Origin of the sequence: Rahnella sp. PAMC25617 (genome assembly GCF_050606005.1) — a bacterium.
Classification (GTDB): Bacteria; Pseudomonadota; Gammaproteobacteria; order Enterobacterales; family Enterobacteriaceae; genus Rahnella; species Rahnella variigena.
Window position 1 is genome coordinate 230687 of record NZ_JBOCUM010000017.1, and the last position, 55726, is coordinate 286412.

General features: G+C 51.4%; 64 protein-coding genes and 1 pseudogene (2 of these 65 cut by a window edge). 23 read left to right on the top strand and 42 right to left on the bottom strand.

What is annotated here, in order from left to right; genetic code table 11:
* The 4 genes from ACM615_RS20170 to ACM615_RS20185 form a co-directional block, all read right to left on the bottom strand.
* Nucleotides 1–826: the 5' portion of a hypothetical protein gene (locus ACM615_RS20170; protein ID WP_243701097.1), read on the bottom strand. Its footprint begins 44 nt before the window's first position; only the first 826 of its 870 coding nucleotides appear in the window; it begins with the start codon at nt 824–826; its stop codon lies beyond the left edge, outside the window.
* A 436-nt stretch (nt 827–1262) separates the two neighbouring features.
* Nucleotides 1263–2057 (bottom strand): adenosylmethionine decarboxylase, encoded by a 795-nt coding sequence (speD, locus tag ACM615_RS20175; RefSeq protein WP_112286906.1) that lies wholly within the window; start codon nt 2055–2057, stop codon nt 1263–1265.
* Between the two features lie 28 nt (nt 2058–2085).
* Nucleotides 2086–2961 (bottom strand): polyamine aminopropyltransferase, encoded by an 876-nt coding sequence (gene speE / locus ACM615_RS20180; RefSeq protein ID WP_112286905.1) that lies wholly within the window; start codon nt 2959–2961, stop codon nt 2086–2088.
* 199 nt (nt 2962–3160) lie between these two features.
* Entirely contained in the window at nt 3161–3508 is a 348-nt protein-coding gene (locus tag ACM615_RS20185; protein ID WP_095924682.1) for a YacC family pilotin-like protein, read from the bottom strand.
* A 209-nt stretch (nt 3509–3717) separates the two neighbouring features.
* Between ACM615_RS20185 and cueO the strand changes: the two genes are divergently transcribed.
* From cueO to ACM615_RS20250, 13 genes and pseudogenes are all read left to right on the top strand, one after another.
* On the top strand, nt 3718–5322 hold the full coding sequence (gene cueO / locus ACM615_RS20190) for a multicopper oxidase CueO (protein ID WP_113876373.1): 1605 nt from the start codon (nt 3718–3720) through the stop codon (nt 5320–5322).
* Between the two features lie 262 nt (nt 5323–5584).
* A complete protein-coding gene (gene srlA / locus ACM615_RS20195; protein WP_112286903.1) occupies nt 5585–6133 on the top strand; it encodes a PTS glucitol/sorbitol transporter subunit IIC in 549 nt (182 codons plus the stop codon).
* A 48-nt stretch (nt 6134–6181) separates the two neighbouring features.
* Nucleotides 6182–7171, top strand: coding sequence for a PTS glucitol/sorbitol transporter subunit IIB (gene srlE, locus ACM615_RS20200; RefSeq protein WP_129639743.1), 990 nt, complete (start codon nt 6182–6184; stop codon nt 7169–7171).
* A gap of 9 nt (nt 7172–7180) precedes the next feature.
* Nucleotides 7181–7543 carry a PTS glucitol/sorbitol transporter subunit IIA gene (gene srlB, locus ACM615_RS20205; RefSeq protein ID WP_112286901.1) on the top strand — a complete coding sequence of 121 codons (363 nt, stop codon included), beginning with the start codon at nt 7181–7183 and terminating at the stop codon, nt 7541–7543.
* Between the two features lie 22 nt (nt 7544–7565).
* Nucleotides 7566–8345: a sorbitol-6-phosphate dehydrogenase gene (srlD, locus tag ACM615_RS20210; protein WP_113876375.1), complete on the top strand. Its 780-nt coding sequence runs from the start codon at nt 7566–7568 to the stop codon at nt 8343–8345.
* A gap of 85 nt (nt 8346–8430) precedes the next feature.
* Nucleotides 8431–8793, top strand: a complete 363-nt coding sequence (gene gutM, locus ACM615_RS20215) for a transcriptional regulator GutM (RefSeq protein WP_431012403.1) — start codon at nt 8431–8433, stop codon at nt 8791–8793.
* A 79-nt stretch (nt 8794–8872) separates the two neighbouring features.
* Nucleotides 8873–9646 (top strand): glucitol operon DNA-binding transcriptional repressor SrlR, encoded by a 774-nt coding sequence (gene srlR / locus ACM615_RS20220; protein WP_112286898.1) that lies wholly within the window; start codon nt 8873–8875, stop codon nt 9644–9646.
* Nucleotides 9639–10604, top strand: coding sequence for an arabinose-5-phosphate isomerase GutQ (gene gutQ, locus ACM615_RS20225; protein ID WP_431012404.1), 966 nt, complete (start codon nt 9639–9641; stop codon nt 10602–10604). The genes srlR and gutQ overlap by 8 nt, the downstream gene beginning before the upstream one ends.
* Before the next feature lie 111 nt (nt 10605–10715).
* Complete coding sequence (hpt, locus tag ACM615_RS20230; RefSeq protein WP_101075215.1) at nt 10716–11252, top strand: hypoxanthine phosphoribosyltransferase; 537 nt, start codon at nt 10716–10718, stop codon at nt 11250–11252.
* 262 nt (nt 11253–11514) lie between these two features.
* Entirely contained in the window at nt 11515–11886 is a 372-nt protein-coding gene (locus ACM615_RS20235) for a tlde1 domain-containing protein (RefSeq protein WP_431012405.1), read from the top strand.
* Nucleotides 11883–12380 carry a hypothetical protein gene (locus ACM615_RS20240; protein ID WP_240783369.1) on the top strand — a complete coding sequence of 166 codons (498 nt, stop codon included), beginning with the start codon at nt 11883–11885 and terminating at the stop codon, nt 12378–12380. Before ACM615_RS20235 ends, ACM615_RS20240 begins: the two co-directional genes overlap by 4 nt.
* 1 nt (nt 12381) lies before the next feature.
* A complete protein-coding gene (locus tag ACM615_RS20245) occupies nt 12382–12873 on the top strand; it encodes an Hcp family type VI secretion system effector (RefSeq protein WP_431012406.1) in 492 nt (163 codons plus the stop codon).
* Nucleotides 12874–13101: 228 nt separating this feature from the next.
* Nucleotides 13102–13227: pseudogene (locus ACM615_RS20250) on the top strand (phage portal protein); the annotation flags it as partial.
* A gap of 202 nt (nt 13228–13429) precedes the next feature.
* On the opposite strand, the gene ACM615_RS20255 reads toward ACM615_RS20250, so the two are convergent.
* From ACM615_RS20255 to ACM615_RS20330, 16 genes are all read right to left on the bottom strand, one after another.
* Complete coding sequence (locus ACM615_RS20255; protein ID WP_431012407.1) at nt 13430–15715, bottom strand: autotransporter domain-containing protein; 2286 nt, start codon at nt 15713–15715, stop codon at nt 13430–13432.
* Between the two features lie 725 nt (nt 15716–16440).
* Nucleotides 16441–16662: a DNA-binding transcriptional regulator gene (locus ACM615_RS20260; RefSeq protein ID WP_431012408.1), complete on the bottom strand. Its 222-nt coding sequence runs from the start codon at nt 16660–16662 to the stop codon at nt 16441–16443.
* A gap of 510 nt (nt 16663–17172) precedes the next feature.
* A complete protein-coding gene (locus ACM615_RS20265; RefSeq protein WP_431012471.1) occupies nt 17173–18321 on the bottom strand; it encodes a phage late control D family protein in 1149 nt (382 codons plus the stop codon).
* Nucleotides 18322–18329: 8 nt separating this feature from the next.
* The gene (locus ACM615_RS20270; protein ID WP_113876558.1) at nt 18330–18800 is read right to left on the bottom strand and encodes a phage tail protein; all 471 of its coding nucleotides are present in this window, start codon (nt 18798–18800) and stop codon (nt 18330–18332) included.
* Between the two features lie 12 nt (nt 18801–18812).
* Nucleotides 18813–21287 (bottom strand): phage tail tape measure protein, encoded by a 2475-nt coding sequence (locus ACM615_RS20275; protein WP_431012409.1) that lies wholly within the window; start codon nt 21285–21287, stop codon nt 18813–18815.
* Entirely contained in the window at nt 21280–21402 is a 123-nt protein-coding gene (locus ACM615_RS20280) for a GpE family phage tail protein (protein WP_112150974.1), read from the bottom strand. Before ACM615_RS20280 ends, ACM615_RS20275 begins: the two co-directional genes overlap by 8 nt.
* Nucleotides 21403–21434: 32 nt before the next feature.
* Nucleotides 21435–21716: a phage tail assembly protein gene (locus tag ACM615_RS20285; protein WP_431012410.1), complete on the bottom strand. Its 282-nt coding sequence runs from the start codon at nt 21714–21716 to the stop codon at nt 21435–21437.
* A 58-nt stretch (nt 21717–21774) separates the two neighbouring features.
* Entirely contained in the window at nt 21775–22284 is a 510-nt protein-coding gene (locus ACM615_RS20290; protein ID WP_113876562.1) for a phage major tail tube protein, read from the bottom strand.
* A 13-nt stretch (nt 22285–22297) separates the two neighbouring features.
* Nucleotides 22298–23467 carry a phage tail sheath protein gene (locus ACM615_RS20295; protein WP_431012411.1) on the bottom strand — a complete coding sequence of 390 codons (1170 nt, stop codon included), beginning with the start codon at nt 23465–23467 and terminating at the stop codon, nt 22298–22300.
* Between the two features lie 154 nt (nt 23468–23621).
* On the bottom strand, nt 23622–23765 hold the full coding sequence (locus tag ACM615_RS20300; RefSeq protein WP_431012412.1) for a hypothetical protein: 144 nt from the start codon (nt 23763–23765) through the stop codon (nt 23622–23624).
* Between the two features lie 131 nt (nt 23766–23896).
* Nucleotides 23897–24466 carry a tail fiber assembly protein gene (locus tag ACM615_RS20305; protein WP_431012413.1) on the bottom strand — a complete coding sequence of 190 codons (570 nt, stop codon included), beginning with the start codon at nt 24464–24466 and terminating at the stop codon, nt 23897–23899.
* Complete coding sequence (locus tag ACM615_RS20310; RefSeq protein WP_431012414.1) at nt 24466–26976, bottom strand: phage tail protein; 2511 nt, start codon at nt 26974–26976, stop codon at nt 24466–24468. The genes ACM615_RS20305 and ACM615_RS20310 overlap by 1 nt, the downstream gene beginning before the upstream one ends.
* Nucleotides 26977–26985: 9 nt before the next feature.
* Nucleotides 26986–27513 carry a phage tail protein I gene (locus ACM615_RS20315; protein WP_431012415.1) on the bottom strand — a complete coding sequence of 176 codons (528 nt, stop codon included), beginning with the start codon at nt 27511–27513 and terminating at the stop codon, nt 26986–26988.
* Nucleotides 27506–28414: a baseplate assembly protein gene (locus tag ACM615_RS20320; protein ID WP_431012416.1), complete on the bottom strand. Its 909-nt coding sequence runs from the start codon at nt 28412–28414 to the stop codon at nt 27506–27508. Before ACM615_RS20320 ends, ACM615_RS20315 begins: the two co-directional genes overlap by 8 nt.
* A 3-nt stretch (nt 28415–28417) precedes the next feature.
* Nucleotides 28418–28768 (bottom strand): GPW/gp25 family protein, encoded by a 351-nt coding sequence (locus ACM615_RS20325; RefSeq protein ID WP_120164115.1) that lies wholly within the window; start codon nt 28766–28768, stop codon nt 28418–28420.
* Nucleotides 28765–29406, bottom strand: coding sequence for a phage baseplate assembly protein V (locus ACM615_RS20330; RefSeq protein ID WP_431012417.1), 642 nt, complete (start codon nt 29404–29406; stop codon nt 28765–28767). The genes ACM615_RS20325 and ACM615_RS20330 overlap by 4 nt, the downstream gene beginning before the upstream one ends.
* Nucleotides 29407–29671: 265 nt before the next feature.
* On the opposite strand from ACM615_RS20330, the gene ACM615_RS20335 reads away from it, so the two are divergent.
* Both ACM615_RS20335 and ACM615_RS20340 read left to right on the top strand, forming a co-directional pair.
* Nucleotides 29672–30169, top strand: coding sequence for a hypothetical protein (locus ACM615_RS20335; RefSeq protein ID WP_431012418.1), 498 nt, complete (start codon nt 29672–29674; stop codon nt 30167–30169).
* 283 nt (nt 30170–30452) lie between these two features.
* The gene (locus ACM615_RS20340) at nt 30453–31583 is read left to right on the top strand and encodes a DUF3800 domain-containing protein (RefSeq protein WP_431012419.1); all 1131 of its coding nucleotides are present in this window, start codon (nt 30453–30455) and stop codon (nt 31581–31583) included.
* 152 nt (nt 31584–31735) lie between these two features.
* Here the strand turns inward: ACM615_RS20340 and ACM615_RS20345 are convergent, their stop codons facing one another.
* From ACM615_RS20345 to ACM615_RS20395, 11 genes are all read right to left on the bottom strand, one after another.
* Nucleotides 31736–32194: a phage virion morphogenesis protein gene (locus ACM615_RS20345; RefSeq protein WP_431012420.1), complete on the bottom strand. Its 459-nt coding sequence runs from the start codon at nt 32192–32194 to the stop codon at nt 31736–31738.
* Nucleotides 32187–32654: a phage tail protein gene (locus tag ACM615_RS20350; RefSeq protein WP_431012421.1), complete on the bottom strand. Its 468-nt coding sequence runs from the start codon at nt 32652–32654 to the stop codon at nt 32187–32189. Before ACM615_RS20350 ends, ACM615_RS20345 begins: the two co-directional genes overlap by 8 nt.
* Complete coding sequence (gene lysC / locus ACM615_RS20355; RefSeq protein ID WP_431012472.1) at nt 32617–32865, bottom strand: Rz1-like lysis system protein LysC; 249 nt, start codon at nt 32863–32865, stop codon at nt 32617–32619. Before lysC ends, ACM615_RS20350 begins: the two co-directional genes overlap by 38 nt.
* Nucleotides 32750–33175, bottom strand: a complete 426-nt coding sequence (gene lysB, locus ACM615_RS20360) for an Rz-like lysis system protein LysB (protein WP_431012422.1) — start codon at nt 33173–33175, stop codon at nt 32750–32752. The genes lysC and lysB overlap by 116 nt, the downstream gene beginning before the upstream one ends.
* Complete coding sequence (locus tag ACM615_RS20365; protein WP_431012423.1) at nt 33175–33684, bottom strand: lysozyme; 510 nt, start codon at nt 33682–33684, stop codon at nt 33175–33177. The genes lysB and ACM615_RS20365 overlap by 1 nt, the downstream gene beginning before the upstream one ends.
* On the bottom strand, nt 33665–33874 hold the full coding sequence (locus tag ACM615_RS20370; RefSeq protein WP_431012473.1) for a phage holin: 210 nt from the start codon (nt 33872–33874) through the stop codon (nt 33665–33667). The genes ACM615_RS20365 and ACM615_RS20370 overlap by 20 nt, the downstream gene beginning before the upstream one ends.
* Nucleotides 33875–33879: 5 nt before the next feature.
* Nucleotides 33880–34083: a tail protein X gene (locus ACM615_RS20375; RefSeq protein ID WP_112150960.1), complete on the bottom strand. Its 204-nt coding sequence runs from the start codon at nt 34081–34083 to the stop codon at nt 33880–33882.
* Complete coding sequence (locus ACM615_RS20380; protein WP_431012424.1) at nt 34083–34553, bottom strand: head completion/stabilization protein; 471 nt, start codon at nt 34551–34553, stop codon at nt 34083–34085. Before ACM615_RS20380 ends, ACM615_RS20375 begins: the two co-directional genes overlap by 1 nt.
* Before the next feature lie 95 nt (nt 34554–34648).
* Nucleotides 34649–35305 (bottom strand): phage terminase small subunit, encoded by a 657-nt coding sequence (gpM, locus tag ACM615_RS20385; protein WP_431012425.1) that lies wholly within the window; start codon nt 35303–35305, stop codon nt 34649–34651.
* Between the two features lie 11 nt (nt 35306–35316).
* Nucleotides 35317–36381 carry a phage major capsid protein, P2 family gene (locus ACM615_RS20390; RefSeq protein ID WP_431012426.1) on the bottom strand — a complete coding sequence of 355 codons (1065 nt, stop codon included), beginning with the start codon at nt 36379–36381 and terminating at the stop codon, nt 35317–35319.
* 45 nt (nt 36382–36426) lie between these two features.
* Nucleotides 36427–37278: a GPO family capsid scaffolding protein gene (locus ACM615_RS20395; protein ID WP_431012427.1), complete on the bottom strand. Its 852-nt coding sequence runs from the start codon at nt 37276–37278 to the stop codon at nt 36427–36429.
* Between the two features lie 144 nt (nt 37279–37422).
* Between ACM615_RS20395 and ACM615_RS20400 the strand changes: the two genes are divergently transcribed.
* Entirely contained in the window at nt 37423–39189 is a 1767-nt protein-coding gene (locus tag ACM615_RS20400; RefSeq protein WP_431012474.1) for a terminase ATPase subunit family protein, read from the top strand.
* A gap of 2 nt (nt 39190–39191) precedes the next feature.
* The gene (locus ACM615_RS20405; RefSeq protein ID WP_431012428.1) at nt 39192–40223 is read left to right on the top strand and encodes a phage portal protein; all 1032 of its coding nucleotides are present in this window, start codon (nt 39192–39194) and stop codon (nt 40221–40223) included.
* Nucleotides 40224–40412: 189 nt separating this feature from the next.
* Here the strand turns inward: ACM615_RS20405 and ACM615_RS20410 are convergent, their stop codons facing one another.
* Entirely contained in the window at nt 40413–41591 is a 1179-nt protein-coding gene (locus ACM615_RS20410; RefSeq protein WP_431012429.1) for a DUF4062 domain-containing protein, read from the bottom strand.
* 829 nt (nt 41592–42420) lie between these two features.
* Here ACM615_RS20410 and ACM615_RS20415 point away from each other — a divergent pair.
* Nucleotides 42421–44868, top strand: coding sequence for a hypothetical protein (locus tag ACM615_RS20415; RefSeq protein ID WP_431012430.1), 2448 nt, complete (start codon nt 42421–42423; stop codon nt 44866–44868).
* Nucleotides 44869–45233: 365 nt separating this feature from the next.
* Here the strand turns inward: ACM615_RS20415 and ACM615_RS20420 are convergent, their stop codons facing one another.
* The 6 genes from ACM615_RS20420 to ACM615_RS20445 all read right to left on the bottom strand — a co-directional run bounded on the left by ACM615_RS20420 (nt 45234) and on the right by ACM615_RS20445 (nt 48628).
* Nucleotides 45234–47294, bottom strand: coding sequence for a replication endonuclease (locus ACM615_RS20420; RefSeq protein WP_431012431.1), 2061 nt, complete (start codon nt 47292–47294; stop codon nt 45234–45236).
* Nucleotides 47295–47373: 79 nt separating this feature from the next.
* Nucleotides 47374–47598 (bottom strand): TraR/DksA family transcriptional regulator, encoded by a 225-nt coding sequence (locus ACM615_RS20425; protein ID WP_431012432.1) that lies wholly within the window; start codon nt 47596–47598, stop codon nt 47374–47376.
* On the bottom strand, nt 47598–47780 hold the full coding sequence (locus tag ACM615_RS20430; RefSeq protein ID WP_431012433.1) for a DUF2732 family protein: 183 nt from the start codon (nt 47778–47780) through the stop codon (nt 47598–47600). The genes ACM615_RS20425 and ACM615_RS20430 overlap by 1 nt, the downstream gene beginning before the upstream one ends.
* A 66-nt stretch (nt 47781–47846) precedes the next feature.
* Entirely contained in the window at nt 47847–48173 is a 327-nt protein-coding gene (locus tag ACM615_RS20435; RefSeq protein ID WP_223509138.1) for a hypothetical protein, read from the bottom strand.
* A 7-nt stretch (nt 48174–48180) separates the two neighbouring features.
* Entirely contained in the window at nt 48181–48345 is a 165-nt protein-coding gene (locus ACM615_RS20440) for a phage filamentation protein Fil family protein (RefSeq protein WP_431012434.1), read from the bottom strand.
* Between the two features lie 10 nt (nt 48346–48355).
* Nucleotides 48356–48628: a Cox family DNA-binding protein gene (locus tag ACM615_RS20445; RefSeq protein ID WP_431012435.1), complete on the bottom strand. Its 273-nt coding sequence runs from the start codon at nt 48626–48628 to the stop codon at nt 48356–48358.
* Nucleotides 48629–48747: 119 nt separating this feature from the next.
* Here ACM615_RS20445 and ACM615_RS20450 point away from each other — a divergent pair, with 119 nt between their 5' ends.
* Nucleotides 48748–49047 carry a helix-turn-helix domain-containing protein gene (locus ACM615_RS20450; RefSeq protein WP_259229342.1) on the top strand — a complete coding sequence of 100 codons (300 nt, stop codon included), beginning with the start codon at nt 48748–48750 and terminating at the stop codon, nt 49045–49047.
* A gap of 75 nt (nt 49048–49122) precedes the next feature.
* A complete protein-coding gene (locus ACM615_RS20455; protein ID WP_431012436.1) occupies nt 49123–50130 on the top strand; it encodes a phage integrase in 1008 nt (335 codons plus the stop codon).
* Between the two features lie 148 nt (nt 50131–50278).
* On the opposite strand, the gene can is transcribed toward ACM615_RS20455, so the two are convergent.
* A complete protein-coding gene (gene can, locus ACM615_RS20460) occupies nt 50279–50935 on the bottom strand; it encodes a carbonate dehydratase (protein WP_037033385.1) in 657 nt (218 codons plus the stop codon).
* A gap of 133 nt (nt 50936–51068) precedes the next feature.
* Between can and ACM615_RS20465 the strand changes: the two genes are divergently transcribed.
* On the top strand, nt 51069–51992 hold the full coding sequence (locus tag ACM615_RS20465) for an ABC transporter ATP-binding protein (RefSeq protein WP_112286855.1): 924 nt from the start codon (nt 51069–51071) through the stop codon (nt 51990–51992).
* A complete protein-coding gene (locus ACM615_RS20470) occupies nt 51992–52762 on the top strand; it encodes an ABC transporter permease (protein ID WP_095924696.1) in 771 nt (256 codons plus the stop codon). Before ACM615_RS20465 ends, ACM615_RS20470 begins: the two co-directional genes overlap by 1 nt.
* 162 nt (nt 52763–52924) lie before the next feature.
* Here ACM615_RS20470 and panD read toward each other — a convergent pair whose 3' ends face one another.
* The 3 genes from panD to panB all read right to left on the bottom strand — a co-directional run bounded on the left by panD (nt 52925) and on the right by panB (nt 55076).
* Nucleotides 52925–53305, bottom strand: coding sequence for an aspartate 1-decarboxylase (gene panD / locus ACM615_RS20475; protein ID WP_112287801.1), 381 nt, complete (start codon nt 53303–53305; stop codon nt 52925–52927).
* 107 nt (nt 53306–53412) lie between these two features.
* Complete coding sequence (gene panC / locus ACM615_RS20480; protein WP_113876381.1) at nt 53413–54267, bottom strand: pantoate--beta-alanine ligase; 855 nt, start codon at nt 54265–54267, stop codon at nt 53413–53415.
* Nucleotides 54268–54281: 14 nt separating this feature from the next.
* Nucleotides 54282–55076: a 3-methyl-2-oxobutanoate hydroxymethyltransferase gene (gene panB / locus ACM615_RS20485; RefSeq protein WP_431012437.1), complete on the bottom strand. Its 795-nt coding sequence runs from the start codon at nt 55074–55076 to the stop codon at nt 54282–54284.
* Between the two features lie 158 nt (nt 55077–55234).
* Between panB and qseB the strand changes: the two genes are divergently transcribed.
* Nucleotides 55235–55726, top strand: partial view of a quorum sensing response regulator transcription factor QseB gene (gene qseB / locus ACM615_RS20490; protein ID WP_112287804.1) — the 5' portion only. Its footprint extends 195 nt past the window's final position; 492 of the gene's 687 nt are visible here — the first part of the coding sequence; the start codon lies at nt 55235–55237; its stop codon lies beyond the right edge, outside the window.

Below are 55726 nucleotides of genomic sequence, written 5' to 3' on the forward strand. Positions count from 1 at the left end.
TCGCGGGCTGATAATAGCCGACGGTGCGTCCGTTCAGGTCACCCTGTTTCTCGTCCGACTTGCCGTATTTCTGGTGCACATAGCTGGCTTTCACAAAGACATCTTTGTTGATATTCCAGGTCAGGCTGGTGAATGGCGAGAGCTTAGATTTCGGCTCCAGCCAGACTGAACCCTGATTGCTGTGCGTCCAGGTTTTAATCGGATACAGTGCACCGCCTTCCAGACTCAGACGTGAATCTGCGGTCATCTGCCAGTTCGCACCCAGGGATGCTTTGGCATAAGGCTGCAGCGTGACTTCCACCGCGTTGTAATTGCGGGTGGTATTTTCCGAGGCAATATACACATCGTCAGAGCGGATGTTTCGCAACCATGCCTGGCCGCCGAGTGCGCCTTTCATATCGAAAGACACACTGTCGGATGCCCGGTAACGGTAGCCGCGCGTCATGTCCGCACTGTAACCGGTGTAGTAGGTTTTGCCTTTCAGTGATCCGTTCGGCACATTGGCCTGATCGTCCAGCGTACTGCCTTTATACCGGACGATCCCGAACATCACGCTCATGTCCCAGGCTTTTAATAATCCGCCGGGGGCATCGAGGTAATTATTGGATCCGAAATTAACACGCAGGCGCGGGCCATGTTCAGCAACATATTTACCGTCCATATTATCGACGGATTCGTCCCACTTATAATATTCAGCACCGTAACTCACATAGTGCCGCATCCCTTCAGTATTGCTGCCTAACAAACTTTCCCCGGCCCGGGAAACCCCGGAAACCAATAAAGAACTCGTGACCAGCAGGCTGGATACGGTCTTTAATTTACTCATTGTCATTTTTTATTTCTGCTTGCAGGTGGATGGAGCTGGTTGCTTAGTAAGCAATAGGAGGATGCTAATGGTCGGAGGGGGAGATATAAAGGTATTTATCTCTTTTTAAGAAAAAAGCGATCTTTTGATCTGCCATAAGCTAAATTATTGGTTATTTGTGAATTTTATTTGATTTATAGCCTGTATGTTATTTCTGGAATTTGGCTTAATACTGAGATTGATTGTTCAATAATTTGAGTTAAATAAGGATTTAATGACTGATTTAACATTAATTTGTCTTAAGGAGTATAGCGGGTTTTCAGATATGCCAGGATATTTTACTTAAGTAATTCTTATTGAGTTTAGAACGGAGAGAATATTTATTATCAGAATTTGTCTATACAAAAAAAGGCCGGACATTTTACTCATGTCCGGCCTTTTCTTTATTCAGCCCTGATCAGACTGACGGCAGATTGCGACCGTAATAGATTTCCTGCATTTCTTTGTACAGCAAATCGGTGATTTCCTTACGCTCCTGCGCGCTCAGTTCATCCGGTTTGGCATTGAAAAGATAATGTTTGAGATCGAACTCTTTCAGCAACATCTTGGTGTGGAAGATATTTTCCTGATACACGTTGACGTCCATCATGTCGTACAGCGCTTTCATATCCTGCGACATGAAGTTCTGAATCGAGTTAATGGAATGGTCGATGTAGTGTTTCACGCCGTTCACGTCGCGGGTAAAACCACGAACGCGGTAATCGATGGTGACGATGTCGGATTCGAGCTGATGGATCAGATAGTTCAGCGCTTTCAGCGGTGAAATTACGCCACAGGTCGAGACTTCAATGTCAGCGCGGAAAGTACACAGCCCGCCTTCGGGATGGCTTTCCGGATAGGTATGCACGCAGATATGGCTTTTATCCAGGTGTGCGACCACGGAATTCGGCAACGGACCCGGATGTTCTGTGTTATCGACATCACGCGGATCCATCGGCTCTTCGCTCACTAAAATCGTGACGCTGGCGCCCTGTGGTTCGTAATCCTGTCGCGCCACGTTGAGGATATTGGCACCGATGATCGAGCAGGTTTCGGTGAGGATCTCCGTCAAACGGTTAGCGTTATATTCTTTGTCAATGTAGGCAATGTAGCCATCACGATCGTCTGCGGTTTTGGCGTAGCAGATATCGTAGATACAAAAACTCAGGCTTTTGGTCAGGTTGTTGAAGCCATGCAGTTTCAGCTTTTGCAATTTAGTTCACCCCCTTATGGATGCAGTATCAGCGCGCGGCTGACAGGGCATTCAGTAAATATTGTGGCAGGGCAAAGCTGCCGTGATGAATCGCCGGATTGTAATAACGACAGGTGATATCTGCGGCGTCAAAGCGTGCCTGCAAGGTTGCGCTGTCGATCTGGCGATATTCCGGGCTGTTGGTCGCCCAGGCAAAGGTCATGATGCCGCCATAATAGGTCGGGATCGCGGCCTGATAGAAACTGACGTCACTGAAATAGTGGCTCAGTTTGGTGTGGCTGTTGACCGCTTCATCCTGCTGGAGGAAGCACACGCCATTTTGTGCCACGAAAATGCCGCCCGGTTTGAGACAACGGGCACAGCCTTCGTAGAACGCCGACGTAAACAGACTTTCTCCGGGGCCGATCGGATCGGTGCAGTCGGAGATGATCACATCATAGGTTTCAGCGGTCTGATTGACGAAGTTCACACCGTCGTCGATCACCAGGTTGAAACGCGGATCGTCATAGGCACCGGCATTATGGTTGGGCAGATACTGGCGGCAAAACTCCACTACGCCGGCATCAATTTCCACCATCGTCACCGATTCCACGCCTTTGTGGCGGCACACTTCGCGCAGCATTGCGCCGTCGCCACCGCCAATGATTAGCACCTTTTTCGCGTTGCCGTGGGCGAACAACGGCACATGGGTCAGCATTTCGTGATAGATGAATTCATCACGCTCAGTGGTTTGCACCACGCCGTCGAGCGCCATCACGCGACCCAGCGCGGCATTCTCGAAAATCACCAGATCCTGATGCTCGGTTTTGTCTCGGTATAACTCTTTATCGACGCTGAAGTACTGGCCAAAATGGGCGTGCAGCGTCTCATACCATATTTCTTTGGATGACGAGCTCTGGGACATGTTGTTGTTTCTCCTGATCAATCGCAGCCATAAAAATGGGCGCACATGATAGCTAACTCTGCCGGTCCATGCACGGTTTCAGACCAACCCGTTTAGGTTAAGTGTAGCTGAGGCAGACGTGGTACGGGTAACAGAGGGAAGGGGAAGCGGCTCCGGCAACAAAATGACGGAGCGCAAAGCGCGTAAACAGGCTTAAAAATTAGTTGGTGTAGGCCAGCAGACTCAGGGAATCACGCGCCAGAGATTTGCATTTGGTCGGTTTAGGGACGGCAATCCCGCTCAGATCGCGGTAGCTGTCTTCGCCCATCGACTGCATATTAAAGCTGTTGTAATTGCTCAGATCCCAGCGGTTTTGCTGGGCGAAAAACACGATCGCCCGTTTGATTTGGGTATTCGGCAACTGTTCGTAACCGCAGTTGTTTTTCAGATAAACGAAAACGGCAGTCAGATCCGCCAGATCTTCCGCTTCTGATTCACTCAGCGCCTGACTGGCGGAGGAGAAGCCAAGCAGCGACAGTAATAGCAAACACAATGTTGTTTTTTTCATCGGCGTGTTCTTGTTCTTTTAGATAGAAAGTCAGAAAGACTTGGCTCACAAACAGTGAAAAGGACGTTACCATATTTGCACTGAGCGGCACCAAATTTCTTTTCCCGCTGCGCCGCTTGACCTTCCCCTTAGGGGAAGGGTTAGGCTGTCGTACTATTATGGCACGCTTACGCCATCCGTCTGGCAATTGCCCTCATAAGGACTGAAAAATGAACCGTCGTGATTTCGTAAAATGGACAACCCTGATGGGGGCCGCCAGTACGCTGCCCGGCTGGAGCCGCTTCGCGCTCGCCGCAGATCGCCCTGCATTACCCATTCCTGCGCTGCTGGAACCGGATATCCGTAACGCCATTATGCTGACGTTGCAGCGCGGTCAGAGCCAGTTTCTGCCGGGTGTAAACACCGAAACCTGGGGCGTTAACGGTAATCTTCTCGGCCCGGCGCTGCGTATCCGTCGCGGCAAACAGGTCGATGTCACCGTCAATAACCGTCTGGATGTTGCCAGCACCGTTCACTGGCACGGGCTGGAAATCCCCGGTGACGTCGATGGCGGTCCTCAGGCACTGATCGCTCCAGGTCAGAAAAGAAAAGTCAGTTTCACACTCGATCAGCCAGCGTCGACCTGCTGGTTCCATCCGCATCCGCATCAGACCAGCGGTTATCAGGTGGCGATGGGTCTGGCCGGTATGGTGCTGATTGAAGATGAAGCCAGCGACCTGTTGCAGATCCCTAAACGTTGGGGCGTGGATGATATTCCGGTCATTTTGCAGGATAAACGCCTGAACGACGCCGGACAGATTGATTATCAGATGGACGTGATGACCGCGGCTGTCGGCTGGTTCGGGCAACATATGCTGACCAACGGCGCGGTGTATCCGCAGCACGGTATTTCCCGCGGCTGGGTGCGTTTTCGTCTGCTCAATGGCTGTAATGCACGCTCGCTGCACATCGCCACCAGTGACCAGCGGCCGATGTACGTCATCGCCAGCGACGGCGGTTTCCTGCCTGAACCGGTGAAAGTCAGCGATTTATCCTTGCTGATGGGCGAGCGTTTTGAAGTGCTGATTGATTGCAGCGACGGCAAAGCCTTTGATCTGGTTACGCTGCCGGTGAAACAGATGGGCATGACGCTGGCACCTTTCGACAAACCGTTGCCGGTGCTGCGTATTCAGCCGACGCTGACGCAAAGCGGCAGTTCTCTGCCGGACACGCTGGTCCCGCTGCCGGCGCTGGTGTCCGTCGATAATCTGCCAACCCGCTGGCTGCAACTGATGATGGATCCGCAACTGGATCAGCAGGGCATGGCGGCGCTGATGAAACGCTATGGTCACAAGGCAATGGCCGGCATGAGCATGGATCATGGCGGCGGCGATATGGCGGCAATGCCGGGCATGTCGGGTTCAGAACATGAGGGTCACGGCAGCATGGCGGGTATGGATATGAGCAAATCGTCCGCCGGTTACGACTTCATGCAGGGCAACAAAATTAACGGCAAAGCCTATGACATGAATGTACCCGCTTTCGATGTGAAACAAGGCCAGTACGAAAAATGGACCATTTCCGGCGAAGGCGACATGATGCTGCATCCTTTCCATATCCACGGCACGCAGTTCCGTATTCTTTCTGAAAATGGTCAGCCTGTGCCGCCGCACCGGCAGGGCTGGAAAGATATCGTGCGCGTTGAGGGTGCCCGCAGTGAAGTTCTGGTGCGCTTCAACCATCTGGCCAATAAACAACATGCTTATATGGCGCACTGTCATCTGCTGGAACATGAAGATACCGGCATGATGCTTGGATTTACGGTGTCGGCGTAACGGGTTTTACTTTCTGTAGTTTCTTAAAAGTTTCTAAAAATAAGCTGGCCTGAGACGTTCCTCCGGTCAGTCTCACCCCTCTTTCTTCCTGCTCCCTTCTTCTTCCTGTAATGCCCCTTGATTATCAATCTTTCAAATTGAAAGGTTAAACTTTCAAAATGTGATCAATATATAATTAATATAAATTCATAATGATTATATTTTCAGCGTGGAGTAACAAAACATGAAAGCGTAAACCCACGATCCCCTACAGGAGAAGATGATGATTGATGTAATAACGCACGGTGCCGAGTGGTTTATCGGCCTGTTTCAAAAAGGCGGTGAGGTGTTTGTCGGGATGGTCACCGGCATCCTGCCTCTCTTAATCAGTTTGCTGGTAGTCATGAACGCGCTGATTGTTTTTGTCGGACAACGGCGAATCGAACGTCTGGCACAGCGCTGTGCTGGCAATCCGATTTCGCGCTACCTGCTGCTGCCGGTGATTGGCACCTTTGTTTTCTGCAACCCGATGACCCTCAGCCTCGGGCGCTTTATGCCCGAAATCTACAAACCCAGCTATTACGCCGCTGGCTCTTACAGCTGCCATTCCATGAACGGTCTCTTCCCGCACATCAACCCCGGCGAACTGTTTGTGTATCTCGGCGTTGCCAGCGGGCTGACCACGCTGGGACTGCCGCTCGGACCGCTGGCCGTCAGTTATTTCCTGGTCGGTATGGTGACCAATTTCTTCCGCGGCTGGATAACGGATCTCACCACTCGCATCTTCGAACGCAAGATGGGCATTCAGCTGGATCGTCAGGTGCAGCTGTAGGCAGGTTCCAGTCTATTCAAAATCCAATTCTAAAAACCGGAGCAGAAAATGAGCGTTACGATCCGTATTAACCGGGGTGAAGGTGGCTGGGGTGGTCCGCTGTTGATTGACGCGGTGCCCGGCAAAAAAGTGGTGTATATCACGGCGGGCACGCGCCCGGCGATTGTCGACAAGCTGGCGGAACTGACCGGCTGGGAAACGGTGGATGGTTTTAAAGAAGGCGAACCTCCGGCGGAAGAAATCGGTGTGGCGGTTATCGACTGCGGCGGCACGCTGCGCTGCGGCATTTATCCTAAACGGCGCATCCCGACCATAAACATCCATTCGACCGGCAAGTCCGGCCCGCTGGCGCAGTTTATTACCGAAGACATTTACGTTTCCGGTGTCCGCGAGAATGACATTGTTATTGAAAGCACAGACGCCGCGGAACCGGTAACGACGACGCCGAAACCGGCTGCGTCTGCGGCAGGGCGCGACTACGACACCACCAAAAAAATCACCGAACAGAGCGACGGCCTGCTGGCGAAAGTCGGTATGGGTATGGGCTCCGGCGTCGCCGTGTTGTTCCAGGCCGGACGCGACACCATCGATACCGTACTTAAAACCATCCTGCCATTTATGGCGTTCGTGGCGGCGCTGATCGGCATCATTATGGCCTCCGGGTTGGGGGATCTGGTGGCGCACGGGCTGACGCCGCTGGCGAAAAGCCCGGTCGGGCTGGTGATGCTGGCGCTGATCTGTTCCTTCCCGCTGCTATCTCCTTTCCTCGGCCCCGGCGCGGTCATTGCGCAGGTTATCGGTGTGCTGGTGGGTGTGCAGATCGGGCTGGGCAATATCCCGCCACATCTGGCGCTGCCTGCACTTTTCGCCATCAACGCTCAGGCGGCCTGCGATTTCATTCCCGTCGGATTGTCGCTGGCCGAAGCCAAACAGGACACCGTGCGCGTGGGCGTGCCCTCGGTGCTGGTCAGCCGTTTTCTGACCGGCGCACCGACGGTACTTATCGCCTGGGCCGCTTCCGCTTTCATCTATCAGTAAGGAGTCATCGTGCAAACCATTTATCAGACCACTATCACGCAAATCGGCGACTTCGCGCGTGAGGCGCTGACCGACCAGATGCTGATCACCTTCCGTGAAGGCGCACCGGCAGACATTCAGGATTATTGCTTCATTCATCAGCACGGGAAAACCGAAGGGGAATTGCACCGCGGCGCTTACATGGAACTTGCCGATGTGCGATATCCGGTGACCGCCGTGGGCGACGTGGCGATGCAAAACCTGCGCGAGCTGGGGCATATCACCCTGCGTTTTGACGGCAGTGCCGAGGCTGAATTCCCCGGCAGCGTCCATGTAAAAGGCACCACGCCCGACGATATTCCGCTGGGCAGCGTATTGAAATTTATCGATTAACTATCAGAATCAGGAGTCAGTTATGGAACAGGTTGCAGTCGTAATCGGCGGGGGACAGACGCTGGGCGCATTTCTCTGTCAGGGGCTGGCTGAATCCGGCTATCGCGTGGCGGTGGCGGATCTGAATGAGAAAAATGCCGCGTCGGTGGCAGAACAGATTAACCAGCAGTTTGGTGAGGATCGCGCATTCGGATTTACGGTCGATGCCACGAATGAGGCCAGCGTAGAGCAACTGGCGAAAGCGGTGGATCAGACGTTTGGCAGGGTCAGTTTGCTGGTGTACAGCGCGGGAATGGCGAAAGCATCGCCGATCACCGACTTCGCTCTCAACGACTTTGATCTCTCACTGCAGGTCAATCTGGTGGGGTATTTCCTCTGTGCCCGTGAGTTTTCCCGTCTGATGATCCGCGACCGTATTCCGGGACGGATTATCCAGATCAACTCTAAATCCGGCAAAGTGGGCAGCAAACATAATGCCGGTTACAGCGCGGCAAAATTCGGCGGCGTCGGGCTGACGCAGTCTCTGGCGCTGGATCTGGCGGAATATGGCATCACCGTGCATTCACTGATGCTGGGTAATTTGCTCAAATCGCCGATGTTCCAGTCATTATTGCCACAGTACGCCAAAAAGCTTGGCATTAAGGCCGATGAAGTCGAGCAATATTACATTGATAAAGTGCCGCTGAAACGCGGGTGCGACTATCAGGATGTGCTGGATATGCTGCTGTTTTACGCCAGCGATAAAGCTTCATATTGCACCGGTCAGTCGATCAATATCACCGGTGGTCAGGTGATGTTCTGATGCCATCCGCCCCTGTTTTGCAGGGGCGGATGACTATTTTAATGAGCAAATCATGTTACTCAGAAAGTCATGTTAAGGAGAAAAGATGACCCCGACTTCGGCATTAATCCTCTGTGCGGCACTGGCCTGGGTGGCGCAAATCGCGCTGGGCTGGTGGCAGTTGCAGCGCTTTAACCGGGCATTCGACAAGTTGTGTTTGCAGGGCAATGTGGGCGTCGGGCGTTCCGGCGGACGTTTCAAACCGAGAGTGGTGCTGGCGCTGGCTTTCGATCAACAGGAAAAAGTCTGTGACGGATTTTTACTGCGCGGCCTGACGATTTTTGCCAGCCCTCAGCCGGTTTCATCGCTTAATGGCATGAGCCGGGAACAATTGATGACAGGTGTGATCTTCCCGAAAGATCCGAATATTCAAACTGCACTATCATTAGCGATTGAACCGAAATCATGATATTTTCACTTTAAAAGCTATTATCTTTCAAAAAGAATGATAGCAGTGAATTTATCTTAAAATTTGAGCGAAAATCGTGATGAAACCTAAGCAACGGCAGGCGGCGATACTGGAGCACTTGCAGCAATTTGGAAAGACGGCGGTGGACGATCTCGCCGCGCATTTCGCCACAACCGGCACCACTATTCGTAAAGATCTCACCCTGCTGGAAGAAGAGGGCGCAGTGATCCGCACTTACGGCGGCGTGGTGCTGAGTCGCGAGGAAGGTGATCAGCCTATTGATCGTAAAACACACATCAATACCGGCAAAAAACTGCGCATCGCCCGCGCGGCCATTCAGGAAATTCAGGACGGCGACTCGCTGATTTTCGATGCGGGCAGTACCGTGATGCAGATGGTGCCTTTCCTGAGTCAGTTCAATAACATCACTGTCATGACCAACAGCCTGCATATCGTCAATGCGCTGGTGGAGCTGGATAACGACCAGACCATCCTGATGCCGGGCGGCACCTACCGCAAAAAATCTTCTTCCTTCCACGGCAGCCTTGCAGAAAGCGCCTTTGATAAATTCAACTTCGATAAACTGTTTATCGGCGCTGATGGCGTTGATCTCGACGGCGGTGTCACCACATTCAACGAAGTTCACGGCGTCAGTCAGGCGATGTGTAAAGCGGCTGAACGTCTTTTCCTGCTGGTGGATTCGTCAAAATTTGGCCGTAAAAGCCCGAATGTGGTGTGCCATCTAAGCAAGGTCGATACGCTGATCACGGACAGCGGGTTAAGCCAGCAATATCGTGATGCCATCGAAAAGTTGGGGATCCGCATTATTTTAGTCGGGGAAGACGATGAGTGACGCATTACTAAATTACGCACGTGAAACGCTGGAGATTGAAATAGAAGAAGCCCGCCGGTTACTGACGCGGCTGGATGATAATTTCCTCTGCGCCTGCCGCTTATTGCTGAACTGCACAGGTAAAGCCGTCATTTCCGGTATGGGAAAATCCGGTCATATCGGCAAGAAGATTGCGGCCTCACTGGCCAGCACCGGCACACCGGCGTTCTTTGTGCATCCCGCCGAAGCGCTGCACGGCGATCTGGGCATGATCGGCAGTGAAGACGTGATGATTTTTATTTCCTATTCCGGCCGGGCAAAAGAGCTGGATCTGATCCTGCCATTGTTAAAAGAAAACCAAACCCGTCTGATTGCCATCACCGGCGGCAAAGATTCGCCGCTGGCGCTGGCAGCCGATTGTGTGCTGGATATCAGCGTTGAGCGCGAAGCCTGCCCGATGGGACTGGCACCGACCTCGAGCGCGGTAAATACCTTAATGATGGGCGATGCGCTGGCGATGGCGCTGATGCGACACCGTGGTTTTGGCGCGGAAGACTTCGCCCGTTCACATCCCGGCGGCAGTCTGGGGGCGCGTTTGCTGAATCGCGTGCATCATCTGATGCGTTCCGGCGATCGTCTGCCGGTGGTCGACAGTCAGAAAAATGTCATGGACGCGATGCTGGAACTGAGCCGCACCGGCCTGGGTCTGATTGCGGTATGCGACGCCAGCCTGCATGTGGTTGGCGTGTTCACCGATGGCGATTTACGTCGCTGGCTGGTCAAAGGCCACAGCCTGCACGACCCGCTGGCCGATGCCATGAGTCGTCCCGGTTATCAGCTTCCGGCACAATGGCGGGCAGGCGAGGCACTCGAAGCCCTGCATCAGCAAAATATCAGCGCCGCGCCGGTGGTCGATAGCGAAGGCGTGCTGGTCGGTGCGATCAACCTGCATGACCTGCATCAGGCCGGTATTGGCTGACACCGGCGTTACTCCCCGGCGGGTTCTTTGATATAATCCTTTCCACTATATGGTCGCTGCTTTCCTAAAAAGCAGCGATAAATATTCTTAAATCAGGTGGTTAGTCTTTATATGAAACATCGCGTTGACGTCATGATTTCCGAACAGGAAGTCAAAACCCGAATTGCCGAGTTGGGCCGTGAAATCACCGAACACTACCGCGACAGCGGTAGCGAAATGGTGCTGGTTGGATTGCTGCGCGGTTCGTTCATGTTCATGGCTGACCTGTGTCGCGCCGTGGATGTACCGCACGAAGTGGACTTCATGACCGCCTCAAGCTACGGCAACGGCATGTCCACCACCCGCGACGTGAAGATCCTTAAAGATCTCGACGAAGACATTCGTGGTAAAGATGTGTTGATCGTCGAAGACATCATCGACTCCGGCAATACGCTGAGCAAAGTGCGTGAAATCCTGCAATTGCGCGGCCCGAAATCTCTGGCTATCTGCACACTGCTGGATAAACCGGAACGCCGCGAAGTTGACGTTAAAGTCGAATACGTCGGCTTCCCGATCCCCGACGAATTCGTTGTCGGTTACGGCATCGACTACGCCCAGCGTTATCGTCATCTGCCGTATGTTGGCAAGGTTGTGATGCTGGACGAGTAGCGATTCACAACGAGTATTTTTGCAACGGCTTCCTAATGGAAGCCGTTTTTGTATGTCATTATCGAATATATTTTTAATCAATGAACAGTGTGGTAAATAAATACTTAATTCAACTCATGAATAATTAACGAGTATCGTTTTTTCATGTGGTAATAGCTATTTTATAAGAGTATTTTTTTGAAGTGGCGGATGATTATTCAATGAGTAAGTGAGTTTTTTAAATGAATAGGTAATGCGTTCTTATTTTACAAGGATGAATATTATGACGTGGGAATATAACCAAAGCACGGGTGAATTGAAACATAACGGACAACTTTTCAGACAGGGTTATAGTGGGCACGGTGCCGGGATAAATAATCCAGCTATGGAGTCAGTGAATAGTCAGGGTCCGATCCCAAAAGGGTATTATCGTATAACGGGTGCGCATAACACCGTCACGCCAGTCACTATTATTCTGGAGCCTATTCTGGAGCCTATTCTGGGGACTAATACGTATGGGCGAGATCTATTCCGTATCCATGGCGGCTCAAGGAGTGGGGGGCGTACTGCATCGAATGGTTGCATTATCATCGATGGCGTAAGTAATCGCGAACAAATCATGAACAGTGGTGACACGATCTTGGTGGTCAAATGAAAATTGTATTCTCTCTTTTGCTTTTACTTTCTTTTTCAGCAGCCGCCACGACCCAAATAACATCCGTGGAGTTAACTCAGCAGATCAAAACTCAGGGCGCCAGAGCGGTTATCACCGATTTGTACAAAGATGGCGAATCCCAATGGCTGTATGTGCTGACTAAAATAGGCAGTGGTGAACAAAACTGGCTGGACGTGGCTGCATTATTAGCGCCCGGTAGTGATGCTGATTCAGCGGAGTCGCTTGCTACTGCCGCTGCCACGGCAATTCCACATAATCCCGCAGGTGTGCTCTCCCTTCTTAAAGGTGGGGCTTTACCCTTCAGTACCGATAATGTATGTGCTTTACCCTTTTATAGCATCAAAGAACCGGAATTTAACCAATATGTCGTTGATGCAATTCAGGCTCTTTATAAGGTTCCGAACAGCAAAGCGTGTATCGATACTATTGTGAATGCTATCGGGCAATCAAACGGATTTGCAGAGGACAATTAATATGGGCATTCCTGTTTATATGTTTTTGTATGATGATGGCGGCAATATTATTAAGGGTGGCGTTGACATTCGAGGCCGTGAATACAGTGTGGAAGTGTCAGGACTGCATCACAGTGTACATATACCAACCGATAAACATAACGGTAAATTCACCGGAACCTGCCAGCACCTGCCATTCCTGATAGAAAAAGAAATCGATTCATCTTCCCTCTATCTCTACAAAGCGCTTTCTACGGGGAAAACGCTGAAGCGTGTGGAACTGAAATATTATCGAATCAACGATGCAGGGCAAGAGGTGGTATATTTTACTATTCTGCTGGAAAACGTGAGAGTCGTTAACCTGATGCCCGTGATGTTTGATATCAAAGATCCTGCAAGAGAAAAATTTAATCATATGGAAATCGCAGAATTTCGTTATGAGAAGATTACCTGGCTCTACCTCGATGGAAACATTCAACACAGTGATGCCTGGAACGAAAGGGCGACGGCATAGCCAGCGCGCGGCCTATGATGTAAAAAACCTCACTGAAACGCATAATCTTTGTGCCTAAAATCGAATTTAATAATATGAATTAAATGTATTTTTTCATTTTAGTGTCCAGACACTAGTCACATTGACAAGTAAGCCCCGTTTATTCGGGGCTTTTGCTTTAGTGCATCTGGAAGGATTGCTGCTGATGTTTATCAGGATGCAACTGAACAGCGTGAGCCATTAGACGGTGGCTGCAACCTGTTCATTTACGCACCAAACGGTAAGCCGGACGGGATCAAGATTCTGCCGTTAAGTGAAGTCGCGACTAAAGACGATGTCTTTGACATCAGGAAAGCCAGCCAGAATGATCTGCTTCCCATTGATCAAGACACCGCAATATAAGTTATGCCATGAGAGATTCTACTTTCACACAAAGCTGCCTGTCATGCCTGCTCAAATAAACAGGCATAGTGATAGGGGGGCGGGCGGACCCCATAATAGCCCTCTGGAGTAAGGCAAGAAAAAAGCCACCTGCGGATGCGGATGGCTTAGGTGAGTCAGTGAATTCAGATTGTTATCAGAAAGCGTAACGCACCTTAACGGCAACGCTTTGGCTGAAGAAGCTGGAGCGTTGCTCTGAATCATACTGAACGGTGCCGTCCAGTTGGTCAGTGAACTTGGCGGTCACGCCTACACCCGCCATCCCAATCCACGGGCTCTGCTCCATGCTCTGGTAGGTGATCGGGGTATCAGGGCTGCCGGTAAATGCGATTCGGTTGGCGCTACGATCATTGATGGTGTCATACCCCACACCAGCCGTCGCATGAACGTTCACAATGTCAGACACCTGTAAACCCAGCTTGGCTTTGGTGGAAACAATCATCGCTTCAAGGGTCTGCCCATCCACATTCAGGCTCAGATCGCTGGCATTTTTCTCGGTGTAACCTTTGTCCTTGATACTGTAGTAGTCGCCACGCACTATCGGCGTCAGGGTCAAATTGTCAGTCAGATTGAAGATGCTCTGTAAACCGAGGCCCGCCTGCACGTTATGGCTGTCGTAGCTGGAACGCGCCACGCCGCCAAAAGCCAGGTCAGACGAAGACGGGTTAATGATGTTCAGGTAACGATTACCGTCAACGGTGTCGCGGCCGTAGCCCGCTTTCCAGGTCAGGGATGTGGCCGGGGTGAAGTCAAAGCTGCCATAAAGCAAAGTATTCCAGCTTTCAATCTGCGCATCATGGCGGAAATCGTCTGAAGTATCCTTCACATCGGTGCGGCTGGTGCCCACTGCCACGCCCACGCGAAGCTGTTCTAATACCGGCACATCGGCACCAATGGCGATACCGCGAGTATCAGATTTATAACCATCCAGACCACCACGTTGTTCCTGGTTATCCCAGCGACCTACCGGTCTGATCCATAAGTACTTCTCGGGATTAAACTCTTCGTATTGACCAAACTCACGCACGGAGTCCTGACGAGAGTCCACAATATCGCCAAAAGCACGCGCATTATTTAACTCGGCATAGGGCAGCATACCGTTCATCAACGGCCCTAACTGCACCACGTTACGGTAAACCTGTTGTGCATTGGATGAGGACGTGATGGCACAGACCGTCGCTCCTAACGCGCCAGAGCAATAGCTGGACTCGTTACCGTTGCCGCTGGTTTCCGGGGTTGTGCCGGGAATAGTACCCGAACCAGTGCCTTCGCCAGCGGAAGTCGTTTTGGCTATAATCTGGTCGATAGCGCCACCGATACGGGAAGCCGTCGGTGAGGCGGTTTGCGTGGTGACCGCTTCTTTTACGCTGGTAAGTCCCGTATCGACGATGCGTAATGAGTAACTCGTGGGCGTCAGCTCCTGCACAAACTGGAAGCGCAGAGAGTCATCAATCACCGATGTCGGTGTGCCCACAATACTCGGGGCGGTAACCACATCACTCAATACATCACCATTGCTAAAGTCCAGGCTACCATTGGTGACCACAATGGTATTACCCGCCAGCGATGCCGTTCCGCCAACCTGCAGTTGCCCATAATTAGTGGCATTCTCAGCCTGCAGAGCTAAGAAGGCATCTGAAGACTGGCTGTAGTTGGCGACTCGTGAAGGGGAATTATTATTGAGCAAATCAAACAGACCACTGTTGCTCATATTCGTTGTGGGAGCATCAACCCTGCCAATAATAATGCCTTCATTATTGATGCCGTTATTCACGGTGCTGGTTTCGCTGACACGGATCGCATCCCCTTCGATTGAACCAATAACGCCGCGGTTAAGCAGTAAATTGGTTCTGCTGGTATCGTCAAGGGTAATCCCTCCGCGCCCGGCAGCAATAATCCCATCGTTGATAATGTGTGAAACTTGCGCGTTATCTTGCAACGAAATGCCACTGTCTGCCGCTTCAATTATCCCGGCGTTATCAATGGTACCGGTTGAATCACGGCTAAAGTTAATACCATCGTCAGTCTCAGAGTAGATCACACCTGAGGAGCGGTTTACCACCGCGACGTCGTCAGCCGTAGTTGTGGCCGTATCAACGAAGATACCGGAACCGCTCGGGCCGTTTGCTGTGATGCTTCCGCTATTGTTAATTGTGATGTTCCGGCTCTCTCCTGTTACCCAGATACCATGGGATTGAGCACCGGTAGTGGTAATAACTCCATTGTTATTTAAGGTGCTATTGCCGATGTTTGCATCTAACAGGATCCCTGAACTGACGTTCCCCGTTGTACTTAACTGTCCATTATTGGTAATCGTGCTATCAAAAACACCAGACAGATGGACGGCGTTGGAATTGCTGCCCGAAGTGCCTACGAAGGCGTCGTTGATTAAAGTGAACCCACTGAGGGTTTCTAAAGCCACACCATCACTGGTGATAGCGTCAGTTGTAATATTGCCCTGGTTTTGAAGGCTGCTGGATGAGGTAGTGAAATAAAAAGCAGGCGTATCCTGTGCAGTAAGAGCAATTTGCGTACGAGGAATAATCGTCGCTGTGATACCACTTGCATCAGTAAAGGATTGCTGCGTATTTATTATTCCATCACAGATTATGCTTACGTCATTCCCCGCTGCGGGACTACAGGCTGCCAGAGCATTCACAGGGTTAAATAACCCATAGCTGCCAGCGATCCCACTAAAGAGAAATAACTTCATTTTTGTTTTCAAAAATATATCCTTCCCCAGAAAAATTAATCATTAAAAATAATGAGCAAAAAGGGTGCAGAACCGCCCCAGAAGTAATGCTCACAGATAATAGTAGGCGGGGAAACGATAATAGCCAGCCAAAAGGCTATTGATTATATTTCGGATGGGATAACGATATTCCAGGGAGGTAATCGTTGATTTTACCGACGCAGTCATTTACCCGCCCGGCTCAGGCCAGCATCGGCGTCAAATACACACCGCATATAACTCATTGATTTATAGTGATCGCGTTGTAAGTGCAGGAAAAATAAATGATAAAAAAGGCACATTTTTGTGCCTTTGAAAACGATGTTAACTATATGAATTAAATGGATTTATTCATTTCAGTGTCCACGCATTGACCACATCGACACAAGAAGCCCCGTTTATTCGGGGCTTTTTCTTTAGTGCATCTGTAGGGATTGTTGGCTATGTTTGTCCGGGTGAAGCAGCACGGCATGAACCGTACCTGGCTCGACGATGATGTCCGCAATCGACTCATGAGTTTTAAACGTACAACTGCAATTAATGTTCTGACACTGATGATAACGTTCTTTGGTGTTGGTGCTGAGGTAGCGACTTGAACGTACGTGGGCGGCGTGCTGGCATTTCGGGCAGTGCATCATAATAATCACCATGTAATCAAATTAAATCAATTTCAATCATTATATGCATTGTTAATTATCATACATCCAGTATTACAATGATTTACTTATGCCAGACTCAATCAAAACTGTTATCAGGAGTCCCCTGATGAAACACTATTTGCCAGCCGTAGCTTTCTGAGTAAACCCAGAATGATGAACGCAGTGCCCGACGACAGTCCTCTTTTCCCTTGGTACTATAAGTAAGAATTACATGGGTACTATCGATCTCAATAAGGGAATAATTAAAGCCAAGAATTTCAGGCGTATCAGTCTCTGTAAGTAGAGACTGAATGACTTTTGTGCGGTTAACCAGGTGCCCAGAATAAGTTATTTCCGTGAAATCAGAGTGTAAGACCCTGTCCAGCCACAATGGGTCATGCCTTCTCACTGTGTGTAAACTATCTTCAAGTATTTTAATTTTATCTAAAAGCATCACAATCTTCCTAATAACGGCGCTCATTACAATTGATGATAGTGATGTATTTTTAATTAATCCCCATCATTTTCAATCGCCTCATAACTCACATCTGACAGCAACACTTCTAGATTCAACGTCGTCACAAATCCACTGCTGCCCAGACTGTGCGTCACTTTGCTGATTATCCAGGGCTGCGCGTCGATCACGGATTTAAATCCGGACACCGCCACCGGCGTCTCAGGGAATAAATCAGCGCGTCCGCGAGCCAGGGAGATCGAGAACTCGGCGACACCGCGCTGGAGTTTGTCCCACTTCGCCTGAGCTGCCCGCATGGCGGCCTTTTGCGTAGCGTAAATGGTGGTAAGCGCAAACACGTTTTCATCACTGCCCGCCAGGTAATCCCCTTCCTTTGCCTCCGGCGTTTTCTGCACCTTTGCGCTGACCTTCTTCGCCTTCGGATGTTGCAGGGCGCGCAGGTACTGCACTTTCGGTTTGCGCTGTACCTTCACCTTTTTCGGCTTCGGGTCTTTGGTATGCAGCCAGCTTGCCGATACGCCGGTATAGGCTCCACGGTCAGCGATATTAAACGTGTGCCCGTCGCCGTCGCTGCGGATAATCGTCATCTGCGGGATGGGTTTCCCGCTGGCAGTCTTTGCCGCACCAGGCTTGATAAACAGCAGGCTGCCCGCCTTGATGGCGACAACCGCGCCGTTCAGCTCCGCCAGGCGCGTGATAAATTTCGCGTCCGTTTCCTGGGTCTGGTCGATGTGCGACACCGGCACGCCCCTGAAAGGTTCCGCAATCGCGGGCTTGAGGTTGTTGCGCGCCGCCACGGCGGACACCACCGCTTCCAGCGTCGTGTCGTGATAGGAGCTGTCGCGGCGGGAATTCAGGCTGCCGCGATAGTCCGCACTGCGGGCGCGGATGGTCAGCGTGTCCGGCGTGCCGCGATGCTCTACCTCATCCACGGTAAAGTCGCCTTTGTTCGTCAGTGCCTGACCTTTCCAGCCGAGCGCGATATTAATCACCGCGCCGCGTGGCGGCATGTCCAGCAGGCCGTCCGTGTCGCTCAGCTCAATGTCGAGCTGGTCAGCCTCAAAGCCACGATTATCGGTGAGCGTCAGCGAGATCAGCCGGTTGCTGACGTCCTGGGTGATGTCTTTGCCGCCGACGGTCACCGTGTAGTCCGGAGCAAACAGCGCACCGGCTCCGATGGTCATATTTGTAATCACAGCAGCCCCCCAAGCTGTCCGGTTAAACCACCTGCCTGATCCAGCAGCCCGTCGGCCTGGGCTTTCATATCGCCGAACATCGCCGCCAGTGATTCATCCACGCGGGTCAGCGTCAGCGTGAATTCAATCCGGCGGGCGGCACCGTTGGAAAAATGTTCCGTGTGGGTTTCGCTGACGCTGTTCACCACGAACATCCCGTAAATGGTGCCGCTGCCTTCCAGCAGAGGCCACGCCTTGCCCTCGTCAGCCATCAGGTTCAGAGCCATCAGGGAAAGCCGTCCGCCGGTGATTTCCGGCATCAGCACGCCGGACAGGGTAATTTTCTCCTCATTCACGCCGAGGAACTGCGGCAGCGGACGCAGGCCGACGCGGTTATTCGCAGGCCAGCGGTAATCGACGTCGCGCTGCAAACTTTGGTAAGGGACGGTCTGCAACTGAAACACAAACAGACCAAGCGTTAACATCATGCGGACATCTCCTTAATCATTATCCATGCGGGAACGTTGCTGTGCGGCGCGGGCGCGGTCACGGGCTTCCAGCTCAGCACGGATCTGGCGGCTGGTATCCTGGACGCCTAAACCGGCACCGGCGGCAATGGTGTAATGGTGCGTGCTGCGGTCGATATAGCTGCGCCCGCCGCCGACGGATACCGGCGTGTAACCGCCGCCCAGCAGGCCGCCCGACGGTGGGGCAATCAGGGCGGGATTATCCAGCGGGTGCACTTGCGGATCCCCGTCGCCGGATTGTTTCGAACGCCGGTCAGCTTTGTCCGCCGTTTTATCAATGTCTGCCGATTCATCCTTGATGATGCCGAGTTTCTCCAGCAGCCAGTCCACGCCCGAACGCAGTTTATTAAACGCCTGTAACGGCGCGGTCAGCGCGTTGGCGATGGCCTGCCCGAACATCACGCCGGTGTCCTTGCAGTTATTCAGCGTTTCCTGCGTGGATTTGACCGGTTCAATCAGGTCTTTGAACCACTGCCAGACCATTTTTAGTTTGTCGCCCAGCCAGTCAAACACCGGCTTTAGCGGCGCAAACAGTTCCTTCACCGGCGCGAACGCAATGCCCAGTCCTTCAATCACCCCCGCAAAGAAGGCGCTGATCGGTTCCCAGTATTTACGGATAAGCAGCGCACCGGCGACAATCGCCGCCGCAACGGCAAAGACAGGCCAGGTCAGTCCGCCAATCGCGGTGATAATGGCGCTGCCGACTGTGCCGAGGATTGTCCAGAGCATACTGGCGGCAGCAACGATCAGATTGATACCACCGATAACCGGACCCGCCACCAGGCCAAACACGCCGAGCGCGCCGATAATCAGCAGCGCACCGCCCGCAATTTTACCGAGCGTCGTCGCCAGGGCTTTATTGTTCACAATCCACTTATCGAGTTTCAGCACGTAGCCGGTGGCGGTCTGCACCAGTTTGCGCAGGGAGGAATCCTGCTGATCGAACAGGTCAGTGCCGACGGCCTCATAGGCTGACTGAAATTCCTTAAAGTCGCCGCTGAGGTTGTTCTGCATCACCTCCACCAGCGCCTTGGTTTTGCCGTCCGAGGTTTTGAATGCCTGGGTAAGCTTGTCGAGCTTGCCCGACGTTGCCCCATCCATCAGCACCATCGCCGACGAGCTGGCCTCTTCACCAAAGATGGCTTTCATGTACTGCGCACGCTGCGCATCGCCGAGCTTGTTTTTCGCAAAGCTCTTTTGCATTTCTTTCAGGATGACAAACAGCGGGCGCATGTTGCCTTTGCTGTCCGCCGTTTTCACCTTCAGCTCACCGAGCGCCGCCGCGGCGGTGCCCGTGGGTGCCTGTAAGCGGGTAATGACCGCACGGGCACCGGTGCCCGCCATCGAGCCGGTGATTTTGGCATCCGCCAGGGCGGCCGCCATCGCGGCGGTTTCTTCGACGCTGATACCGGCCTGTTTCGCCACCGGTGCGGCATAGGTCATGGTGTCTGACAGCCCCTCAAAGGTGGCGGCTGATTTATTCATGGCGGTAGAAAGCACGTCGCCGATGTGAGACACGGTGTCATTGGTCATGCCAAACGCGGATTTGACGCCCATCAGCAGGGTGGCGTTTTCCTCCATGGTGCGCTTGTTTGCCAGGGACAGATTCAGGATGGTCGGCGTCGCCGCCAGAATGCCGTCCTTGTCCGCGCCGGATTTCGCGACAATGATTTGCGCGGCGGCGGCATCATACGCAGAGGCGGCAGTGTTGTCGCCGAGCTGCCGCGCCTGGGTGCGCAGCGCGGTCATATCGGCAGAGTCTTTTTCTAATCCTAACGTTGCCTGTAACTCTGAGTTTTTCAGGGCAAAGTCATAGCCGGGCTTGAGCATCCCGGCACCGGCTACCGTGCCCGCCGTCGCAATGCCGACACCGGCGGCACCTGCACCTGTCACGCTACCGGCGAACTGTTTACCGGCCTGATAACGCCCTCTTACCGCGTTGAGTTTGGCCTGCTGCGCGCTGACGCGAGCCAGGGATTCACGCTGGCGGTTGAGCTGCGCCGTAGTTTCGCTGATGGAGGTTTTCAGGCGGCGTTCAGACTCGGACAGCGTGCGCGTGCTGATACCCGCCTGACTGAGTTCCGTGCGCTGACGCTGCACCGACTGCCGCAGCCCGTTGAATTGGGTCTGCAACTGGGCGGCGGTGCGTTTCGCGGACTCCATCGCCTGTGCCTGTGCGCGGGTCGGGTTAGCGGTGTTTTTGAACTGGATAGCCAGCGCCGCCGCTTCCGCTTTGGCGTCTTTGAGTTTCTGGCTGGTCACGCCCAGCTGCGCACTGGATTTCCTGAAACCGTCAATCTTTCCGGCCTGAGCGTTCAGGTCTTTGAGCGTGTTCTGTGAATTGCGAATATCTCCGGACAGCGCCTTACTGGCGTTCTGTACCGCTTTAAACGGGCGGGTCGCCTGGTCAACCGCCTTTAACAACACCTCTAACTTTACGTTACTCACTGTCGGTGGCTCCGCTGCGCTGCATGGCCTTATGACGCCACACCAGCAGCTCGGTCAGCGTCATCGGGTTCAGTTCTGACGGCGGCCAGTGAAAAATCACCGCCACGTCCGCCATCAGGTCATCAACGGTCAGTGCCGCCGGAAGTTTTACTGTTCCGATTTCGGCGATAAAAAACCAATCACCTTGCCCGCCATGGCAATCAGGTCGGGCAGATGCAGGCTTTTACAGTCCTGAGTGGTCAGGTTCGGGGCGGTAATGCGCGGCAGGATCACGGTCAGCGCGTCAACGTCGGCATTCGCCAGCGCCGCCAGGCCAATCCCGCGCAGGTGTCCCGCGTTCGGTTTGATGATTTCAATCTGAGCGATCAGGGTGTCGCCGCGTTTGATCGGTTCTTCCAGGATAACGATGTTTTCATTCTGTTCTGACATAGCGGTGTCTCTTATTCAAAGTTGAGGTTTTGCGCCGGAGTCCGGCGCCGGTTACGGATTACAGGCCGATGTTTTTGCGGTGCTCCGCCACGCGGTCAACGCCGCCGACGATTTCCACCATGTTCACGGTATCGACTTCAATCACGTCTTTGCCGTCAATCGTGAGTTTGAAATAGGTGCATTGCGTGGTGATTTTGGTTTCGGTGTCTTCGCCCTGTTTGTACTCGCCGAAATCCATTTCTTTATGCCGTCCGCGCAAGGTGACTTCCACGGCGGAGGTGTCGCCGGTGTCGTCACGCTGGAAGGAACCGGCAAAGCGCAGCGGCACGGCATCCACCGCGCCCCACTGTTTCAGCACCAGTTCATCCAGCCCGCCCACCGTCCACTCGAAGGTCAGCGCGTCGTCGTCCAGGCCAAAATCAATCGAGGCCGAACCGGTCATGCCGCCGCCGCGATAGTTCTCAAGCTTGCGGGTGAGTTTTGGCAGCGTCAGCGCGCTGACCATGCCGAGGTAGCTGTTCCCGTCGTTAAACAGGTTCAGGTATTTCAGTTTCTTAGGCAGTGCCATGTTTTAGCGCCTCTTAGCTGTTAACGGACGTGGCGAACGTCGCCAGGTACTGATCGGTGATGCGCTGACGCAGGGTTAAATCTTCCAGCGGCGGCACCGGCGTATAGTCGTAATCAATGAACAGCTTGCCCGCTTTCAGGGTTTCGACGGTGTTGGCTTCGGGGTCATACCAGCAGTTGCCATCAATGATCAGACCGGCGGTTTTCATTTCGCGCAGCTTGGCGTTAATGCCCGCAATCATGTCTTTGATAAGCGTCGGCGTTACAGGCTTGTCTGATGCCCACATATGCCCTTCGGCGATGGTGTCCGCCAGCACCTGCGCGGTGCGGGTATAGTTCTCAAACAGGAACAGCGGATCGTCAGAGCAGGTGCGCTGCCCCCAAAACTTGAAGCCGTCTTTGCGGATAAGCGTGGTCACGCACGCCTGATTCAGCAGGTCGGCATCGGTGCCGGTGGTCTGCAAATCCCAGTACACGCTGGCAGACAGGCCGGTGACGCCGTTGATACCGACGTTAGAAAGCGTTTTATGCCAGCCGGTTTCTGCGTCGATTTTGGCACGCAGGCCGAGCGCGTAAGCGGTGGCAGGCGCGATGTCGCTGGCGTTGGTAGTGGTGTTCCAGGACACGAAATCAGGCCAGATAACCATCAGTTCACGCTGGCTGAAATTGTCGCGGTACTTGATGGCATCGGACACGGTTTTACATCCCCAGGCGCTGACGTAGCCAAAGGCGCGCAGCTGCTGACAGACGGCGGCGAGCGCGGTAGCGACTTCCTGATTATCAAGCCCTGGCACGCCGAGAATGCGCGGCTTTACGCCGAGTTCCGTTTGCGCGGAAAGCAGGGCTTTCATGCCGGTATACATGCCGGTTTCGTCCGAACCGCCGATGATGTTTGAGGTGGTTTGCGCGTCGGTTTCGCCCTCTGCGACGCGAACAACGACGACAACCGGTTTAGCCTGGTTGGCGATTGCCATCAGGGAGGCGCGGAGCGTGCCGGTTTTACCGGCCTTGCCTGCGGCGGTCAGTACGTTGGTGATAAGCACCGGCGTATCGAGCGGGAACGCGTCGGCATCCGCATCTTCTGCGGTGCAGACCATCCCGATGATGGCGGTGGAAACGGTGGAAATAACGCGGGTGCCGTCATTGATTTCAACAACGCGCACACCGTGATGATAATCAGCCATGGTGTTTTTTCCTGTGATTGGGGTGAGGTCAATCATCGCGTGTTGGGGACAATCAGGCACGGCGGGCGGGATGTGTGGGGAATGGCACAACGTGGGGGAGACAGAGACAAAAAAGCCCCTTTCGGGGCAGTGTTCGTTCTGAGATGTGTATCAGTCAGGCGCTTTCCAGCCCCAATTTTTCAGCCAGCCGGTGAATCGCGCTGACTGTCATGACGTCCTCAGCCGCTTGTGAAAAGGCTGACCAGTTCGCCGTCAGAAAGCCCGCAATAATTTCCGCTTCCTCTTTGTTTAATTCCATTTCATCCTCCTGAATAGTCTGCGGTTATCGTTGGGCATTTGCGGACAGCTATCAAATAGTTACTACAGATCAATTATCCGTCATTGATCGTTTTCAGCGATCAATCCAATGCAGGGTATTAACTGGCAGGCTTAAACCGGCGTGCCAGGCCACGCGATATCAGGCACTGCCGAGGTATCCAGGCGGTTCAGCACAACGCGGTATTTTTTCCAGGCGAGGAGCTGCGTCTTTTCTTCTTCGGATGCCATGTCTAAATCAACCGCATCCTGCAAGGTGTCGATTTGCAAAACCGCCTGACTCATCAGTTCTTTTTTCTGTAACTCTGCGTCCTGGGTTTGTTGCAGCAACTCTGCCGCCTCATCTTTTACCCAGGCTTCACCGTCCCAGCGGTCAAAACGGCTGGCAGGTGCTAAACGGGTCGAATTGGCGGGCAGCGCGCCCAGCTCATTCACCACGACAGGCAGCCCGTTATCAGTGCTGTAAACAGTCTGCCCGCGAAAATCCTCCACAATCACCCAGGCATCATTTTTGAAAATGGCGACCGTTCCGCTTTGGGTCTTAGGCGGTTTGATGTCGGTGCAGCGGGCAGGCAGGCCGGTATTGGGCGCAATCATCGCATCACTCTGACCGATGTATTCACCGGTCAGGGCGGCAAAGTCATACACTTTCACGGTTTGAATTTTGTCTGAGTATTTGAACATTATGCGAGTCTCACTAAGTAGTTAAAGGCGGTGTTTTTCACCGTGTTTTCTGTGTTGCCGGTGGCATTCACGGTGATGGTGTGACCGTGCGCCCCAATCGCCACGGTGTGGTTATGTGGACCAATATCTAAGGTGTGATTATGTGCGCCGATATAGACAGTGTGCGCATGGTTGCCATCTGTGGTGGTCACGGCCTGAGCAGCCTGGTTACTCCCGCCTTTTGCCCAGGCAGCATTTCCTGCGGCAGCGTCACGCAGGCCATAGAGCACCGCGCCGTCCTGGTTTTGAGGAATTCGGATCCCGTCGCCGTGATTGTGGTTTCCCTGCCCGTCCGTGCCTTTGTTACCGTAATCAAAGGTTGATGTGGTTCGGGTACCATAATCGACGGTGCTGACCGTTTTCGTGCCCAGGTCGGTACTGGAGGCAGACGCCCCGTGCGTATGCGATTTGATGCCGTCCTGTTCCTGGGAAAGCACGGCGCGCCCGCTCGCCGGTTTGCCTTTGATGGTCTGCCCGCGCATATCAGGAATGACGCCGGACGGATACGCGATAGCCAGCGACGGATACGTTGTCTTGTTAAACGTCTGCCCGACCATCAGGGCAAAACCGGCGGGTACGGTGTCAGAAGGCCAGGGAACCGGCATTCCCACCAGCACGTCACCCACGGCTAACGCGCCAAGATTAGCCCGCGCCTCAGCGGCATTCTTTGCACCGGTGCCACCACTGGAAACAGGCAGCGCCGTGTTTAATGTCAGCCCACCCACCACCGTCATGGCACTGGCAAAAGTGGCATCTTTAACGACCTTCATGGTGTCATTGATGGTCAGTGGCGAATCAATGGAAACCGCCGACGTGAAGATGTTAGCAGTGTCCCTGTTATATCCCAGATACAACGTCCCGCCGGTGCCTGAACCTGCATCCTTCAGACTGGCTGACAAGGTGACATTGCCGTTGTTATGGTCGCGCAGAATGACGGCATCGTTACGCCCGCGGATCACTGAATTCGCGTTAGTAGAGGAAAGGGTAATACCTGATTCAGGCCGCAACACGCCGTTTGCGATTTGTACGCTGTCGGTCTGTCCGTCGCAGACGATGCGGGCTTTAATGGTGCCGTTTTCATCCCTGGCATCCATGCGCATCACGCCTTCGCCTGCCGGATAAATGGCAGCGGACAGGCCACCCAGCGCACGCCCAGCGTGCGGATCTGTATCGGTCAGCGTATTCGGCAAACGGAAATACATATTCCCCATTGAGGTCAGCGCAGAGGGAAGATTTGCGGCGGACACCTTGCCGACGCGGCTGGTGAAGGACATGTAAGCTTCATAGTCATTCGGTCTCATGATACCGACGCGATAATTAGCCTGGATCGAACTGGCGACCTCCAGGTTAGCAGCCATTTTAACGCTGGACGCAATGTCGGTAAGTTTGCTGAGGCCGGTAATATCCGCGTTCTCACCCGATCGGGCGACGCCCAGCCGCGTTAAATCCGTCAGCGTCATGCTGCCGCTGTCCAGAATCTTCCGCCAGCCGAACGGATAACCGCTGTCACTGAGGAACCATTTCCAGCCACCCGCCGCAGTGTATGAACCGATGCGCTCAAAAATCTGTCCGTCGTTATTAATCAGGCGCTGATAGGCCGCCGCACCCGCCGCCCAGTAGCGCCGCCAGTTGTGCAACTGACCGGCAACGACATAGGTCGCACCCAGAGGATGGTCTTCAAACGTGGCAGAAATACTGATGGGATTGGTGACGTCAATAATGGACGGGTCATCCAGACGCTTAACCTTCGTCGTGTCCGTTGCCAGCATCAGATTGCTCATTGCCCCCACGTCCGCCGCCGCCAAAGTGATATCAGCACTTAGCGCTTTGTTATTTACTTTGCGGGTGGAAGGGACGCGGGTGTTGGCATTGTCATTGGCGGTCTTTACCGCCTTTGGCGTCGCCGCCAGCGATTCGCTGGTACTGCTGACCGAGCTGTTAAGCTGGACAAAACCTTTTGCCGTCAGCGTGCCGTCGGGATGGTTACGGGATTTTTCATGCGCCGCCAGCAGGTCATTCACATACTGCTCAGTCGCCATAATCACCGAGTCGTCGATCAGCAGGCTGATAGCTTCGGTGTTACTGACGGCAATCACCATGCGTAAAGTTTGTGTGCGGCCTGAACCTTCCGCCAAAGTCGGCTTGTACGTGTCCGCCATGTTGCAGACGGCAATCAGCGCGCCGTCGTCAGCAAACAGCCCCATTTCACGCATCCAGAAACCGCCGACGCTGGCAGACAGCACCGCTTCGGCAATCACCCAGTTGCCATGAGTCGGATCCAGCTTTAAGGAATTGAGCGGCGTGCGGTACACCTCTTTAACCAGTTTGGTCTGCGTGGCGACGGGTGTGGTCGCCTTGCCGTTGCCGTCACCGACGGCAAGCTGCGTAATGTTGATGTCAGTCCCCGCTGCAATGGCTGCCGCAATGCGCGACTGCCCGAGCGTGGTGACAACGGATTTAAATGTGCTCATAACGTCCTCTTATGCAGGGTAAACGGTCAGCAGTTCGCCAAGGTATTGCGCCGCGCCAATGTAAACATCGCCTTTAATGTCCTGGGTGATGGTCAGGCCGATTAGATGGCGGCTGGCAGGCTTGGCGTCAGCAATCAGCCTTTCCATTTCTAAATACATTTCTTCGGTGATACCGGTTTCCAGCACGCCGATGTCCAGGCGAAACGTGCCTGGCTCGTCATCCGTTTCCCACCACTCTGTCACGTTAATCAGGTAGCCGAGCGGCTCCACTACGCGCCGGATGGCACCGATGGTTCCTTTGTGGCAGTGAATGAACCAGGCCGACTGAATGACGCGGCGCTTGGTGGCGACAGGCCAGTTTTCGTCCCAGCGGTCAACCGACAGCGCCCACGCAAGGTAAGGCAAAAACTTTGCCGGACAGGTCAGCGGATCCCAAAGCTGCCGCAGCGGCACCGGCACGTTTTCAAGCTCCGCGCAGGCATCGGCGGCGGCGACTTCCAGCGCGGAGGAACCGACGGGCAGCAGGCGATCACTCATCGTAACCGCCCACTTTCAGGGTGTACGCGGTGCAGAATGACGCCTGCGTTTTATCCAGCTCGATGTCAGCGGCGGGGCTTTTCAGCTCCACCCGTTGCACGCCTTCAACGTGCAGCGCGGCATAAATGGCGGACAGCCGGATGTCGCGGCCTAACCGGTGCTGCGCGGTGGTGTAGGCAATCAGTTTTGCTTCGGCGGCTTCGCGGATAGGTTCGGCTTCCGGACCTGGGAACAAATACAGCACGGCGTCAATGGTGTAACTGACCACGGTGGCAGACTGGACGGTCACGCGGTCAGCCACGGGGCGCACGTTTTCATCATTGAGCGCGGCCTGAACCACCGCCAGCAGGTCAGCCGGGGCGGTGCCGTTGCCGGTCTGTGCCAGCACGGAAATCGTCACGCAGGCAGGCGAGGGACTTACCACCGAAATATCCGCCACCCGCCCGTCAGCCGAGCGCCCGTGATACTCATAGGAACCGACCGGACCGGCTACGCTCAGCCCTTCAAACGCCTGCTGCGCACGGATACGCAAATCAGCATCGCTTTCCATGACTGCCGCCACGGCGGGCACGCTGACCGTATCCGCAGGCGTGATCGTCAGGCGTTCCACGCTGAACGTGGCGGCGATATTGTCCAGATCAGTGCCGGTGGCATAAGCCAGCATCACAGCCTGCGCCGCCTCGTTCACCCGCTGACGCAGGATCACTTCGCGGTAGGCGTTCTCCTCCAGCAGCTTCACAATGGGTTCAGACTCCAGGGTCAGCGTACGGGCGATGGCGACCTGCTGGCCTTCGGGGTACAGCGAGACCAGCGTGGTTTTGCGCTCCGCCAGGAGGGTTTCGTAATCCAGTACCTCCACCACGTCGGGGGCGGGTAACTGGCTCAGGTCGATAGTTGCCATAATTCAGCTCACTGGTAAGGTTAAGGAAATGGCGGCGGACGTGTCTTTGCGGATGCCAGTGATATCCACCACGCCTTTCCCGTCGAACGTCGTTTCAAAGGTGATGCCGGTCAGGCTGACGCGTGGCTCCCACTTGAGGATCGCGCTGTAACAGGCCGCCATGATTTGCAGGCGCAGCGCCGCATTCTGCGGGCGGTCAGTCAGCTCAGACAGCAATGAACCATAGTCACGGCGCATGACGCGGGAACCGACGGGCGTGCGCAGAATGTCGCTGACCGACTGCTGAATGTGTGCCAGGTCTTCGACGCTGCGCCCCGTATCGCGAGCCAGCCCGATGTATTTCGCGTTAGTCATGACGGCACCTGCGTTTGACCGCCGCCCGTCTGGACGCCGCCGTGTTTATGGGTATGAACAACGACGCCGTTTGACGTGATGCTGCCACCCGAGTGGGTGAGATTGCCGGTCATAGTGCCGCCCTTTTTAATCTCGATAGTGCCGGTGGTGAGCTTGTTGGTGCAGACCACCTCCGGCGTGTCGAGAGTGATGCGGGTTGTCGCCCTGCAGGTGATCAACGGAGCAGTAACCGCCACCTTATCGGCAGCGTTCACCGTGGCGGACTTGATGCCAGTTGCGAGCAGCGCGCCGGTCTTCGGCTCGTACTCGATCACTGCACCGTCAGGGAAAGTGACGTGCACGGCATCCGCCGAGGCAGACGGGGCGGGGAATTCATCAGAGAAAACGCCGGGCATCACAAAGGCAGTGTCCAGCTCGCCGCCCAGGCAGAACAGCAGAACTTGTTCACCGGCGGACGGTGCCCACCAGGAACGGGAGCGCCCTGCGCGGGAGGTCAGCCAGTGCAGCCAGTCGGTGACGTTGCCGCCGGTGTTCACGCGACAGGTGCCCGCAACTAAATCCACCTCGGCAACGGTGCCAATGCGGATCAGATTGCGAAGCAGGCGCGGAATGTCGTGTTTCGGAATGGATGTATTCATGGATAAAAGAATGCCGCCCTGTCAGGCGGCATACAATTTGAGGCGGGTTGATGGCTGGTGGCACAACGTGGAGAACACTGGCAGAGGAGTATTAGCTCAGATTTGATCTGACAGTCTGGTTTGAGCGAGAAGCGGAAGTCTCTGGTATGCTTAATAACAATTCTAACAGATATACTCGGATAACTTTTTTTGAAATTTACTTGTAAAGAATCATTAAATAATGCCGATAATGAAGATTAACCTATAAAAAAGGAATATGTAATTTATGCTAAGTTTAGAAGAAATGCGCAGAATGTTAAGAAAACAATGCGCTACATCAGCTGGCGAGGATGGTGAAAAATATGCCATTAAATGGCTGGAAAATTCAAATTGGAAATTTGAATGTGTTGATCAGGGAATAGGAACCTTATCTGAAAGTTTGAAAACTTATGGGGGGAAACGTCCCGACTTTATTGTTGAAGCTGATGATGCAACAGTCATCCTTTTAGATGCAAAGTATCATTCAACGGAAGATTGCACTTCATTTACACTTACCGACTGTGAAATAGGAAAGTATCGTGCGCTCGATAAATATTTAAAAGATCAGAATAGTGATCATACTTTCGAAGTGGTATTTATGGTGTTTCCAAAAGAAAAAGATGGTAGAAGTTTTACATTCGTGAGTCTGGATGAGTTCGATAAAGGAGAGTGTACAACTCTAGCATCAAAAGATGCAACAAAAGTAAGTCTTCTTAATCGAGATTACTTATGGTTTGATAATTAATTTAAAAATTGAAACGCGCTGTTTTTTAATTCCGGATTTTCACTATGCTTTAATATATCAACTGTTTGAATCTAACTATAATTAATCAATTTATGCAGGTTCTACCTTGCCTGAGTACTTATTGTTAGCAAGACTGCGGCTATGGATGTCCATTTTAGGTGAAGCGGAGTTGTGAAATTTTCAACATAATTATCGGGGAAATGAACTTCGTATAGAGTATGCTATTATGAATGAGTTATTATAGAGCGGATTGGTTTAGTAATGAAAAGGGGTTCTTACTGAAATGAAAATTAATAAACTTGGAGATAAAATGTTAAATCAGTACTTTTTAGATGAAAGTGGAAATACTGGGGACTTGGTTAAACTCCCACCAGATTTGAACTTTGCCAGCCAACCTTTTTTTGCATTATCTTGTGTTGGGGTAGTTGATTGCGATGATCTTGAAGAATATATTAAATCATTAAAAAACAAACATAAGATCCAAGGAGAAGAATTAAAGTCTAAGAATTTATATAAATCAAAACCAAAATTTATCTATGATTTATTTGATTACATTGCAATAAATAAACTACCTTTCTATGTTGAAGTTGTCGATAAAAAATATTGCATTGCTGTCTCAATTGTCAGTCATCAGGTCTGCCCTCCATATTTTCAACAATTTGATTCCGAAATTAATGCTCAGGGATTTCGTAACGAACTCACTGAATACTTGTCAGAAAATCTACCGCTAGATTGTTATAAATCTTTTTTTGAGGCATGCATATACAAATCCGAAGCCTCTTTACTAGCGTCAATGAAAAAGTTGAGAAACTATTTCAAAAGTAGAGAATTCACTTTTCAGTATAAAGCTGAAGCTATGCGTTGCTTGCAATCGACCATTCGATTTTATCACTCTAACAAGTCATCAGATCATGATTTGATAAAAAATCTTATTCCTATACCTGACATTAATAAAAAAGGTAATGAAATACACTTGCTGCCTCATGTACATTCGTGGTTCAACCTAATGGGAAAAGTAAACAGGCACCATGACGGTGACATATCAGATGTGACATTTTTTCATGATAAACAAGATCACTTTGATGATATTTTGATTTTTTGCTCTGAGCAATTAAAAAACTCAAGCGTAAAAAACCCATTCGATGTAACAACGGATTTTAATATAAAAACGAACTTAGATATAAAATTCCCCGACTCTAAGAAATCAGCAGGGATTCAGCTCGCAGATGTACTAGCAGGGTATATTTCACGTTATGTTATGGAGTATATTTACGATGAGTCATTGAAAGTTGATTTATATCATGATATTTTTTCTAAATTGATAGCTTGTTATGGTTCCGGTAATAACTTTGGGGTTAACTTTGTTCTGCCAATCAACAGGAGGAATAAAGTATTTAAAAAATTCGGTTTATAAATAGCTAGTGGGTAGTTGCATTATGAATTATTCTATACTTTTCATTTTGATAATTTACTACGCAAGTTGTTTTTCACGCTTTTAAATAATCATGTCCGCTACTGGCACAGAGCCGGCTGTCAAACCAGGTTTAGCTTTGTGCCTCCGTTATTTCAGATGAAGTCTGAGCTAATATGCACTAGCAATTCATCTTCCACAATCTTCATGTCTTCGGCGTCCATTCCCAAAAGCGGGCGCGCCGGATACCGCATTTCTTTCGCACGTACGGACGGACGATCCCGCAGCCCGTACTGATGCACTTTCGCCATGCGCTGCACCTGTCCGGTGAATTCCACCACGGCGTCATCAGCGGTGCCTTTGGCCTTCATGTATTTAGCCGTGCGCAATCGTACAAACATCTCCCGCTTAATACGGCCTTTCTTTGCCCGCAAAGGCTGCGGACGTCGCGGGGTGAACGGCTGCCCCTCCGGCGTGACCTGCTGTTTAATGCGCTGCTGCTGATGTTTGCGCAGACGCTTCGCAATGGTCGCCGCCATCGCCTTCCGGCTTTGCGGTGACAGCGCGGCAATCAATCCCGCCAGGCGGGTATCAAACGCTGACAGCTCACTCATTCCACTGACTCACTAACTCGCCGTGCAGATACAGTTCACGCGGCCTTTCTACCGGCTCCGGCAGCGGCGGTTCCGGAAAATGCTCCACATACAGACCGGCATCAATCTGTTTCACAATCACGCGCTCGGTGAGCTGCACATCAATAGCGATATCGTAGGCACCATCATCCAGCATATCGGCCTTGAATTTAAAGCCGGTCTGCTGCTTTTCCGGTGTCGCCATTATGTCCGGCTGGTTCTCACGCAGCCACGCCAGGATGGGCACAATAATCAGATCGCAGTCCTGGGCAAAGTTGGTGATCAGCAGTTCTGTCTGATACTGGTATTCAAACGACAGCGAACTGGCTAACGTGGAAACGATGCGGCCATTATCCACAAACATCCGCAGGGTGTCGGGGCTGGTTTGCAGCACCGGCACCGCGTCAGTTAAGGCTTTTCGCAGTTGGGCGGGTTTTAACACGGTGTTCCTCCTGGCATTGTTTGACCGCTTCCACCTGGAGGCCGCAGGCGGTCAGCGCGGCCTCCAGGTTTCTGACGTCACTGCTTAAATCGCCGTTAGTGGCCGGTGCGCTTGCCGGTATCGGGCAGCTCGTTACCGCCGGACAGCCAACGTAAATAATCTGCGGCGCTGGCAAAGGCGGGACGTTCGTGCATCCGGCTAATGCCGTCAGGCAGACGAGCGCCGTACCAGTCACGCATTTCCTGATTTTCATTGAGTAACCTTTGAATGTGGTATTCACGATCCCGCGCCAACTGACCCGCCTGTGAGAGTTGGGTGCGCAGGCTTTGTTCCTGGCGTTCCCGCGTCACGGCCTCATCGCTCAGGCGGTTAATGGCGTTGTCTCGGCTTTCAATACCGGCGGACAGCGTGCCGATAATGCGCTGTGCCTGGTCTGCTTCATCATGTAGGCCACCGATGCGCCAGGTTTGCAGCCCGGCCAGGGCAAGCGCCGCCAGCAGTAACAAAATTAAAATGCGCATCAGACACCCCGCAGGCAGTAGGCCAGCTCATTCGCGCGGCGGCGTTCCAGGCCGGTGACGCGCTCGCCGTTCACAAACACCCAGCGCGGCAACTGTTCGCAGGCTTTTCGCCATTCACCCTTGTTGATGAAAAATGCCAGCGTGGACTTGCAGGCCGCCGTCACGCCGACGTTAAAGGCAAACGACACCACGGCGTCATATACGGGCTGCGGCATGGTAACCGGCATACATCGGGCAATGCCTTTCTCCACCCGCATCACGTCTTCCACCAGGTTAACGGCGACCTGACGTTCGCTGATTTGCGTTTGCGGCTTCACGCCTGCGGTGTGCCCGATGCCGTTTGTCCAGACGCCCGCGCTGCATTGATAGGCGGACAGACGGCAGCCTTCAAAATCGGCAATCAGTGCCAGACCGGCGGCGGACGTTGTCAACGTTGGCGTTTGCGGCAGCAGCGCGGCAATCGCAAGTACAGCGGCGACGGCGCAGCGTCTAACGATTGATGGCTGCATTAATGTCCCCTCTGATGCCCATCTTTTTCAGCAGGCGGTAAGTTTTGCGCCGGTAGTACCAGTTCACCAGGAAGGTCGCGACGCCGACGGCGGCACCGACCAGAAAAGCGATATCCTGCGGTGACATCGCGCCTAGCCATGCAAGAAAGGCCGCGACGGAGTAACAGATAAACGAGGTGATGCGCTCCATGGTCATCAGTCCCAAAGTGAGACGGTTTCACTGACTGCGGGCAGGCTTATGTCCGGCAGTTCCACCGCGTAGCCATGGGGCAAGATTGCCCCCTCTGCGGCTAACCCAACGTTAGCCGCGTAAACCTGCTCCATCACCGACTCGGTGCGCCCGTAGTACCGCCAGCAAAGCGAATCTACGGTGTCGCCCTGTTCGGCAGTGACTTTCATCAGAGCAGCCCGATGATGCAGTGAGACACACCGGCGACGTCGCTGATCGCGTTGCGTCCGTCACGCCATAAATCATCCACCGTGCTTTCCACAATTTCGGCCTTTTGGCTGCCCCTATCGGTGGTGTCGTTATTCGGGTAACGCTCCGCCAGAAACGCGGCGGCAATAGACGCCACGGCGCGCTGATAGGCGCAGACCTTCACGCTTTCATCATCAATCTGATCGGCAGGGACATCAGCCAGGCATTTAAAGCCCTGGGCAATCTGCGCATCACGAAAGCTGAACAGCTCGGCATTCACTTCGGTCATGGCAAACTTTGCGGCGGTGCGCAGACGTTTCACCGTAACGGTGCCCTCCAGTCGCAGCGTGTCGCGCAGCTCAACCGGATCCACATCAGGCCAAAAGTGGGTATTTTTAATCGCGGGTTCCGTCGCGGCGTCCGGTTTCGGTGCAGGTACAACAAGGGACATAATGACCTCTGAATGGGGGGCGGTGGACGCCAGCGTTGAACGAGGTCAAAGACCCGTCGCGGCTGGCGTGCCGCCCTGCGCGGGGCGCATGCTTTTTAGCTGCCGGATGCCTTTTTAATGGCGGATTCCAGGCGTTCAATGTCTTTTTTTACGCCTGATTTGCCGTCGAGAATGAGGGCACTTTTCAGACGCTCCAGGGCTAACGTGTCCTTGCCGCCGTCGCGGTAGAGATAGCCGATAATTTTGTGCAACTGGGCACGGACTTTATCGGGCATATCCTCACCGTCAGTCAGTTCCAGCACTTCCAGCATCAGCTCAATGCTGACCGGTTCACCGGCGGTGCGGGCACGTACAGCCTGGTCGATCACTTCCTCAGTGAAGGCACAGCCCGCCGTGCGGGTGCCGAACGGCATCGCAAGCCTGTGTTTAAAGGCGTAACGGGCAATGTTCAGCGCACCGGCAATATCACCGGCGTCAATACGCCAGATCATGACGGTCATCAGGATGGCATCCTGTGCGCCGTTCCCTTCGGCGAGCACGCCCGACACCCACGGGCCGTATTCAGGGAGCAATTGACGTTTCAGTTCCGCTTTCGCCTGGAAGGACTGAAGTTTATGCAGCGCCTGCTTATCCGCATTCAGCTTTTGCATTTGCAGTTCGTAGCCGGTGGCATGAGTCAGCTGACCGGCGGCCTGCTGTGCGGCGATGATGGCTGACTGTCGCAACATGTGACGACGGCAAGGGCTAATCATGATGTCCCTCTTTATTCTGCTGATTCAGGTGCGGTGGTTTTGAAGGTGCCGAGCTGGATGTTTTCGACCAGGCAACCGCCGCGGTAATCTTCCACCACGAAATCCTCATTAATGGATTCGTAGTTTTCGATACGGTCACGCTTTGGCACTTCTTCAATGTGACGGCGATGCGTGCCGTCCTGCCAGTAGATGGACAAGTTATCCAGGCGGGTGATAAAGAACGCATTGGCAGGGAAGCCAGGCACGCGCACCGCCGGTAAGTTACCGATGCGCTTCTGGCTGATAATCATATCCGCCGCCAGGCTTTCGGTGTTCTCCTGCGCCTTGTTCACCAGCGGGAAATATTTGTCTGCCAGCAGCTGACGACCGCAGATCACCACCAGACCGGTGTCATCCTGATAAATCGGGTCAACCATGTTGTTGGTGGCATCCATCACCAGCGCGTCCAGGTTCTCAAAGTCACCCCCGGCACCGACGCGGACGGTCGCAGAAATCACGGAACCATCGTCACCCTGGATTTTGCTCATCACGCGCTCCGGCGCATTGTTGCGGTACTTTTGCAGCCAGCCCACGTTCACGTCCTGCAACAGCGGGTATTTAGCGCGGTCTGACGTTGCCGCACGCTCAACGCCGTTAAAGCCGATAGTGATGCGATCCAAAGCCTGGCGTTTCACGATGGCGTCACGTAAACGCGCCTGGAAATCCTGATAGCGCGCCCAGAGATCCAGCGTGGCGTAACGGAAATGGAAATCGTAGTTCGTCTGGCGGCACTCATAACCCTCAGCGGTCAGGGTATTAAAATCAGCCGTCTGGCGTTCACCGGTGCCGCTGGTATCTGCGGTGCTTGCAATCGAACCGGACACGCCGACGCCGACCTTTTCACCCTTCATTTCGTCCACCGGAATGATGTTAATCATCTGGAGGAAGGCGGAAGATTCCTGTACTCGGGTCATCAGTGTCTGCGTCACCGACGGCTCCACGCTGAATTTTTTATCCAGGTCGCCGGTGTCCACCGCGTTCAGTTCGGCAATACGGGACAGGTAGGCGTTAAATTGAAAACGGGTGGTTTGTTTCATGCGTTTTTTTCCAAAATGGTTAACGGGTTAATCGGTATTTTGTGCTTAGCAGTCGGTGATATCCGCCGCATTCCCTTTACCGCCGCCGCTGGAAACGGGGCGCTGCGTGTAGTTCTGCGGCGCGGATTTCTCCAGCTTGCCTTTCAGCGTGCTGAACTGTTCGCGGTCTCCTTTCACGGTTTGTTCCAGCGCGTTCAGGCGTTCCGTCACGGTGGTTTCCAGCGTGGACAGCTTTTCATCGCTGAGTTTCAGGCCGGTTTCGACGTGTTCCACCACCACTTCCACGGCGTCGTGGACGTCTTTGAAACGGGCATCATCCGAGGCGGACTTACTGGACAGCAGTTGCTTCACGCGGGAGAACAGCGACGGGGCAGCCGGTTTATCTTCTTCAAACTCGAACGCCGTTTCTTCGGCGACGGTGAACAGGTTTCCAGCATCCTGTTTGCGGCTCGCCAGCGGGTTCTGCTGCGCCTTTGCGCTGAATTGCAGGTACTCGGTGCCGAGGCTGGCGGGGCTGTCGGTCACGGCCAGGCCAATCAGATAGGCTTTGCCGGTGTCGGAAAAAGATGGGTTCACTTCGATGGAGGTGTAAACCTTCTGACGGGCTTTCACCAGCGACACTAAATCAGGCGTCGGATCGATGTCGGCATACAGTGCCAGCTTGCCTTTCAGCGCGCCGTCGGCAATTTCTTCGGCATAAACGCCGGTCACATCGCCGTACATGCGGAACGGGCTATCAGGGTAATAACCTTTGATGTGCTCCATGTTGATGCGCGCGCCGTAGACCTTCGGGTCATAGGTCGCGGCCATCTGTTCGATCCAGTCGCGGGTAATTTCGCGGCCGTCGGTGGTTGCCCCTTCGGTACAGATACGAAAGCGCTTTGTTGCTTTTGCCATTTGTCGGACTCCAGTCGGTGTGTACTTCTGAGAACCCCAAGTTTCCAGACACACGTCCGACACCGCCAGCCGAGGCGGGTTGATGCTTGATGGCACAACGTGGACAGCAGGAAAATCAGCAGGCTGCTCGTTAACGTGGCAGTCATGAAAATGACCAACTCAACTATCATCAGCGACCCACGGCGACAGGCGGCACTGCTTTACTGGCAGGGTTTTTCTGTCCGCCAGATTGCGGAGACGCTGACCCAAAAATTACCGACGGTGCAGAGCTGGAAGACCCGCGACGCCTGGGAGAACGTCGCGCCGATTTCCCGCGTGGAATCCAGCCTGGAAGCACGCCTGATCCAGCTCACGGCCAAAGACGTGAAAGGGAACGCGGATTACAAGGAAATGGAGGCGTTAGGCCGGTTGATGGAACGCCTGGCAAGGGTGAGCCGCTACGGTCAGAGCGGAAACGAGGTGGATTTAAATCCGAACGTTGCTAACCGGAACAAAGGGGAACGCAAGAAGCCGACCAGGAACTTTTTCAGCGACGAAGCGCTGGAAAAACTGGAAGGTATTTTCCTCGCCCAGTGCTTCCAGTATCAGCGCGTCTGGTACAACGCGGGGCTTAAACACCGCATCCGCGACATCCTGAAATCCCGCCAGATTGGCGCCACGTTCTTCTTTGCACGGGAGGCGTTATTGCGCGCCCTGGCAACCGGCCACAACCAGATTTTTCTCTCAGCCAGTAAAACCCAGGCTTACGTGTTCCGTGAGTACATCATTCAGTTTGCCCGCCAGGTCGATGTCGAGCTGACCGGCGACCCGATTGTGATCGGCAACAACGGCGCAAAGCTGATTTTCTTAGGCACCAACTCCAACACGGCACAAAGCCATAACGGCGACCTGTACGTGGACGAAATCTTTTGGATCCCCAACTTCCAAAAGCTGCGCAAGGTCGCCAGCGGCATGGCGTCGCAGGAACATCTGCGCACCACCTATTTCTCCACCCCGTCAGCGCTGACGCACGGGGCTTACCCATTCTGGTCAGGTGAACTGTTCAACAAGGGACGGGAAGATCGCAACGACAGGATTGAGCTGGATATCAGCCATCACGCCCTGGCGAAAGGCCAGCTTTGCGGAGACGGGCAGTGGCGGCAAATCGTCACCATTGAGGACGCGTTAGCCGGTGGCTGCAACCTGTTCAACATCGACACGCTGAAACAGGAGAACAGCAGCGAGGATTTCCGCAACCTGTTCATGTGTGAGTTTGTTGACGATCAGGCGTCCGTGTTCCCGTTTGCCGAGCTGCAACGCTGCATGGTGGAAAGCGCGGAGGAATGGCAGGATTTCAGCCCGTTCGCCGTGCGTCCGTTTGGCTATCGCGCCGTCTGGATTGGTTACGACCCGTCGCACACCGGCGACAGCGCGGGCTGCGCTGTCGTGGCTCCGCCGCTGGTGGACGGTGGCAAATTCCGCGTGTTGGAACGCCACCAGTGGAAAGGCATGGACTTTGCCGCCCAGGCGAAAAGCATTGAGGAACTCACAAAACGCTACTGCGTGGAATACATCGGCGTGGATGCCACCGGCATCGGCCAGGGCGTTTTCCAGCTTGTCCGGCAGTTCTTCCCCGCCGCGATGGAAATCCGCTACAGCCCCGAAACCAAAACGAAAATGGTTCTGAAAGCCAAAGACACCATCACGTCCGGGCGGCTGGAGTACGACACCAACCACAAAGACATCACGTCGTCATTCATGGCGATCCGCAAAACCATGACCGCCAGCGGCAGCCGTTCCACCTACGAGGCCAGCCGCAGCGAGGAAGCCAGCCACGCAGATGTCGCCTGGGCAATTATGCACGCCCTGCTTAACGAACCGCTGACCGCCGCGAACGGCGGCCAAAGCCCTAACATTCTGGAGTTTTATTAATTATGAGTAAGCGCAAATTCCGCAAGGCGGCACAGACAGCAGTCACAGCAACGGCGCAGCATTCCGGCGGCGCGGAGGCGTTCAGCTTTGGTGACCCGACGCCGGTTTTAGACCGCCGCGAAATTCTGGATTACATCGAATGCACGGGGAACGGTCAGTGGTATGAGCCGCCGGTCAGCTTTGACGGACTGGCTCGCACGCTGCGGGCAGCAGTGCATCACAGTTCGTCGCTGTACGTTAAGCGCAATATTCTGGCTTCCACGTTTGTCCCCCATGCGCTGCTATCACAGCAGGAGTTCAGCCGGTTCGCCCTGGATTACTTGGTATTCGGGAATGCGTTCTTAGAAGTGATCCGCAACCAGCTCGGCGACGCCGTGGTGATGAAAACGGTGCCTGCTAAATATGCGCGGCGCGGCGTGGAGCCAGATACCTACTGGTTTGTGCAGCAGTGGAAAGATGCCCATCAGTTCGAAACCGGCAGCGTTTTTCATCTGATTGAGCCGGATATTAATCAGGAGCTGTACGGCCTGCCGGAATATCTCAGCGCCCTGAATTCAGCCTGGCTGAATGAGGCCGCCACGCTGTTCCGCCGCAAGTATTATCAGAACGGCGCGCACGCCGGATATATCCTGTACATGACCGACGCGGCACAAAGCAGCTCGGACATCGATCAGATGCGTAAAGCGATGCGGGACACAAAAGGGCTGGGCAACTTCCGGAATCTTTTCATGTACGCACCCAACGGCAAGCCGGACGGGATTAAGATTCTGCCGCTGAGTGAAGTCGCGACGAAAGACGATTTCTTCAATATCAAGAAAGCCAGTCAGAACGATTTGCTGTGCGCGCACCGCGTTCCACCGCAGATGATGGGGATTATTCCGGAGAACAGTGGCGGGTTCGGCGATTCAGTCAAGGCGTCGCAAGTATTTGTCCGGAACGAACTGACGCCGTTGCAGGAGCGGTTCAAGGAGTTAAATGCGTGGTTTGGGGAGGAGGTCATCAGGTTTACTGCTTATGAGCTTACCCAGGAGTAAGACTGCAAAGTACCAGAATATGAGGTTTTAACTATTTGCCACGTCTAAGCTATTTTAACCCAAAAAAGAGATGAAGATATTGTACAACACAAAGCTAAGAGCGTTGTCGGGATTGAATGTCGACAACGCTCTTAGCTTTTGAGTTAAGAATGATAAGCATCGAATTAGCTGTTGATGTGATAGGTCTATTTAACCTTCATCAGCATTATTAATTGGCTCATCCTTTAAAAAGTCCTCTAATGTTACGGGTTTACTTTCATCCCTTTCCAAATATTCGTTGAATCTATCTTGAAAAAGTTCATCTCTATATCTCACTATGCCTGGGCCCATACGTCCTATATCAGTGATAGCCTCAAATATTACTTGCCTGACGTCAACAGTCAACGTTATAAAACTATTCCAATCGATATTAACACGATTTAAAAACTCTTGACCAAATCGCAATTCATAGAAGGTTCCGTCAGACTTCAGTAATGCAGATCTTCCAAAAGAATTTCTGGCATCAGGTATTTCTCTAACTGACACAATATCAGCTGAAGTGAGAAGTTCCTCAAATCCAATATTGCTTTCTGTTACAACACTAAAATTTGGAAATTTAATTCCCGAAAGAAAATCAGCGAGCCGTCTGTATTTAATCACACCACGTGCAACCTCTCTATTCTGAGCATTACCTATAGTTGAAATCATTGCTGTTTTCAGATCTTCAATTTGTTCAGTTATAGAGAATAATTTTCTGGTTTCAACCTGTTGTTCTCTCTGTTCTCTAAGAAGTCTCTGGAAGAGTGAGCCCCACTGTTTTTTAAGATGATTTTCAATATCTTCAATTTTACCGAATGGAATAATGCTATTTCCTTTATTTCTGTGCGAAAGGAAACTTATGAATTCGAAGATATATTTAGCCGTTTCTGGTTTATCAATAGAAGGGAATTTAATCTTATCAACTAAATCTTTATTTTTTAGATAAACATAATGATCGTGCATAACTTTTTCATCGACGAAGGCAAATACTGGTACAGCTGAGTCTATAGCTTTTAATACCTCTAATTGAGTTATGGAAAGTTTTTCTGGATCATTCAAAACTGTCACATCAAAACTTGAGTTGAGGAGGTTTTCTAAATCTACATTAGACAATGCTTCCGGTATTGCTCTCCCGCCAAAACGAGAGCCAATCAGAACTATTACGATATCAGTGTTTGGCACTTCTTGAATGCAGCTTGTATGAGTATGAGCCCTAGGATCATAAAGTATGTCAGAGTACTCACTTAAGATTGGGTCGTAGCCTATCCTCAAAAGAAATGAGCGAAGCTGCTCCCTCGCCATGCCTAGGTCGTAACAAGTTGAGGATACAAAAACTTTAGGACTTGGCACATTTTCTCCTTAGAAATTTAACCGTGACATAAGGTACCTCGCCGATAAGTTCGGCGCAGTTTCGCCTTTTCCCCAGATTTTACTCGTTTTAAATTAATGAATATTTACCTGATTTTCAATAAGTTTCATGTGAGATATCAATAAAACTTTGTCAATCCATATTGAAAATACGAAAACTTTTATTAGACCTATCGATTTACAACCACAAAATTTTAGATTGCTGATAGAGTCGCGCGTTGCTATAAAACTCTGCCCATAGCCATCACATACAGCTTCAGAATGTTCCCTCCCAGAATTCCAAATACAAACAGCACCGATCCATTTCTTCCTAATCTTTCAGCCGAAGCCAACTAAGTGCTTTCTGCTATATGCTGAGCCCCTTCATAGAAACGGCATCAAAACATTTCACGAAAGTTACATGTGTGGCGGCCAGACTGGACCTAGCCGCGCGCAATGTTACCCGCCTGCCCGCTTTTGACTTGGATCACTGTTTTTAATGCATGAATCAGGTCATCTGGAAGCCCTGCCATAGGGATGAATGGGTGTTTTTTACTTCTTTCGATAGCATGCAAAAAAATGCATGTGATATATGCAAGCCTTGCTAGGGGGAGGGTGGTAGAGAATTTTAGGTTCCTGTATATCTATACGCGACATAGGAGGGATGCAGTTGCCTGGGATGGGGGAGGGTGTAAACAGTAAAGGGGTGAAAGACAAACGTATGGCAAAAAATTAATCTGAGATTAGATAGTAAAGACTCCAATCTTTTGATAATACTACTGTTACGACGCAAAATAATGCTAATTTTTAGATTCAGTTTTTAAGGATTAATATGGAAATTATTGATGAAATTCTTGAAATAGCAAAAAAATTAGATCTTTCTTCAGCTAATGAAGCAGAGACTAGGCTGAAGGTAATAGACCGAGTGTTGTTCGAAGTGCTCAAATGGACGCATGAGGACATTTCGGTTGAACAACGAGTGAGTGAAGATGGTAAAACTACCTTTGCAGATTATAAAGTTAAAACTGCAAGTACAGCTTTTATAATTGAAGCCAAAAAAATAGGGGAATCATTTGAGACTCAACAATTTGATCGCAGATTAAAACTCAATAATAATCACTTGGTTGGTGCATTTGGTGATGCAATTATTCAGGCTCGTGATTATTGTAGAAAATTGAGTATTCAATTCGCTGTTGTGACGAATGGTAGTCAATGGGTTATATTCCCTGCTAATCGTACCGACCAAGTGGCATTCAATTCATCATATGCAATTGTATTTAATAGCCTTGAAAGCGCTTTGAAAACTGATTACACAGATTTCTATGATTTACTTTCCCGTAAGGCTGTAATCAATTCAAGCTTAGAAGTTGTTTTGTTAGGTAATAGAGATGACCAAATTGAGGAGAGAAGACTTAAAAATACTGTAAGAAAAACAATCTCCTATGATGTAAAAAACCCTATATATCCGTTAATAGAAGAAGCAATAATTACATCTTTCTCGGATACTATCACGGAGATGGATCCTTCTCTTTTTGCAAAATGTTATGTTAACTCACCAGATAGAATGAAGTTTGATCGTAGAATTAATATGCACATCTCTAAAAGTCAGCATCTTTTTAGTGCACAACCTGTAAGACCAATGCAAAAAAGGGATGCAAACGTATTCAAAAATTCATTAATAAATGCTAAGAGGAATGCAAAACCTTTGGCGATAATAATCCTTGGAACTGTTGGGGCAGGGAAAACAACTTTCTTACACTATACTCGTACTGTGAGCGCTGCGAGTTTTTTTGAGAAAAAGGAAAGACAGCCTTATCCTCATTGGATTAGAGTTGATTTTCTCAAATACACGGATGATGTAACGCCAGTTGATTTTTTATATAAAGAAATAAGATCTTATGTAGTTAATGATGATTTTTTTGGTGATTATGATCTCTGTATATCAAATGCTTATATGGATGAAATAAACTTTATAAAAAGAGGACCCGCCTTTTTAATATCTAAAGATACTGATAAAGTTAATGAATTGATTACAAATAAAATTACTAAAGATTTTGAAGAGGTGAAACCGTATGTTGATTGTCTTTTAGCATATGCATCTGCAAACACATCGGTATTTATAGTTGTAGATAACGTGGACCAATTGGGTGAAAGTATTCAGTCGCAGATATTTAGTAACTGTGTGGCTTTCTCACAGCGATTAAAATGTAATTTGGTCATTTCGTTGAGGAATTCGACATATGTTGAGCATAGAAATTCGGCAGCATTCAATGCTTATGATTTCGATCCAATTTTAATTGAACCACCAAAAGTTGAATCAGTTCTTTCAAAAAGATTCTTTTTAGCCAAAAATATTTTAGACGGAGAAAGCGGTTCTTTTGAGTCTGAAAATGGCATAAGATTTAGTGTGGATAATTTGGCTGATATGATTAGCCTTGTTCAAAGTTCAGTTCTTGGCACAGAAATTGGCAGTCTTCTAGAGGTTCTTGCGGCGGGCGATATCAGGAATGCTTTAAGAATGACTAGAGAGTTTATTGAGCATGGCTATACAAATCCTAGTAAAGCGATGCGGATTTATAAAGAGCATGGGGCATATGTGTTACCAAGGCATGAAGCGCTAAGAGCAATATTGTTAGGCAATCAGGCAATATATTCTGAAGCATATTCATTAGTTGGAAATCCCTTTGATGCACGTCAAGGTAAGACCAACTTCCAGTTATTAAGGCTATTTGTACTATCCGCCCTTGTACAATACAGTTCCGACCCTGCATTTCAATATGTTGATGGAATTGATATTAGAAAAAACTTACGTAAAATTGGAGTTGGAGATGAAGTTACGTTAAGCATTTTGAGAGATTTATGTAAGTTAAGATTTATAAATACCGCAGCACATGATTCTGCGGCATTTAAATCAAGTTATTTCCCTACAAGACTAGGTGGGTATATAACGAAAGATTTGATTGCAAACTTCATGTTTGTAGAATGTACGATGATGGATACATTTATTGCTAATGAAGATGTATGGGAAAAACTCAAAAGTTACGAGAGATTAATAAATAACTCTTCTCATGATGTTGTAAAAAGAATTGAGCACAGAATCGAGAGAGCTATTTGCTTTTACGATTACATGATTAGCTTATATTCTCCAATACTAGAAGAAGCTAGTCGGAGAACTTTATCTAAAGAATGGCGAACCAATCCTCTGACCGAGGCAAGAGCTGAATTGATGGAGAATCTTGAAAAAGCTAGGAATTCAGCGGTGCGTAACTACGGTAACTAAATGAAAAAGCCACGTTTTTCAACGTGGCTCCTCAAGGTTAGTAGAAGGTACTTCTCAAAGCTTGGACGTGCATTATAGCGATAAATCTAGCGGGTTAAAAGTGGTTATTATGATGTAAATACTGTTTAAATATACATTCATTGATGGCACAACAACTTCCTATTAAGACATAAGCATTAGTTATTGAAGATTTTTAATAAGGTAACCTTAACAATCAAAATTAGAGTGCAGCCACATTTATAGTTGCGTCTCAGCATAATTTTAATAATTTTCTATCACTGTGATTAATAACAACTTTCTTAGGCTGGACGGGGTGTATTGCAACATTACAGTCTTCAATCTTTTCAATATCACGTTGAAATTTATTAAGTTTTAGCTTGTACATGGGATTGTGGCGCAACTGCAACTGCAACTGCAACTGCAACTGCAACTGCAACCGCGCTCATGCTCATGACGGCAGTTTCTGTCCAGTCAATAACTCGTAGATTCTCAGAAGTAGACGCTGTAGCTGCGCTTTCAGACGGGCTTTCATACCTATTGGAAGCCTGTTTCTTTTCACCTAACCCACAGTTATTGACAGGACTCCGAGGCGCGCCGGAGGCGCTTTTTGCGGTCAAAACCTCAGAATCAACGGCAGAAGCAACGATGCGCCATTGAGTTGTACGTGTTTCATATACATGTGATTCGCCGAGATGGGGCGCGAAAATGCCCACAACCTTTTTCACTTCTTCATCGTATGCATTCAGCTCACTAGCAACGCGACGTGCTACGCGCACCGTCTGATCTTCACGAGGAACATTAGCGCCGCCCTGGGCAGTCATGTACGCCATAAAGTCACCGATATCAGCAGCAGCGCGAACGGCTTCTACTTCTTCGTCAAAAGTTTCAGTCAGACTGATGGAACGTATACGACGACACTCACGGTAGGAACCCATGGTTGGTAAGCCGATGGGATGAAACTGCGGTATACGCCATGTTGCAGCCCAAGCAGTAACAGCAGCAGCGGAGTCCGTCAGAAGCTCGCCAGTCTCGTGGTCGCGTTCGCCTTCCAGTGCATAACCATCGATGTTCTTCGCGATGTACTTAGCAATGTAGCCAGCGGCACCGCCGCGATTCAGGTGTTTACAGTCAAAGCGGTTTTTAGCTGCGCCGCGTTCGTCACCGTCTTCTTTCATGGCGTATTTACGCATGATATCTATTACCCGCTGACGCATAGCGGGCTTTGTGAATAACATCATGTGCCAGTGTGGGGTCGCGTCGTGGTGAGGCTCTACTACGCGCATCCCATAAACGGACAGGCCACTGTCTTTGAACGCGGTGCGCATTTTGCTCCAGATCCCGCAAAGATAACGCTGCGCATCTTTCGGCGTGTAGGCCTCTTTGTCCCAAGCATGATTTCGCTGAACGCGCTTGTTATCACCTTTACCCACCATGCGGGTCGGGTGAAATTTAGAAGGGGTGGTGATGGTCAGAAACATCCCGACGTCACCATTCGCGGCCGCATATTTTTCGGTGCCGGCGATAGTGCTCATCAGCTCCATGCGGCGGATTTCAGGGTTTGAAATACTCGCCATGACTTTATCGATCAAACTGATACGCTCGCCGGTTTCGACATTCTCCAGGTCGCGGCTTTTTAGATAGTCCAGATTCGACAGTCGGCGGGAACGAACTTCACGGATAGCCTGCTTACTGGCATAGGGAGACGCGTCACGGTTAACCTTGCCGATTGCGATCAGCAATGACTCACGCCAGCGGGTACGTTGGCCTTTCAACTGGCTTAACCACCAGTCAGGATTTACCAGCCGAGACATGCCCGCAATGGCAGACGTTGCATCAAGCTTGCCTTTAGTGAATTTTGTCCAATACAAAGGGCTAATGTTGAAGGCACGCGACATTCCTGCAATACCACGATACAGAGCGCACTGCGTATCAGACTGAAGAAGCACCGCGTAATCTCCATCATTTTCAGCCAATAGCTGATCGCAACGGTCTTCATAAATACTCTTCAACTGTCCGGCAATGCTCTGTGTGAAACGACGCAGTGGTTTGTCGCCCATGCCTGGTAACTGGTGATAAACATCGGCCTCGGAGATGAATTTCATGGAGGCATTGATATTCATTGCATGGGCTTTATTTACTGCATCGACACGCGGCAGGATGCTGCGCCCAAGGGTATAAACCAGATATTTATTGGCTGCATGAATGCCCTGGGTTTTGAGCAAGTACTTATGGCGGCCAGTGAAAATTTCTTGCAGGTCTTTAGAGAGGTTTTTTACTTTGATTAAAACCGCTTGCCCCTGATCGTATTCATCACGAGTAAGCGGTCTCGGCCTTTCTTGGGGGACGATTGGGGCTAGGGGTTTATTCCAGGGGAACGCCCAAACATCGGGCGTTTCAGTCTGAGAAGTAAAGCGATTGTTCTGCATTACAAACCGTCTTTGATATCAATGATCAGATAGCCAGCATTGATGCCAGCCAGAATGAGCAATGCCATCGAGAACAAAATCATTTACTCTCTCGGTAATGCTTAGCGTTTAGCTCACTGATTTCCTTGCAATAGACACACAGCTCAACGCCAGGCAGAGCTGCGCGGCGTTCTTCAGGAATAGGGCGGTCACAGTCGAGGCAATACATGGAGGAAGCGCCCGTAGTGCTTATGCGGGCAGCTTGAATTTGTGACTCTAAGATCAGGTCCGCTCGTTCTTGGGCAGCGTCAATAACATCAGCCATTAATGAAATTCTCCCGCTTCGTTTTGGATGCGGGTAGCCTCAATGCGTAAAGCTTCGGCAGCTTCAGTGCCGGTCATTGCCTGCTTGATGATGAAACATGCGATAGCCTCAAGACGTGCAGCGAATACGGCTGCACGATTTAAACGTTCATCAAAACGAGCTTCATTTATGATTTCTTCCATTATCCAATCCTGTTTTTGGGCAAAAGAATGCCCGGCGGGTTGAACGCCAATTAAATTTCAGATGTATTAATGTTCTATGTTGAGAACTGAGTCGGTTTCACTAATAAAGGCCGGAAGCGCGTTGCCAAACTCAATGAGTGAGTTAAGTGCTTCAATGACCTTTATTCTTTCACTGTGTGCCAATTCAAAGAAACGCATATTAATATGGCGACTCTTCAACCCAGCATGAAAGCAGATCAATTTGCGCATGGTTGGCGTACTTTCATCAAACGTTTCCTGCGCAATATTTTTCTGGCTGGTCAGCATTTTTCGGATCCCGATAATATGCTGAAAACAGGCCTCTCTTTTTTCCTTCGGGATACTTTCCGAATAGCTCAATGTTTGCGATTGCATAGACACCTCAACCAAAGGAGCGTTTGTAGAAGGGCTTCCGGCTTGAACCGGTTGAATACATTTGCGGTTTAGCTGGATTCCAGCGTTTGCCACCTGGTAGCTCAATCCAGCCATGTCCAAAACTGCGGGAAGGGCTTTGTCTTTTCAGCAGTGGTGCAATTGAAATAACCATTTTCCACTCCTTAACGTGGCTCACCCAAACCCAACCACATCAGCCAACCGTCGCGAATCTCTTTTGGACGCTTTTCAAATGCTAATTTCATGCCTGCATTCCATGCTGGAATGTAGATCCAATTCTCTGCTCGAGCCGTAGGATTTTCAGGGTTACGCATTTCGACTACTGGCAGTTTGCCAGCCTCAATCATTGCCTTAACGGCAGCGGGAGTTTTGCCAATTGATTTGGCAAATTCCGTATAAGGCAGGACATCCGACACACTTACGATTTGTTTGCTCATCTGCTAACCTTTCTCAGATCTCGACAACTGCTTAGAGTCGCTTAACGACACTTACAGATGTTTAGATAATGTTGAATTCAAATATCGTGTACATCTAATTATTAGAGGATCTTGAAAACATGTCAAGCTCGATAGCAGAGAAGATTGGACTCATCAGAGAATCCGAAAGGATTAACCGTAAGCAATTTGCGGAGTTAACAGGGGTTCCATACAGCTCTTTGACATACTACGAAAGCGGGAGATCTGTTCCCCCGACGGACGTCACTATGAAAATTTTGGCGCATCCAAAGTTCACAAAATACACAATGTGGTTCATGACTGATCAAATTTCCCCTGAAGCCGGACAGATCGCGCCGGTTCTCGCACACTTTGGGCAGGACGAAACAACGTCGTCCCACTCCGACAAAAAGACTGGTTAACGCTACATTTCGACTTTTTACGTTTTATAGAATCACAGAGTCTTTGCAGTACCCACGATTTCGGAGGGCTTCAATATGTCGATTAAGAAGCTCGATGATGGTCGTTATGAAGTGGACATCAGACCGCAGGGGCGCAACGGAAAGCGCTTCCGGCGTAGGTTCGACAAGAAACATGAAGCAGCCGCCTACGAAAAATATGTAGCGGTGAATTATCACGACAAAGAATGGCTATCTAAACCGGCAGACAAGCGACCGTTATCCGAGTTGATAGAATTGTGGTGGCTCTATCACGGGCAGAACGTGAAACACGGCAAGCTAGACAAAGCCAAACTGGAATTCATCTGCAACCTGATGGATGACCCGTGTTCTTTCCAAATTGATAGCCTGGCTATTACAAAATTTAAGTCTTTGAGATTGGCGAAGGGCGTTAAGGCAACGACGGTAAACCGCAATTTGATGTTGCTGAGTGGTCTGTTTACTTACCTGAACGAAGCAGGTTTATTCCACGCTGAAAATCCGTTGCATGGCGTAACGTTGCTAAAAGGGCAGCTATCATCCATGACTTTTATGTCTGCTGATGAAATTGAGAAGTTGCTGTCTGTTTTGGAAGGGGACAATAAGAGGATTGCGATCCTGAGCTTGAGTACAGGAGGCCGCTGGGGAGAAATAAGCAGTTTGAAGGTGGAGAATGTCATTAATAACCGAGTGACTTTTCTCAATACCAAAAACGGCAAACCCAGAACAGTCCCGATCTCAGACGAGGTATGTAAGGTAGTCAAAAATCTGAAGTCTGGATTACTTTTTCCTGATGCCGATTATTTGACCTTCCGGCTGCTATTGAAATCGGTGAAACCAGACTTACCGAAAGGGCAATCATTGCATGTGCTGCGACATACATTTGCGACACATTTTATGATGAACGGCGGGAACATAATCACCCTGCAAAGAATTCTCGGACACGCGAATATCAACCAGACAATGGTCTATGCTCACTTCGCTCCGGACTTCCTGCAGGACGCAATTTCCTTTAATCCATTGAGGGGGAAAGCGGGGCTGGAGTGTCCACATAGTGTCCACACCTAAGCATCTTTATAGGGCTTACAGCTGCTTAAAGTATTTGTAACTCATTGATTTATAGTGATCGCGTTGTAAGTGCAGGAAAAATAAATGGTAAAAAAGGCACATTTTTGTGCCTTTTGTTTTTTGAAATTCGGTAGAGTAGTGCGGCTTGTTATTGCGGGTCGCCGTTCAGCAAGGCGGAGACGCCCTGACGGTAGCGCTGTTCCAGCGTTTCGCGGCTGGTAGCGTCAACTTCCAGGTTGCGCAGTCGTCCGTCCAGAATGCCGTAAACCCAGCCGTGCAGTGTGACTTTCTGGCCGCGTTTCCAGGCCGATTGCATCACCGTGGAGTGACCGAGGTTGTAGACTTGCTCGACCACATTCAGTTCGCACAATTTATCGAGACGTTTTTCTGGCGACAGTTCGCCCAGCAGGGAACTGTGTTTGTACCAGATGTCCCGGATATGCAACAACCAGTTATTGATCAAACCCAGTTCAGGGTTTTCAACCGCCGCCTGCACACCGCCACAGCCGTAGTGACCGCAGATAATCACGTGTTCGACTTCCAGCACGTCGATAGCATATTGCACAACGGACAGGCAGTTAAGGTCGGTGTGGATGACCAGATTGGCGACGTTACGGTGAACGAAAAGTTCGCCCGGCTCCAGGCCAGTCAGTCGCTCGGCGGGGACACGGCTATCGGAACAGCCAATCCACAAGAAACGGGGTTTTTGAGACTGGGAAAGGCGTTCAAAGAAACCAGGATCTTCGTCAATCATGGTTTTAGACCAGGCTGCGTTGTTACTGATGAGTCTTTCTATGTCATTCATGGAGGTCAATAGCCTGTAACGAGCTCACTGCGATGGGGTAATATAGGGCAATGCCCCGACTTTTCAAACAGATTCGGCATCTCCACTTACTCATTCCTACAACAGGGTTTTCACAAGAAGGTACGCTCCCTTTATGAATTATGCATTGGAACTGGAAAAGTTAACCAAAACTTACGCCGGTGGTGTACAGGCTTTGCGTGGAATCGATCTGCGCGTCGAAGCTGGCGATTTTTATGCCCTGCTTGGGCCGAACGGTGCGGGTAAATCCACCACCATTGGTATCATCAGTTCACTGGTCAACAAAACTGCCGGCAAAGTGCAGGTGTTTGGCTATGACATTGATAAAGATATTGTGAATGCTAAACGCCAGTTAGGTCTGGTGCCGCAGGAATTCAACTTCAACCCGTTTGAAACCGTCATGCAAGTGGTGGTTAATCAGGCTGGTTATTACGGCGTGCCACGTCCGCTGGCACTGCAACGTGCGGAAAAATATCTGACGCAGCTGGATTTATGGGGCAAGCGCAACGAGCGTTCGCGCATGCTCTCCGGCGGGATGAAACGTCGTCTGATGATCGCCCGTGCGCTGATGCACGAGCCGAAACTGCTGATCCTTGATGAACCGACGGCGGGCGTGGATATCGAACTGCGCCGCTCCATGTGGGGCTTCCTGAAAGAGCTGAACGCGCAGGGCACCACTATCATTCTGACCACACACTATCTGGAAGAAGCGGAAATGCTGTGCCGTAATATCGGCATTATTCAGGGCGGCCAGCTGGTGGAAAACACCAGTATGAAAGAGCTGTTGTCGAAGCTGAAATCCGAAACGTTCATTCTGGATTTAGGCGCGAAAAGCCCGCTGCCGGTGCTCGAAGGCTACCGCAGTCAGCTGACGGACACGTCAACGCTGGAAGTGGAAGTCATGCGCGAGCAGGGACTGAATTCCCTGTTCAGCCAGCTGAGCAAGCAGGGTGTGCAGGTATTAAGTATGCGTAACAAGGCGAACCGTCTGGAAGAGCTGTTTGTCACGCTGGTGAACGGCAGTGAGGAAAAGAAATAATGTCGCAATTGTACTGGGTGGCACTCAAAAGTATCTGGATGAAAGAGATCAACCGTTTTGGCCGGATCTGGATCCAAACACTGGTTCCGCCGGTCATCACCATGACCTTGTATTTCATCATCTTTGGTAACCTGATCGGTTCACAGATCGGCAGCATGCACGGCTTCACCTATATGCAGTTTATCGTGCCGGGGCTGATCATGATGGCGGTGATCACTAACTCCTACGCCAACGTGGCGTCGTCGTTCTTCAGCGCTAAATTCCAGCGCAACATTGAAGAACTGCTGGTCGCGCCGGTGCCAACGCACGTGGTGATCGCCGGTTATGTCGGCGGCGGCGTGGCGCGTGGGATCTGCGTGGGGATCCTGGTCACGGCGATCTCGTTGTTCTTCGTCCCGCTGGTCATCCACTCCTGGTGGATCATCGCGCTGACCTTATTGCTGACTGCGATCCTGTTCTCGCTGGGCGGTTTACTGAACGCGGTGTTTGCGACAACGTTTGACGATATCAGTCTGATCCCGACGTTCGTGCTGACGCCGCTGACCTATCTTGGCGGCGTGTTCTACTCGCTGTCGTTGTTGCCGCCAATCTGGCAGGCGGTTTCCAAGCTGAACCCGATCGTCTACATGATCAGCGGTTTCCGCTACGGTTTCCTGGGGATTTCAGACGTGCCGCTGGTGTTTACCATGAGCGTGCTGGTGGCGTTTATTGCAGTGTTTTATTTGCTGGCGTGGTACTTGATCGAGCGCGGGCGTGGTCTTAGAAGTTAATCCCCTTCATCCTTCGAGTTGCCTCTGCGTTGGCTGCTTTCGTGAACCCCGGTCACATACTAATGTATGCTCCCGGGGATTCACTCAATTGCCGCCTTGATGCAACTCGAATGATTTTGGGGATTCAGATTTCTTATGACTCTTTATCAGTTACTCAGAGAATCAGGCCACCTGAACCGGCACGGCTTTGGCGGTGCGTTTCAGCTGGTTTTCACCCTCGAAATAGGCCACTTTCGGTTTGTGCTGGCGGGCCTGTTCATCTGACATCTGCACATAAGAACAGATGATCAGCAGGTCGCCGACGCAGGCACAACGGGCTGCCGCACCGTTCACCGAAATAATCCGCGAACCGCGTTCTGCCGCGATGGCGTAAGTCGAGAAACGCTGACCGTTAGCAACGTTATAAATATCAATTGCTTCGTATTCCAGAATGCCTGAGGCATCAAGAAAATCCTGATCGATGGCGCAGGAGCCTTCGTAATGCAAATCTGCCTGAGTGACGTGAACCCGGTGCAGTTTGCCTTGCAGCATTGTACGTACCATTGCTTGTGACCCTTCGTGCGTAAAAAGTCTGGGGATCCGCCGGGCGGACAGTCTAAAAGTCCGAAGTTTCCGGCGGCCAACATAGTTGTTCATTTGACCTGCGCTGTCTACTGCGTCAGATCAACTTCCTGATTATCAATCAGTCGCGCTTTACCCAGCCAGGCCGCCATCAGGATCACCGCAGAGGTGCTGTCGACGGATAATTCCTGTAAGGTTTTTGCATCACGGATAAACAGTTCATCCGGTGTGAAACCCGCTTCGCGAAGCTGTTGCGCGGTTTCCTGCAACATTTCGTCGGTATGACGTTCACCCTGGCTCAGACGTTGTGCCAGCGCGTTCATGATCTTGTTCAGCTGAGGCGCGATTTTACGTTCATCGGCAGTCAGATAACCGTTACGGGAACTGAGCGCCAGACCGTCTTTGGCACGCACAATCGGCACGCCGACAATCTCAATGTCGTATCCCATATCTTCCACCATCGTGCGCAGCAGTGCCAGTTGCTGGAAGTCCTTTTGCCCGAAACAGGCGACCTGTGGTTGCACCAGATTGAACAGTTTACTGACGATGGTTGAGACGCCACGAAAATGTCCCGGACGGCTCGCGCCTTCCAGAATGGTGGAAATCACCGGCACATCTACCTGAGTCTGGGTCGCCAGACCTTTCGGATACACTTCAGCAGGCGACGGGGCGAATACCAGATCCACGCCGCGCTTATTCAGCTTCTCGCAGTCTTCCTGCAAGGTACGCGGGTAACGTTCAAGATCATCCGCGCGCTCGAACTGCATCGGGTTGACGAAAATACTCACCACCACCACGTCGCCACGCGCTTTGGCTTCTTCCACCAGCGTCATGTGGCCTTCGTGCAGGTTGCCCATCGTCGGCACCAGTGCGATGCGTTTGTTATTCTTACGAAAATCACGGATTTCGCGACGCAGCAGCGCCACGCTGTCAATTATCAACACCAGCCTTCTCCCGCTTATTTAAAGGAATGTTCTTCGCCCGGATACACGCCTTGCGCGACCTGATCGACATACAAACGCACTGCGCCACGAATATCGCCCGCTTCGCTGAGGAAGTCTTTGGCGAATTTAGGCGTATGGCCGCCGGTGATGCCAAATGCGTCATGCATTACCAGAATCTGTCCATCAGTCACATTGCCCGCGCCAATGCCGATCACCGGAATGCTCAGTTCTTCGGTCACGCGGCGGGCCAGTTCGACCGGAACACATTCCAGCACCAGCAACTGCGCACCGGCTTCTTCGAGCATCATCGCATCTTTGATCAGCTGATTGGCGGCGACTTCATCGCGTCCCTGAACTTTGTAGCCACCGAAAATGTTCACCGACTGCGGCGTCAGCCCCAGATGGCCACACACTGGCACGGCGCGTTCGGTCAGCATTCTGACCGTATCACACAGCCAGCTGCCGCCTTCGAGTTTGACCATATTGCCGCCCGCGCGCATCAGCACGGCAGCGCTTTGAAACGCCTGTTCAGGCGTGGCGTAACTCATGAACGGCAGGTCAGCCAGCAATAACGCGTGAGGCGCGCCACGGCGCACGCAGCGGGTGTGGTAAGCAATCTCTTCGACCGTCACCGGCAGCGTGGAATCCTGCCCCTGAACGACCATGCCCAGCGAGTCGCCGATCAGCATCACAGAGATGCCTTGTTCAGCGAACAGTTGCGCGAAACTGGCGTCATACGCGGTAATGGTCGCAAATTTATGTTTTTCCTGCTTCCATTGGCGAAGCTGGCTCAGCGTTGTTGGTTTCATGAACACGTTCCTTTGAATAATTCATCGGATGAATATGATGCCGGTATTCTACTGTATGAGTGGAAAGTCAGACAGCACGATCACTCGCAGAGACGTTGATCCCGCTCTTAAGAAGTGATTAAGAAGCGTCAGCTATAATGGCAAAAACGGAGGGAACCATGCGAATTCTATTAGTTGAAGACGATAAGATGATCGGCGACGGTATCAAAGCCGGGCTGACAAAATTAGGTTTTACACTGGACTGGTTTACCGACGGCGTGACGGGCAAAGCCGCGCTCGACAGCGCGCCTTACGATGCGGTGATCCTCGATTTAAGCCTGCCGGGCATGGACGGAATGGATCTGTTGCGCGAATGGCGTAAGGCCGGACGCGATACGCCGGTGCTGATCCTTACCGCCCGTGATGCGCTTGAGCAGCGCGTCGGTGGCCTTCAGGCCGGTGCTGATGATTATCTGTGTAAGCCTTTTGCGCTGGTGGAAGTCGCCGCGCGCCTGCAGGCACTGATCCGCCGTCGTCACGGCGTAGTGACGCCAAAAGTCATTCATGGCGCGATAGAATTTGATCCCGCTGCCCGCAGCGTGATGCTTAACGGAGAAGCGGTGACACTGACTCCGCGTGAGGTCGCGGTACTGGAGCTGTTTCTCAACAAC

What these genes read in the sequence shown, in the direction of transcription:
- ACM615_RS20380 (WP_431012424.1), bottom strand. Translation starts at nt 34,553, where the DNA reads ATGTCCCTTGTTGTACCTGCACCGAAACCGGACGCCGCGACGGAACCC.
- gutQ (WP_431012404.1), top strand. Translation starts at nt 9,639, where the DNA reads ATGAGTGACGCATTACTAAATTACGCACGTGAAACGCTGGAGATTGAA.
- ACM615_RS20245 (WP_431012406.1), top strand. Translation starts at nt 12,382, where the DNA reads ATGGGCATTCCTGTTTATATGTTTTTGTATGATGATGGCGGCAATATT.
- ACM615_RS20470 (WP_095924696.1), top strand. Translation starts at nt 51,992, where the DNA reads ATGTCGCAATTGTACTGGGTGGCACTCAAAAGTATCTGGATGAAAGAG.
- ACM615_RS20425 (WP_431012432.1), bottom strand. Translation starts at nt 47,598, where the DNA reads ATGGCTGATGTTATTGACGCTGCCCAAGAACGAGCGGACCTGATCTTA.
- gutM (WP_431012403.1), top strand. Translation starts at nt 8,431, where the DNA reads ATGACCCCGACTTCGGCATTAATCCTCTGTGCGGCACTGGCCTGGGTG.
- ACM615_RS20330 (WP_431012417.1), bottom strand. Translation starts at nt 29,406, where the DNA reads ATGAATACATCCATTCCGAAACACGACATTCCGCGCCTGCTTCGCAAT.
- ACM615_RS20320 (WP_431012416.1), bottom strand. Translation starts at nt 28,414, where the DNA reads ATGGCAACTATCGACCTGAGCCAGTTACCCGCCCCCGACGTGGTGGAG.
- ACM615_RS20400 (WP_431012474.1), top strand. Translation starts at nt 37,423, where the DNA reads ATGAAAATGACCAACTCAACTATCATCAGCGACCCACGGCGACAGGCG.
- srlE (WP_129639743.1), top strand. Translation starts at nt 6,182, where the DNA reads ATGAGCGTTACGATCCGTATTAACCGGGGTGAAGGTGGCTGGGGTGGT.
- speE (WP_112286905.1), bottom strand. Translation starts at nt 2,961, where the DNA reads ATGTCCCAGAGCTCGTCATCCAAAGAAATATGGTATGAGACGCTGCAC.
- ACM615_RS20265 (WP_431012471.1), bottom strand. Translation starts at nt 18,321, where the DNA reads ATGACCATCGGAGCCGGTGCGCTGTTTGCTCCGGACTACACGGTGACC.
- lysB (WP_431012422.1), bottom strand. Translation starts at nt 33,175, where the DNA reads ATGCGCATTTTAATTTTGTTACTGCTGGCGGCGCTTGCCCTGGCCGGG.
- ACM615_RS20285 (WP_431012410.1), bottom strand. Translation starts at nt 21,716, where the DNA reads ATGTCAGAACAGAATGAAAACATCGTTATCCTGGAAGAACCGATCAAA.
- ACM615_RS20295 (WP_431012411.1), bottom strand. Translation starts at nt 23,467, where the DNA reads ATGGCTGATTATCATCACGGTGTGCGCGTTGTTGAAATCAATGACGGC.
- ACM615_RS20435 (WP_223509138.1), bottom strand. Translation starts at nt 48,173, where the DNA reads ATGCAATCGCAAACATTGAGCTATTCGGAAAGTATCCCGAAGGAAAAA.
- ACM615_RS20325 (WP_120164115.1), bottom strand. Translation starts at nt 28,768, where the DNA reads ATGACTAACGCGAAATACATCGGGCTGGCTCGCGATACGGGGCGCAGC.
- cueO (WP_113876373.1), top strand. Translation starts at nt 3,718, where the DNA reads ATGAACCGTCGTGATTTCGTAAAATGGACAACCCTGATGGGGGCCGCC.
- ACM615_RS20465 (WP_112286855.1), top strand. Translation starts at nt 51,069, where the DNA reads ATGAATTATGCATTGGAACTGGAAAAGTTAACCAAAACTTACGCCGGT.
- ACM615_RS20235 (WP_431012405.1), top strand. Translation starts at nt 11,515, where the DNA reads ATGACGTGGGAATATAACCAAAGCACGGGTGAATTGAAACATAACGGA.
- ACM615_RS20185 (WP_095924682.1), bottom strand. Translation starts at nt 3,508, where the DNA reads ATGAAAAAAACAACATTGTGTTTGCTATTACTGTCGCTGCTTGGCTTC.
- ACM615_RS20440 (WP_431012434.1), bottom strand. Translation starts at nt 48,345, where the DNA reads ATGGTTATTTCAATTGCACCACTGCTGAAAAGACAAAGCCCTTCCCGC.
- ACM615_RS20445 (WP_431012435.1), bottom strand. Translation starts at nt 48,628, where the DNA reads ATGAGCAAACAAATCGTAAGTGTGTCGGATGTCCTGCCTTATACGGAA.
- ACM615_RS20335 (WP_431012418.1), top strand. Translation starts at nt 29,672, where the DNA reads ATGCTAAGTTTAGAAGAAATGCGCAGAATGTTAAGAAAACAATGCGCT.
- ACM615_RS20305 (WP_431012413.1), bottom strand. Translation starts at nt 24,466, where the DNA reads ATGTTCAAATACTCAGACAAAATTCAAACCGTGAAAGTGTATGACTTT.
- ACM615_RS20375 (WP_112150960.1), bottom strand. Translation starts at nt 34,083, where the DNA reads ATGAAAGTCACTGCCGAACAGGGCGACACCGTAGATTCGCTTTGCTGG.
- ACM615_RS20300 (WP_431012412.1), bottom strand. Translation starts at nt 23,765, where the DNA reads ATGGAATTAAACAAAGAGGAAGCGGAAATTATTGCGGGCTTTCTGACG.
- panB (WP_431012437.1), bottom strand. Translation starts at nt 55,076, where the DNA reads ATGAAACCAACAACGCTGAGCCAGCTTCGCCAATGGAAGCAGGAAAAA.
- ACM615_RS20340 (WP_431012419.1), top strand. Translation starts at nt 30,453, where the DNA reads ATGAAAATTAATAAACTTGGAGATAAAATGTTAAATCAGTACTTTTTA.
- ACM615_RS20405 (WP_431012428.1), top strand. Translation starts at nt 39,192, where the DNA reads ATGAGTAAGCGCAAATTCCGCAAGGCGGCACAGACAGCAGTCACAGCA.
- hpt (WP_101075215.1), top strand. Translation starts at nt 10,716, where the DNA reads ATGAAACATCGCGTTGACGTCATGATTTCCGAACAGGAAGTCAAAACC.
- gpM (WP_431012425.1), bottom strand. Translation starts at nt 35,305, where the DNA reads ATGATTAGCCCTTGCCGTCGTCACATGTTGCGACAGTCAGCCATCATC.
- can (WP_037033385.1), bottom strand. Translation starts at nt 50,935, where the DNA reads ATGAATGACATAGAAAGACTCATCAGTAACAACGCAGCCTGGTCTAAA.
- srlR (WP_112286898.1), top strand. Translation starts at nt 8,873, where the DNA reads ATGAAACCTAAGCAACGGCAGGCGGCGATACTGGAGCACTTGCAGCAA.
- ACM615_RS20270 (WP_113876558.1), bottom strand. Translation starts at nt 18,800, where the DNA reads ATGATGTTAACGCTTGGTCTGTTTGTGTTTCAGTTGCAGACCGTCCCT.
- ACM615_RS20310 (WP_431012414.1), bottom strand. Translation starts at nt 26,976, where the DNA reads ATGAGCACATTTAAATCCGTTGTCACCACGCTCGGGCAGTCGCGCATT.
- ACM615_RS20315 (WP_431012415.1), bottom strand. Translation starts at nt 27,513, where the DNA reads ATGAGTGATCGCCTGCTGCCCGTCGGTTCCTCCGCGCTGGAAGTCGCC.
- ACM615_RS20390 (WP_431012426.1), bottom strand. Translation starts at nt 36,381, where the DNA reads ATGAAACAAACCACCCGTTTTCAATTTAACGCCTACCTGTCCCGTATT.
- ACM615_RS20365 (WP_431012423.1), bottom strand. Translation starts at nt 33,684, where the DNA reads ATGCAGCCATCAATCGTTAGACGCTGCGCCGTCGCCGCTGTACTTGCG.
- ACM615_RS20240 (WP_240783369.1), top strand. Translation starts at nt 11,883, where the DNA reads ATGAAAATTGTATTCTCTCTTTTGCTTTTACTTTCTTTTTCAGCAGCC.
- ACM615_RS20260 (WP_431012408.1), bottom strand. Translation starts at nt 16,662, where the DNA reads ATGATGCACTGCCCGAAATGCCAGCACGCCGCCCACGTACGTTCAAGT.
- ACM615_RS20290 (WP_113876562.1), bottom strand. Translation starts at nt 22,284, where the DNA reads ATGGCACTGCCTAAGAAACTGAAATACCTGAACCTGTTTAACGACGGG.
- ACM615_RS20455 (WP_431012436.1), top strand. Translation starts at nt 49,123, where the DNA reads ATGTCGATTAAGAAGCTCGATGATGGTCGTTATGAAGTGGACATCAGA.
- ACM615_RS20420 (WP_431012431.1), bottom strand. Translation starts at nt 47,294, where the DNA reads ATGCAGAACAATCGCTTTACTTCTCAGACTGAAACGCCCGATGTTTGG.
- srlD (WP_113876375.1), top strand. Translation starts at nt 7,566, where the DNA reads ATGGAACAGGTTGCAGTCGTAATCGGCGGGGGACAGACGCTGGGCGCA.
- ACM615_RS20395 (WP_431012427.1), bottom strand. Translation starts at nt 37,278, where the DNA reads ATGGCAAAAGCAACAAAGCGCTTTCGTATCTGTACCGAAGGGGCAACC.
- panD (WP_112287801.1), bottom strand. Translation starts at nt 53,305, where the DNA reads ATGGTACGTACAATGCTGCAAGGCAAACTGCACCGGGTTCACGTCACT.
- ACM615_RS20345 (WP_431012420.1), bottom strand. Translation starts at nt 32,194, where the DNA reads ATGAGTGAGCTGTCAGCGTTTGATACCCGCCTGGCGGGATTGATTGCC.
- ACM615_RS20450 (WP_259229342.1), top strand. Translation starts at nt 48,748, where the DNA reads ATGTCAAGCTCGATAGCAGAGAAGATTGGACTCATCAGAGAATCCGAA.
- ACM615_RS20370 (WP_431012473.1), bottom strand. Translation starts at nt 33,874, where the DNA reads ATGGAGCGCATCACCTCGTTTATCTGTTACTCCGTCGCGGCCTTTCTT.
- ACM615_RS20430 (WP_431012433.1), bottom strand. Translation starts at nt 47,780, where the DNA reads ATGGAAGAAATCATAAATGAAGCTCGTTTTGATGAACGTTTAAATCGT.
- srlA (WP_112286903.1), top strand. Translation starts at nt 5,585, where the DNA reads ATGATTGATGTAATAACGCACGGTGCCGAGTGGTTTATCGGCCTGTTT.
- ACM615_RS20280 (WP_112150974.1), bottom strand. Translation starts at nt 21,402, where the DNA reads ATGGCGGACGTGGCGGTGATTTTTCACTGGCCGCCGTCAGAACTGAAC.
- ACM615_RS20415 (WP_431012430.1), top strand. Translation starts at nt 42,421, where the DNA reads ATGGAAATTATTGATGAAATTCTTGAAATAGCAAAAAAATTAGATCTT.